Origin of the sequence: Anoxybacillus ayderensis (genome assembly GCF_000833605.1) — a bacterium.
GTDB lineage: Bacteria > Bacillota > Bacilli > Bacillales > Anoxybacillaceae > Anoxybacillus > Anoxybacillus ayderensis.
The window spans coordinates 171424-227960 of record NZ_JXTG01000003.1; the positions used below are offsets into that span (position 1 = coordinate 171424).

General features: G+C 41.0%; 70 protein-coding genes, 1 tRNA gene and 1 riboswitch (2 of these 72 only partly in view). Of the genes, 20 read left to right on the forward strand and 51 right to left on the reverse strand.

The annotated features are described in order from the left end of the window. Positions 1–56, reverse strand: the 5' end (the start) of a protein-coding gene (locus JV16_RS05140; protein WP_021095520.1) for a peptidylprolyl isomerase. Its footprint begins 778 nt before the window's first position; the window shows 56 of its 834 coding nt (coding positions 1–56); it begins with the start codon at positions 54–56; its stop codon lies off the left edge, out of view. Between the two features lie 165 nt (positions 57–221). Here JV16_RS05140 and JV16_RS05145 point away from each other — a divergent pair, with 165 nt between their 5' ends. Then, positions 222–314 carry a YjcZ family sporulation protein gene (locus tag JV16_RS05145; protein ID WP_009362001.1) on the forward strand — a complete coding sequence of 31 codons (93 nt, stop codon included), beginning with the start codon at positions 222–224 and terminating at the stop codon, positions 312–314. A 35-nt stretch (positions 315–349) separates the two neighbouring features. On the opposite strand, the gene JV16_RS05150 is transcribed toward JV16_RS05145, so the two are convergent. Then, positions 350–529, reverse strand: a complete 180-nt coding sequence (locus JV16_RS05150) for a hypothetical protein (protein ID WP_021095519.1) — start codon at positions 527–529, stop codon at positions 350–352. A gap of 137 nt (positions 530–666) precedes the next feature. On the opposite strand from JV16_RS05150, the gene JV16_RS05155 reads away from it, so the two are divergent. Next, positions 667–1008 carry a YhaI family protein gene (locus tag JV16_RS05155; RefSeq protein WP_021095518.1) on the forward strand — a complete coding sequence of 114 codons (342 nt, stop codon included), beginning with the start codon at positions 667–669 and terminating at the stop codon, positions 1006–1008. On the opposite strand, the gene JV16_RS05160 is transcribed toward JV16_RS05155, so the two are convergent. Continuing rightward, positions 988–1584: an HTH-type transcriptional regulator Hpr gene (locus tag JV16_RS05160; RefSeq protein WP_021095517.1), complete on the reverse strand. Its 597-nt coding sequence runs from the start codon at positions 1582–1584 to the stop codon at positions 988–990. The two genes, JV16_RS05155 and JV16_RS05160, sit on opposite strands and share 21 nt — an antisense overlap. A gap of 134 nt (positions 1585–1718) precedes the next feature. Between JV16_RS05160 and yhzF the strand changes: the two genes are divergently transcribed. Further along, on the forward strand, positions 1719–1901 hold the full coding sequence (yhzF, locus tag JV16_RS05165) for a membrane protein YhzF (protein WP_042534583.1): 183 nt from the start codon (positions 1719–1721) through the stop codon (positions 1899–1901). Between the two features lie 46 nt (positions 1902–1947). Here yhzF and JV16_RS05170 read toward each other — a convergent pair whose 3' ends face one another. The 3 genes from JV16_RS05170 to JV16_RS05180 all read right to left on the reverse strand — a co-directional run bounded on the left by JV16_RS05170 (position 1948) and on the right by JV16_RS05180 (position 3915). Then, the gene (locus JV16_RS05170) at positions 1948–2469 is read right to left on the reverse strand and encodes a tryptophan transporter (protein ID WP_021095515.1); all 522 of its coding nucleotides are present in this window, start codon (positions 2467–2469) and stop codon (positions 1948–1950) included. 98 nt (positions 2470–2567) lie between these two features. Further along, positions 2568–3644, reverse strand: coding sequence for a 3-phosphoserine/phosphohydroxythreonine transaminase (gene serC, locus JV16_RS05175; RefSeq protein ID WP_021095514.1), 1077 nt, complete (start codon positions 3642–3644; stop codon positions 2568–2570). A 103-nt stretch (positions 3645–3747) separates the two neighbouring features. Then, positions 3748–3915, reverse strand: coding sequence for a sporulation YhaL family protein (locus JV16_RS05180; RefSeq protein WP_021095513.1), 168 nt, complete (start codon positions 3913–3915; stop codon positions 3748–3750). A 121-nt stretch (positions 3916–4036) separates the two neighbouring features. Between JV16_RS05180 and JV16_RS05185 the strand changes: the two genes are divergently transcribed. Then, complete coding sequence (locus tag JV16_RS05185) at positions 4037–4222, forward strand: YhzD family protein (protein ID WP_026011563.1); 186 nt, start codon at positions 4037–4039, stop codon at positions 4220–4222. Between the two features lie 19 nt (positions 4223–4241). Here the strand turns inward: JV16_RS05185 and JV16_RS05190 are convergent, their stop codons facing one another. From JV16_RS05190 to JV16_RS05210, 5 genes are all read right to left on the reverse strand, one after another. Further along, positions 4242–5741 (reverse strand): coproporphyrinogen III oxidase, encoded by a 1500-nt coding sequence (locus JV16_RS05190; protein WP_084220267.1) that lies wholly within the window; start codon positions 5739–5741, stop codon positions 4242–4244. Positions 5742–5810: 69 nt separating this feature from the next. Continuing rightward, the gene (locus JV16_RS05195) at positions 5811–6671 is read right to left on the reverse strand and encodes a Cof-type HAD-IIB family hydrolase (protein WP_021095510.1); all 861 of its coding nucleotides are present in this window, start codon (positions 6669–6671) and stop codon (positions 5811–5813) included. A 71-nt stretch (positions 6672–6742) separates the two neighbouring features. Continuing rightward, complete coding sequence (locus JV16_RS05200) at positions 6743–7087, reverse strand: YlbF/YmcA family competence regulator (RefSeq protein WP_021095509.1); 345 nt, start codon at positions 7085–7087, stop codon at positions 6743–6745. 63 nt (positions 7088–7150) lie between these two features. Then, a complete protein-coding gene (locus JV16_RS05205; protein ID WP_021095508.1) occupies positions 7151–8260 on the reverse strand; it encodes a DUF445 domain-containing protein in 1110 nt (369 codons plus the stop codon). Positions 8261–8300: 40 nt separating this feature from the next. Further along, the gene (locus tag JV16_RS05210; protein WP_021095507.1) at positions 8301–8594 is read right to left on the reverse strand and encodes a hypothetical protein; all 294 of its coding nucleotides are present in this window, start codon (positions 8592–8594) and stop codon (positions 8301–8303) included. Between the two features lie 97 nt (positions 8595–8691). Between JV16_RS05210 and JV16_RS15760 the strand changes: the two genes are divergently transcribed. The 3 genes from JV16_RS15760 (at position 8692) to JV16_RS05220 (ending at position 11015) form a co-directional block, all read left to right on the forward strand. Further along, positions 8692–8841 (forward strand): hypothetical protein, encoded by a 150-nt coding sequence (locus tag JV16_RS15760; protein WP_009362015.1) that lies wholly within the window; start codon positions 8692–8694, stop codon positions 8839–8841. A 68-nt stretch (positions 8842–8909) separates the two neighbouring features. Then, positions 8910–9791: a PucR family transcriptional regulator gene (locus tag JV16_RS05215; protein WP_021095506.1), complete on the forward strand. Its 882-nt coding sequence runs from the start codon at positions 8910–8912 to the stop codon at positions 9789–9791. A gap of 111 nt (positions 9792–9902) precedes the next feature. Next, positions 9903–11015 (forward strand): ABC transporter ATP-binding protein, encoded by a 1113-nt coding sequence (locus JV16_RS05220; RefSeq protein WP_021095505.1) that lies wholly within the window; start codon positions 9903–9905, stop codon positions 11013–11015. A 29-nt stretch (positions 11016–11044) separates the two neighbouring features. Here the strand turns inward: JV16_RS05220 and JV16_RS05225 are convergent, their stop codons facing one another. Next, on the reverse strand, positions 11045–11287 hold the full coding sequence (locus tag JV16_RS05225) for a hypothetical protein (protein WP_042534585.1): 243 nt from the start codon (positions 11285–11287) through the stop codon (positions 11045–11047). 225 nt (positions 11288–11512) lie between these two features. On the opposite strand from JV16_RS05225, the gene JV16_RS05230 reads away from it, so the two are divergent. Next, positions 11513–11713 carry an alpha/beta-type small acid-soluble spore protein gene (locus JV16_RS05230; protein ID WP_003395655.1) on the forward strand — a complete coding sequence of 67 codons (201 nt, stop codon included), beginning with the start codon at positions 11513–11515 and terminating at the stop codon, positions 11711–11713. Between the two features lie 120 nt (positions 11714–11833). Here the strand turns inward: JV16_RS05230 and JV16_RS05235 are convergent, their stop codons facing one another. From JV16_RS05235 to tenA, 11 genes are all read right to left on the reverse strand, one after another. Beyond that, on the reverse strand, positions 11834–13099 hold the full coding sequence (locus tag JV16_RS05235) for a hemolysin family protein (protein ID WP_042534587.1): 1266 nt from the start codon (positions 13097–13099) through the stop codon (positions 11834–11836). Between the two features lie 277 nt (positions 13100–13376). Continuing rightward, entirely contained in the window at positions 13377–14165 is a 789-nt protein-coding gene (gene thiD, locus JV16_RS05240) for a bifunctional hydroxymethylpyrimidine kinase/phosphomethylpyrimidine kinase (protein WP_042534589.1), read from the reverse strand. A 4-nt stretch (positions 14166–14169) separates the two neighbouring features. After that, positions 14170–15186 carry a MoeB/ThiF family adenylyltransferase gene (locus JV16_RS05245; RefSeq protein ID WP_042534591.1) on the reverse strand — a complete coding sequence of 339 codons (1017 nt, stop codon included), beginning with the start codon at positions 15184–15186 and terminating at the stop codon, positions 14170–14172. Next, positions 15186–15953, reverse strand: a complete 768-nt coding sequence (locus JV16_RS05250; RefSeq protein ID WP_021095500.1) for a thiazole synthase — start codon at positions 15951–15953, stop codon at positions 15186–15188. The genes JV16_RS05245 and JV16_RS05250 overlap by 1 nt, the downstream gene beginning before the upstream one ends. A 1-nt stretch (position 15954) precedes the next feature. Then, positions 15955–16158: a sulfur carrier protein ThiS gene (gene thiS, locus JV16_RS05255; RefSeq protein WP_042534593.1), complete on the reverse strand. Its 204-nt coding sequence runs from the start codon at positions 16156–16158 to the stop codon at positions 15955–15957. Continuing rightward, a complete protein-coding gene (thiO, locus tag JV16_RS05260) occupies positions 16142–17263 on the reverse strand; it encodes a glycine oxidase ThiO (RefSeq protein WP_042534596.1) in 1122 nt (373 codons plus the stop codon). Before thiO ends, thiS begins: the two co-directional genes overlap by 17 nt. Next, positions 17251–17865, reverse strand: coding sequence for a thiazole tautomerase TenI (gene tenI / locus JV16_RS05265; RefSeq protein WP_021095498.1), 615 nt, complete (start codon positions 17863–17865; stop codon positions 17251–17253). The genes thiO and tenI overlap by 13 nt, the downstream gene beginning before the upstream one ends. A gap of 1 nt (position 17866) precedes the next feature. Further along, positions 17867–18661 (reverse strand): energy-coupling factor transporter transmembrane component T family protein, encoded by a 795-nt coding sequence (locus JV16_RS05270; RefSeq protein ID WP_021095497.1) that lies wholly within the window; start codon positions 18659–18661, stop codon positions 17867–17869. After that, the gene (locus JV16_RS05275) at positions 18661–20109 is read right to left on the reverse strand and encodes an ABC transporter ATP-binding protein (RefSeq protein WP_035063401.1); all 1449 of its coding nucleotides are present in this window, start codon (positions 20107–20109) and stop codon (positions 18661–18663) included. The genes JV16_RS05270 and JV16_RS05275 overlap by 1 nt, the downstream gene beginning before the upstream one ends. Positions 20110–20112: 3 nt before the next feature. After that, positions 20113–20703: an ECF transporter S component gene (locus tag JV16_RS05280; RefSeq protein ID WP_042534599.1), complete on the reverse strand. Its 591-nt coding sequence runs from the start codon at positions 20701–20703 to the stop codon at positions 20113–20115. Next, a complete protein-coding gene (gene tenA, locus JV16_RS05285) occupies positions 20678–21373 on the reverse strand; it encodes a thiaminase II (protein ID WP_042534601.1) in 696 nt (231 codons plus the stop codon). Before tenA ends, JV16_RS05280 begins: the two co-directional genes overlap by 26 nt. Positions 21374–21462: 89 nt before the next feature. Further along, a riboswitch (TPP riboswitch) is annotated at positions 21463–21570 on the reverse strand. A gap of 133 nt (positions 21571–21703) precedes the next feature. On the opposite strand from tenA, the gene JV16_RS05290 reads away from it, so the two are divergent. Beyond that, positions 21704–22888 (forward strand): class I SAM-dependent rRNA methyltransferase, encoded by a 1185-nt coding sequence (locus tag JV16_RS05290; protein WP_021095494.1) that lies wholly within the window; start codon positions 21704–21706, stop codon positions 22886–22888. A 290-nt stretch (positions 22889–23178) separates the two neighbouring features. On the opposite strand, the gene JV16_RS05295 is transcribed toward JV16_RS05290, so the two are convergent. The 4 genes from JV16_RS05295 to JV16_RS05310 all read right to left on the reverse strand — a co-directional run bounded on the left by JV16_RS05295 (position 23179) and on the right by JV16_RS05310 (position 27735). Then, on the reverse strand, positions 23179–23691 hold the full coding sequence (locus JV16_RS05295) for a PepSY domain-containing protein (protein WP_021095493.1): 513 nt from the start codon (positions 23689–23691) through the stop codon (positions 23179–23181). 126 nt (positions 23692–23817) lie between these two features. Then, entirely contained in the window at positions 23818–25482 is a 1665-nt protein-coding gene (locus JV16_RS05300; RefSeq protein WP_021095492.1) for a glycoside hydrolase family 13 protein, read from the reverse strand. 196 nt (positions 25483–25678) lie between these two features. Continuing rightward, positions 25679–27286: an MDR family MFS transporter gene (locus tag JV16_RS05305; RefSeq protein WP_042534611.1), complete on the reverse strand. Its 1608-nt coding sequence runs from the start codon at positions 27284–27286 to the stop codon at positions 25679–25681. Between the two features lie 5 nt (positions 27287–27291). After that, positions 27292–27735 carry a MarR family winged helix-turn-helix transcriptional regulator gene (locus tag JV16_RS05310; RefSeq protein WP_021095489.1) on the reverse strand — a complete coding sequence of 148 codons (444 nt, stop codon included), beginning with the start codon at positions 27733–27735 and terminating at the stop codon, positions 27292–27294. A 136-nt stretch (positions 27736–27871) separates the two neighbouring features. Here JV16_RS05310 and JV16_RS05315 point away from each other — a divergent pair, with 136 nt between their 5' ends. Next, positions 27872–29290 carry a SpoVR family protein gene (locus JV16_RS05315; protein WP_042534613.1) on the forward strand — a complete coding sequence of 473 codons (1419 nt, stop codon included), beginning with the start codon at positions 27872–27874 and terminating at the stop codon, positions 29288–29290. A gap of 94 nt (positions 29291–29384) precedes the next feature. Here the strand turns inward: JV16_RS05315 and JV16_RS05320 are convergent, their stop codons facing one another. Continuing rightward, positions 29385–29918, reverse strand: a complete 534-nt coding sequence (locus JV16_RS05320) for a hypothetical protein (protein ID WP_052481216.1) — start codon at positions 29916–29918, stop codon at positions 29385–29387. Between the two features lie 158 nt (positions 29919–30076). Between JV16_RS05320 and JV16_RS05325 the strand changes: the two genes are divergently transcribed. The 3 genes from JV16_RS05325 (at position 30077) to hflC (ending at position 32958) form a co-directional block, all read left to right on the forward strand. Beyond that, a complete protein-coding gene (locus JV16_RS05325; RefSeq protein WP_042534616.1) occupies positions 30077–30763 on the forward strand; it encodes a hypothetical protein in 687 nt (228 codons plus the stop codon). Positions 30764–31063: 300 nt separating this feature from the next. Next, positions 31064–32029, forward strand: coding sequence for an FtsH protease activity modulator HflK (gene hflK, locus JV16_RS05330; RefSeq protein WP_042534621.1), 966 nt, complete (start codon positions 31064–31066; stop codon positions 32027–32029). Further along, entirely contained in the window at positions 32026–32958 is a 933-nt protein-coding gene (hflC, locus tag JV16_RS05335; protein ID WP_042534624.1) for a protease modulator HflC, read from the forward strand. The genes hflK and hflC overlap by 4 nt, the downstream gene beginning before the upstream one ends. 4 nt (positions 32959–32962) lie before the next feature. Here the strand turns inward: hflC and JV16_RS05340 are convergent, their stop codons facing one another. After that, positions 32963–33415 carry a methylated-DNA--[protein]-cysteine S-methyltransferase gene (locus tag JV16_RS05340; RefSeq protein ID WP_042534670.1) on the reverse strand — a complete coding sequence of 151 codons (453 nt, stop codon included), beginning with the start codon at positions 33413–33415 and terminating at the stop codon, positions 32963–32965. Positions 33416–33516: 101 nt separating this feature from the next. On the opposite strand from JV16_RS05340, the gene JV16_RS05345 reads away from it, so the two are divergent. Beyond that, positions 33517–33768 (forward strand): YhdB family protein, encoded by a 252-nt coding sequence (locus JV16_RS05345; protein ID WP_021095484.1) that lies wholly within the window; start codon positions 33517–33519, stop codon positions 33766–33768. A gap of 27 nt (positions 33769–33795) precedes the next feature. Here the strand turns inward: JV16_RS05345 and JV16_RS05350 are convergent, their stop codons facing one another. Both JV16_RS05350 and JV16_RS05355 read right to left on the reverse strand, forming a co-directional pair. Further along, positions 33796–35535 carry a phospho-sugar mutase gene (locus JV16_RS05350; protein WP_021095483.1) on the reverse strand — a complete coding sequence of 580 codons (1740 nt, stop codon included), beginning with the start codon at positions 35533–35535 and terminating at the stop codon, positions 33796–33798. A gap of 259 nt (positions 35536–35794) precedes the next feature. Continuing rightward, positions 35795–36196, reverse strand: a complete 402-nt coding sequence (locus JV16_RS05355; protein WP_084220274.1) for a CBS domain-containing protein — start codon at positions 36194–36196, stop codon at positions 35795–35797. Between the two features lie 157 nt (positions 36197–36353). Between JV16_RS05355 and JV16_RS05360 the strand changes: the two genes are divergently transcribed. Beyond that, positions 36354–36782 carry a disulfide oxidoreductase gene (locus JV16_RS05360; RefSeq protein WP_042534626.1) on the forward strand — a complete coding sequence of 143 codons (429 nt, stop codon included), beginning with the start codon at positions 36354–36356 and terminating at the stop codon, positions 36780–36782. Further along, positions 36779–37243, forward strand: coding sequence for a thioredoxin family protein (locus JV16_RS05365; protein WP_042534628.1), 465 nt, complete (start codon positions 36779–36781; stop codon positions 37241–37243). The genes JV16_RS05360 and JV16_RS05365 overlap by 4 nt, the downstream gene beginning before the upstream one ends. Positions 37244–37266: 23 nt before the next feature. Here the strand turns inward: JV16_RS05365 and JV16_RS05370 are convergent, their stop codons facing one another. Then, a complete protein-coding gene (locus tag JV16_RS05370) occupies positions 37267–37656 on the reverse strand; it encodes a DUF5365 family protein (protein ID WP_042534630.1) in 390 nt (129 codons plus the stop codon). A 105-nt stretch (positions 37657–37761) separates the two neighbouring features. On the opposite strand from JV16_RS05370, the gene JV16_RS05375 reads away from it, so the two are divergent. Further along, positions 37762–38673, forward strand: coding sequence for an RluA family pseudouridine synthase (locus JV16_RS05375; RefSeq protein WP_042534632.1), 912 nt, complete (start codon positions 37762–37764; stop codon positions 38671–38673). On the opposite strand, the gene JV16_RS05380 is transcribed toward JV16_RS05375, so the two are convergent. The 14 genes from JV16_RS05380 to queG all read right to left on the reverse strand — a co-directional run bounded on the left by JV16_RS05380 (position 38668) and on the right by queG (position 50974). After that, positions 38668–40005 (reverse strand): hemolysin family protein, encoded by a 1338-nt coding sequence (locus JV16_RS05380; RefSeq protein WP_042534674.1) that lies wholly within the window; start codon positions 40003–40005, stop codon positions 38668–38670. The two genes, JV16_RS05375 and JV16_RS05380, sit on opposite strands and share 6 nt — an antisense overlap. 46 nt (positions 40006–40051) lie before the next feature. Further along, positions 40052–40738 carry a zinc metallopeptidase gene (locus JV16_RS05385; RefSeq protein ID WP_042534634.1) on the reverse strand — a complete coding sequence of 229 codons (687 nt, stop codon included), beginning with the start codon at positions 40736–40738 and terminating at the stop codon, positions 40052–40054. A 152-nt stretch (positions 40739–40890) separates the two neighbouring features. Continuing rightward, positions 40891–42024: an MBL fold metallo-hydrolase gene (locus JV16_RS05390; protein ID WP_021095476.1), complete on the reverse strand. Its 1134-nt coding sequence runs from the start codon at positions 42022–42024 to the stop codon at positions 40891–40893. Positions 42025–42076: 52 nt separating this feature from the next. Beyond that, positions 42077–42310 (reverse strand): glutaredoxin family protein, encoded by a 234-nt coding sequence (locus tag JV16_RS05395; RefSeq protein WP_021095475.1) that lies wholly within the window; start codon positions 42308–42310, stop codon positions 42077–42079. A gap of 82 nt (positions 42311–42392) precedes the next feature. Next, complete coding sequence (locus JV16_RS05400) at positions 42393–43169, reverse strand: sulfite exporter TauE/SafE family protein (RefSeq protein WP_021095474.1); 777 nt, start codon at positions 43167–43169, stop codon at positions 42393–42395. Between the two features lie 48 nt (positions 43170–43217). Then, the gene (locus JV16_RS05405; RefSeq protein ID WP_009362054.1) at positions 43218–43445 is read right to left on the reverse strand and encodes a sulfurtransferase TusA family protein; all 228 of its coding nucleotides are present in this window, start codon (positions 43443–43445) and stop codon (positions 43218–43220) included. 11 nt (positions 43446–43456) lie between these two features. Beyond that, on the reverse strand, positions 43457–43852 hold the full coding sequence (locus tag JV16_RS05410; protein WP_009362055.1) for a DsrE/DsrF/DrsH-like family protein: 396 nt from the start codon (positions 43850–43852) through the stop codon (positions 43457–43459). Continuing rightward, positions 43849–44424: a sulfurtransferase TusA family protein gene (locus JV16_RS05415; RefSeq protein WP_021095473.1), complete on the reverse strand. Its 576-nt coding sequence runs from the start codon at positions 44422–44424 to the stop codon at positions 43849–43851. The genes JV16_RS05410 and JV16_RS05415 overlap by 4 nt, the downstream gene beginning before the upstream one ends. Before the next feature lie 11 nt (positions 44425–44435). Next, positions 44436–44735, reverse strand: a complete 300-nt coding sequence (locus JV16_RS05420; RefSeq protein ID WP_021095472.1) for a rhodanese-like domain-containing protein — start codon at positions 44733–44735, stop codon at positions 44436–44438. A 144-nt stretch (positions 44736–44879) separates the two neighbouring features. Next, entirely contained in the window at positions 44880–46040 is a 1161-nt protein-coding gene (yhbH, locus tag JV16_RS05425) for a sporulation protein YhbH (RefSeq protein WP_042534636.1), read from the reverse strand. Between the two features lie 220 nt (positions 46041–46260). Further along, a complete protein-coding gene (locus JV16_RS05430; protein WP_042534638.1) occupies positions 46261–48156 on the reverse strand; it encodes a PrkA family serine protein kinase in 1896 nt (631 codons plus the stop codon). 281 nt (positions 48157–48437) lie between these two features. Continuing rightward, positions 48438–48911 carry a tRNA (uridine(34)/cytosine(34)/5-carboxymethylaminomethyluridine(34)-2'-O)-methyltransferase TrmL gene (gene trmL / locus JV16_RS05435; protein ID WP_009373579.1) on the reverse strand — a complete coding sequence of 158 codons (474 nt, stop codon included), beginning with the start codon at positions 48909–48911 and terminating at the stop codon, positions 48438–48440. A gap of 11 nt (positions 48912–48922) precedes the next feature. Further along, a complete protein-coding gene (locus JV16_RS05440; protein WP_042534640.1) occupies positions 48923–49780 on the reverse strand; it encodes an amidase domain-containing protein in 858 nt (285 codons plus the stop codon). 57 nt (positions 49781–49837) lie between these two features. Next, positions 49838–50974, reverse strand: a complete 1137-nt coding sequence (gene queG / locus JV16_RS05445; protein WP_042534642.1) for a tRNA epoxyqueuosine(34) reductase QueG — start codon at positions 50972–50974, stop codon at positions 49838–49840. 60 nt (positions 50975–51034) lie between these two features. Between queG and JV16_RS05450 the strand changes: the two genes are divergently transcribed. Beyond that, positions 51035–51697: a B3/B4 domain-containing protein gene (locus JV16_RS05450; protein ID WP_042534643.1), complete on the forward strand. Its 663-nt coding sequence runs from the start codon at positions 51035–51037 to the stop codon at positions 51695–51697. Between the two features lie 80 nt (positions 51698–51777). Here the strand turns inward: JV16_RS05450 and JV16_RS05455 are convergent. Beyond that, positions 51778–51851 (reverse strand) — tRNA-Gly (locus JV16_RS05455). A 600-nt stretch (positions 51852–52451) separates the two neighbouring features. Here JV16_RS05455 and JV16_RS05460 point away from each other — a divergent pair. Together JV16_RS05460 and JV16_RS05465 are read left to right on the forward strand one after the other, a co-directional pair. Continuing rightward, on the forward strand, positions 52452–52868 hold the full coding sequence (locus JV16_RS05460) for an SRPBCC family protein (RefSeq protein WP_042534645.1): 417 nt from the start codon (positions 52452–52454) through the stop codon (positions 52866–52868). A 3-nt stretch (positions 52869–52871) separates the two neighbouring features. Next, complete coding sequence (locus JV16_RS05465; protein WP_035047942.1) at positions 52872–53192, forward strand: ArsR/SmtB family transcription factor; 321 nt, start codon at positions 52872–52874, stop codon at positions 53190–53192. A gap of 37 nt (positions 53193–53229) precedes the next feature. On the opposite strand, the gene JV16_RS05470 is transcribed toward JV16_RS05465, so the two are convergent. From JV16_RS05470 to JV16_RS05485, 4 genes are all read right to left on the reverse strand, one after another. Further along, the gene (locus tag JV16_RS05470; RefSeq protein ID WP_042534647.1) at positions 53230–54270 is read right to left on the reverse strand and encodes a LacI family DNA-binding transcriptional regulator; all 1041 of its coding nucleotides are present in this window, start codon (positions 54268–54270) and stop codon (positions 53230–53232) included. Positions 54271–54360: 90 nt separating this feature from the next. Then, positions 54361–55194: a carbohydrate ABC transporter permease gene (locus tag JV16_RS05475; RefSeq protein ID WP_042534649.1), complete on the reverse strand. Its 834-nt coding sequence runs from the start codon at positions 55192–55194 to the stop codon at positions 54361–54363. Positions 55195–55214: 20 nt separating this feature from the next. Beyond that, positions 55215–56141 (reverse strand): carbohydrate ABC transporter permease, encoded by a 927-nt coding sequence (locus JV16_RS05480; RefSeq protein WP_042534651.1) that lies wholly within the window; start codon positions 56139–56141, stop codon positions 55215–55217. A gap of 60 nt (positions 56142–56201) precedes the next feature. Continuing rightward, positions 56202–56537 carry the 3' portion of an ABC transporter substrate-binding protein gene (locus JV16_RS05485; RefSeq protein WP_042534652.1) on the reverse strand. 954 nt of this gene lie beyond the right edge of the window, so 336 of the gene's 1290 nt are visible here — the last part of the coding sequence; its start codon lies off the right edge, out of view — the gene reads right to left on this strand; it ends in the stop codon at positions 56202–56204.

Here is a 56537-nt window from a genome sequence, read left to right on the forward strand (position 1 = left end):
CAAGCCGAAAGTGCAAGCATGGCCGCTGCCGACATTGCAACTGTCCATTTTTTCATTTCCTCACAACTCCTATCTATAAATATACACAAAACATACTATACCATATTTTTTCCGAAAGCTAAAATAAAGCACGTATGCGCCCATACCTTTTTGCTTCTTTTGACATACAATACATTGTCAAAGCGTCGCAACGCCTTCATATACGAAAGGAGGTGTCGTCTATGGGTGCAGGAGTAGGATATGCAAACGGATTTGCGTTAATCGTTGTGTTGTTTATTTTATTAATTATCGTTGGTGCAGCTTGGTTATACTAAACGAATGAAAGCTGACAGGGACACTGTCAGCTTTTTTACGCAAATAATACTTCGATGTAGGAAGAAATAAGTAAGATCGTAATAAGGACGTTAATTGTGCGAAACACTTTCGGTTGTTTTTCTTCTGGAATTTCTTTTTGAATACAAAGTGAATTCGTGAGCTGATTAATCATGAAAAGCACAATTGTCGCAAGGGGTATAAAATAAAGCGCCAAAACATTCCCCTCCTAGTTTTATGTATTTACTCCCCTACTTTACAACGATTTTTTCGAGAAATCAATAATGGACATTTCATTTATGCAACAATTCCTGTAAAATAATACACACAAGCACACAAAAGGAGTTTCGAAAGATGAGCATCGAACAACGCATGGAAAAACTCGAATATTATTGTTCGCTCATGTTGGACATGATCGCACCAGAAACGAGGCCGTTTTATGCGCTCGTCATCCGTCATGGCTTAACGAAAGAAGAAGTTGAACATACATTGCGCCTTTGTGAACAATTAAGTGAACAATATAAACAACAAAAAGAGGAAGGATTCGTCATTTTCACCTCGCTTTTTCACGAATTTGCGAGTGCGCTTCATCCGAACCTTCCACTTGCTGAGACGATCGACGCGTTAAAAAAACAACAATTATTCGTTCCGCTTATGACAGAGTTTCAACGTTTATTACATACGCTCAACGAATGAAGCTACTTCTTTTTGCTCATCTTTCTTTTTTAACTTTCCATTTTCTTCAACAAACTCTTGCTCAATGTTTTGAAAGGAACGTTCAAAAATTTCCATAAAATCGTCTCCATACACATTGCGAATCATACACATGATTTCTAACATTTCTGGAAATTTACCGTACAATTCGTACAGCGGCTGAATCCCTTGTAGAACGGACGTCCGTTTCGGATCGTACGATTCCATTAATTTTAATAAAATGTCTTCCCCTTTTTCCGTCAGCTCAATGTACGTATTTCGCTTATCGTCTTCTTTTTTCGAAAACGACAACAACCCGCGCTCCTCTAATTTTTTCGAAAAATTAAATGCCGTCGATACGTGCATCACACCAAACTTTGCGATTTCAGAAATGGATGCCCCTTTTAAATGGTATGCGATCCATAAAATATGATGTTCGTTAATGTTTAAGTCAAATGGTTTAATCCATTGTTGCCAATCTTTTTCGATTGATTTCCACAACGCTTTGCTTAATTGGGCAACCCTTTGACTAAATAACATCGCCTCTTTAACAGAATAATGTCGTTCCGTGCTTTTCATCTCTCCACCCACTTTGTCATATTTCTTTCTTTTTATCTTTTATTATGCCAGTAAAACAATAAATAATAAAGTATTAAATATTAGAATTTTTTAATAAATTAAAATATAGACTTTTCGAACTAGGAGGAACAAACATGGTCATCGCGACGGCGACGCTTGGGTTCATCTTTTTGTATTTGACGATTGCCACATTTTCTATGTTGAATAAAGCGCGCATGTATCCCCCAAAAAAAGTGTTAAAGCAACGCATGAGTGTATTTGGAAGCCTTGCTCTCTTTTTTATTGCTATGACTTTTTTACTTTTGCGCATGCAGTAAGAACGATATAAGGAAAACCCGACCATAAACGATCGGGTTCTTTTTATTATTGTTGCGGAACGGTATATGTTCGTCTCATCAGCGATTGTACGATCGGATAAATGACGACCATCGCAATCGTATTGACAAACGCTGTTGGAATGACGACAGCAACGAACAATCCGCTAAACGTTGCTCCTCCTGGTAAACCGACAACCGCTAAAGCAACGGCCAAAAACGTCGCACCAGAAATAAACGTGCCAATTGCAGTCAGCAATGCCGCTTTCACTGGCGTCACTTTCGTCTTAAACAACATCAACAATCCAAAAAAGAGCGTAGCCGTCACCACTTTGTCAACAACGTTCGGGATAAATCCTCCCGGGAAGCTTGTCGTAATCCCCGAAATGATTCCCGTCGCAATCGCTAATAAACTAACGGCCGTTTTGTTCGGGAAGAGCATAATGCCTAAAAACATCATCGTGAGCATCATATCCGGCTTCATTCCAAAGAAAAACCCCGGAATGACTGCGTGCAACACCGCACCGATCCCAACAAAAAGCGATAATAATACTAACGTTCTCGTATTCATTTCTCATCTCTCCTCATCTCATTCTTTTCTCTTCTCAGCTTGTAAACAAGTTTAACAATATTATAGCACTTTAAAGTGCCGACGTAAAATAAAAATTTTCAAAAAATATTTTTTCGGAACGTGTCCATAAACTGCACTAGCGCTTCGCACGCTTCGATGTCAACCGCATTATAAATCGATGCGCGACATCCGCCGACAGAGCGATGACCTGCTAATCCAATTAACCCTTTTTCTTTCGCTTCGGCTAAAAACTTCTTTGTAAGCTCCTCGTTTGGCAACGTAAACGTTACATTCATATGCGAACGGCTTTCTTTTTTTGCATGCCCTTTGTAAAATCCTTCACTTTCATCAATACAACGATATAATATCGCCGCTTTTTCCGCATTTTTCTTTTCGATCGCTTGCACGCCACCTTGTTCCTCTACCCATTCAAGCACGAGCGATAACATATAAATCGCAAACGTCGGTGGCGTATTATATAACGAACGGCTTTCGCTATACGTTCGATAGTTTAACATCGTCGGCAAACGGTCGTCCCCTTTCGCCAACAAATCTTTCCGAATAATGACGACCGTCACGCCTGAAGGTCCTAAATTTTTTTGCGCTCCTGCATAAATGAGCGCAAAACGGCTCACATCAATATCACGGCTTAAAATATCGCTTGACATATCGGCAATTAAATCAACGGACACGTTCGGAAATTCACGCCATTGCGTTCCTACAATCGTATTGTTTGACGTAATGTGCAAATACGCAGGACGCTCGGACAGCTCGATATTCGTCGGAATGTATGTATATTGTTCCTCCTTCGACGAAGCTGCTACGTGCGTCGCCCCTACTTTTTTTGCCTCTTTCATCGCTTTATCCGACCATGAGTCCGTCAACACATAGTTGCCGACTTCCCCTTCCTTCAACAAATTCATCGGCACCATAGAAAATTGTAAACTTGCTCCCCCTTGTAAAAAAAGCACATCATGCGTATCAGGAATGTTCATCAACTTACGCAACAACATTTCTGCGCGCTCATGCACCGCATCATATTCTTTGCTTCGATGGCTCAGTTCCATGACTGACATGCCTGTTTGTTGAAAGTTGAGCAATTCTTTTTGTGCTCGCTCTAACACGGCTAGCGGCAAAGCAGACGGTCCTGCATTAAAATTGTACGCTCGCTTCACACTTTTCTCCCCCTCATGTCATGTAATAATATATATCCTAACACGAAACGCAAAAAAATGAAGAAAAATTTTTGTGAATTTTTAAAAAAGAAAAAAGACCTTGTTATTCCAAGGCCTTTTGTCGTTGCTGACGCGCTTGACGAATACGCTCCATGTACACTTCTCCTTCTTTCTCTAGCAACTTTTCATCTATTTTTCGCTCTTCTCTCGCCGTGCGAATGGCCATATATCCGCTAATTATAATCCCAGCAAGAAGCAATGTAATAAGCATACATATCCCCCTTTAAGCTTGTCTTACTTTACACATATGCGAACAATCGGAAAAATAGACGTATAAAAGAAGGAAATGATTACGAAGGAGCGAATACATGCAAAGGAAAGGGGTGGAGAAATTGAAAACATATACGTTAACCGTTTTTGAAAAGACAGGAGAAAAACTGCTTGATGAAACATTTACTGCCGCCAACGATGACGAAGCAAAACGAATTGGCGAACAAAAATTAAAAGAAAAACAGTTAGAACATAAAACGCATCGTTGCACAACATCAAGCGGTAAACTTATTTTATTTCATCGATAAAGCCCCGATCATCTCGGGGCTAAAATAATTGTTCCATCATTTTTAATTTTTCGTTCGTGTAATGTTCATAATGTTCGTTATACACTTTCGGTTCTTTCGGATTCGCAAAATGCGTAATCGCTTTTGTTTCTGGGTGCACGAATTTGCTCGATGCCCCACATCCTAATCCGATAATCGACTGTTGTTCTTCCATAATCATAATGTTATAAATACTTTCTTGACCAGGCAAAGCATAACCGACGTTTTCTAAATTGCCGAGAATATTTTTTTGACGATATAGATAATACGGTACATATCCTTTTTCCTTCGTCCATCGTTCCGCGCGCTTCATCATTTCACTAATTTCATCACGATCCGCGACTTTATACTTTTCTTTATTTTTCGTCATTTCCGAAGCGCGCTTAAACGACAGCGTATGCACCGTCAACGATTCCGGCATCAATTTTTCTGTTTGTTCGAGCGTATAATGAAATTGCTCAACACCTTCCCCTGGCAAACCGATAATTAAATCCATATTAATATTGTTCATGCCTGCTTCGCGAGCAAGATGAAACTTCTCAATCGTCTCCTCAACCGTATGATGACGACCGATCGCCCGCAACGTTTCTTGAATGTATGATTGCGGATTAATGCTAATGCGGTCGATGTTCCATTTTTTCAGCACCGCTAGCTTCTCCGATGTAATTGTATCTGGTCTTCCTGCTTCAACTGTAATTTCACGCACGCGCTCGACGTTTGGAAAAACGCGATACATATGCGCATATAGCGCATCCATCTCCTCCGCTGTAATGCTTGTCGGTGTGCCTCCACCGTAATAAATTGTCGTAATTGGAATGTTGCGCTCTTTCAGAAACTGTCCAATTTTCTCCATTTCATAATGCAATCCGAATAAAAACGAATCGACAGACCCTTGTTTTCCTTGAATCGCATAGGCTGGAAACGTACAATACGCACATTTCGTCGGACAAAACGGAATACCGATATAAATGCTCACTTCTTTCGATAAATCGTATAAATCCGGCACAACCGTCAACTGACGATCAACAATGTGTTGCATAAGCTCAATTTTCTCGTCCGTCACTAAATAATCTTCGCGCAATGTGCGATGCGCTTCTTCTTTCGTGAAACCGGAACGTAATTTTTGATGAAGTAACTTTACCGGACGAACTCCTGTTAAAATCCCCCACTGTTGCACAACGCCTGTATATTGCTGTAATAGTGATAAATATATATACGAAACGGCATGTTTTACTTGCTTCATGCGTCCTTTTTCTTCTTCTGTTTTCCAAAACCGTTCGTAATGAGCCGCATACGTGTGACTATGTTCATCTTGCAACGTACCAACAACGACGAGCTGTTCTCCTTGTTGCACATGAATCGTCACACGCACATTCGCTTCTTCTGTTCGTGCGAAAGAGAGCGTTTGCTCTTCAAAAAATAGACCGGTAATAACCTCTAAAGAACGTTGAAAACGATCAACCGGCTCAAGTCCGCAAATGTCAATACGCAATGAAATCACCTTTCGCTTCAAAGTATTAAACTCATTTAAGTGTACAGAAGAAGCGAAAAGCTCGTCAAGAAACGGAAATTATTTTTTCTCTGTCGTGCGAATTTGCCGTAAAAATTGCGGGCGATGTTGCTTTCGAAAATGTTCTTTAATCATATAAGCCACACCTAGTTGCTCGTTTGAGCGCGTCACCCAATCAGCAACCGCTTTTACTTCATTTGGCGCATTCCCCATCGCAACGCCAAGACCAGCCGCTTCAATGGCTGGCATATCATCCATATGATCGCCGATCACAACCATTTCTTTTAACGAAATACCAAGTTCGTTTCCGAGACGAATGAGCCCGTTTAGTTTTGAAACGTTTTTTGGCAACAATTCGATTTTCCCGTCACTAATGGTGAGGGAGATCTCTGGAAACGCGCGTTCCATCGTTTCGACGATGTCATCACATTCGTCTTCGTTTGAATAAAAGACGTCAATTTTCATGACATCAATCGGATCATCGCGCAGCACATCACTTAATGAATCAACAAATTGCGCTGGGTAAAAAAACGGATCCCCTAAAATCGTTTTCGCAATCATATTGTTTTTTACTTTTTTTCGATTCCCGATCGAATACCGTTCATGAAGTAAACGAACGTTGCAGTTAAAATGTTCAAGCACGTGCACAATATCAAACGTTTTTTGCGCCGGAATGACCGACTCATATAACTTTTCTTCTAACGACTTCGCGACGAGCGCGCCTTGAAATGTCACTAAATACGAATCTAATTTCAACGCTTTCGCCACTTTTTTGGCTGACAAAAAGTTTCTTGACGTCAGCAACGTAACATATACGTCTTTTTTCTTCACAAAATCGATCGCTTCTTTCGTTTTTTTCTCTAATTTTCCGTTTGATTTTAATAACGTACCGTCAATGTTGAGCGCAAGCAATTTATACATGATCGTCCCCCCTCGATGTCATGGCTTCATTCATACGTATGACAAGGGTATAAAAAAAAGAACACCCATTTTCATGAGTGTCCGTCATATAGCTGCTCAATTGGTTGAATCATCGCGGCCATCGCTTGAGCAAACAATTCGTTTAAACGTTCCTCTGCCTGAATAAGCCGCGCGATATTTTCGTTCATTTCAATGACGTGCAAATGTTGTTGCAACAATTCGACATCTGCATCGCTGACCGGAAATCCGCTCATTTGTTTTTGTTGAAGCTGTTTTTGCAACGTGCGAAATTTCGCAAATAATTGATGTGCTGTCGGGTCGCGTTGCACTTGCTCATAAGCGCGACGAAGTTCGGCAAACGGTTCACTCATACGAATCGCTGTCGAAAGTTCGTGAATAGTTTGAAAGACGTCCATGCGACACGCTCCTCTCCTTTTTCCCTCTCTTTTTACGATATGAGCGAAGCGGTCGCTGTATGTCTACAATTGAATGAAAAACGTAATGCAACCTTGAATGAGTCCGATGACTCCACCTAACAAAGCCCCTAAATACGTAATCATTTTAAACTCGCGGCGCGAAATCGTTAAAATCATTTCCTCTAGCCGTTCCACAGAAAACGATGCCACTTCTTCTCGAACGATGTCTTGCAAATGAAGTCGCTTCATCCATCGTTCAATGCGTTCAGAAGCGAACTGTAAAAGAAAACGAACGAATGTCGGCAATGAAGCGCGCACATGAGAAGCGACAAGCGGACCGAGCGGCTGCTGAAGCGGCTCTTGCACAACGGCTACTGTCAGTCGCTTGATCCATAACACAATTTTTTCATGGCCGATCATTTGCTCCACGTCTTGCACATGTATCGCTTTCACTTTTTCCCATTCGTTTGTAAATAGTTGCACGAGTAATTGTTTTGCCCCGTCACTTTGTAAAAATTTCACGATTTCCGGGCGAATTTTGTCCGCTAAGCTGACGTTGCCAAGAAACATTTGAATCATATTCCCAAACATGCCGCGGCTTTGTAAAAATTCATTTATCATCTGTTCAATTTGCCGCTCTCCTTGCTCGCTCTCTACATACGTGCGCAAACGAAACAATAAACGATCGGCGATGGAAGGAATGGCATGATCAATTTTTTGTAATAACTCACTTGGAATGATATGATAAAGCGGTTGTTCACTATATTGTGACATCATCGTTTTATATTTTTTTTCAATCCACATTTCAGCGATTTGCTCAGGATGCTTAACACCGAATCGCTCAAGCCAATCGGCAACCGTCCGATCCGATTGTAGCCAGCGTTCGATTTCTTCTTGCACATAGTTTGTCATATCCCGAACAAACGCTTCATCGTTTAGCTTCCGACGCAGTCCGTCCGCTGTTAATAAATGTTCAACGACCATGCGCCCAAGTTGTTCCGCTAATTCTTCTCTCCGCTTCGGAATTAATCCCGGTGTAAATGGGATTCTTCTTCCTGCGATATACATTGGGCGATACGGACGAAACAGCATTTTAATCGCAAGTGAATTCGTCATTCCTCCGATCAATGCGCCAACCGCGATCATAAACAATAAATAAAGAAAAAGCCCCATAATGATCTCCCTTCTGTCCATAAGCTGTTCTAACCATTCATTATAGGGCTTGTCCGTTATGAGTGCAAACGTGTGATAATTGTTTGTGCAACTGTTTCAAACTTTTACATAACAAGATGCGAAACAGTTCCCGTTCTGTCGCATGTTCAGACGAAAGCCACGCTTCTTTATATATATTCATTTTCTCGAACCGCTCGCACCATCCATCTTTTTTTTCTTCCTGTTTTCTCTCCCATTCTTTTCCCATATGCAACACATATAAATAACGAACGAGTGCTTCTTCCTCTTTATCTAAATCGTAATTCGTTAATGCGTGTAAAAACTGAACAATCATCCTTTTCACCTCTCGTCATGAATATATGTGGACAACCAATGAACAATGCATACTTTTGTTTCATTTATACAAAATAACGAATAAGGGGGCATGGATCATGAAAGAACGCGATAATTATGAATGGGATATTGACCGAATGATTAACGAAGGCATGGCAGGAGGATACGTATATTCGTGCTATCAAGCAACAAATATTGAAGAGGCGCGCGATGTCCAAACGGAACAACCGCCACATGAAGTGAAATAAAGCGGCGAGCATTTTCTCGCCGCTTTTTGTATAATGATCGTGATGGGAGACGAAAGGAATGGGCATACATGTTAGAAAAATTACGAGCATATTATCGAGAAGCGCTTATTGAACACGGGCATGTGAGCAAGCAAGAGGAATATGAATGGTTTGCCACAGACCACGGTGAGCTGTTTGGCATAAAAAAAGAAGCGCTTACCGTGAAAGAACGGGAACTTTTAGCAACCCTATTTACATCTCATCAACCTATGCCTGCTTGGATGAGCGAACAACAACGAGCATGGCATCGTTTTTTAATTCAAAACGATAAACAATCATTTGAACAATTACCTTGCTCGGCACATACACGTTTCATTTATTTTTACATACAAAAAGGAACGGTTGATGCACATGATTTTATGGAAGCGATTCAATCGCTCTTCCCTTATGACGTGACGATGATTTCAGAAACAGAACAGCACTTTATCGTCATTGAACAACAAGGAGAGAGCGTCGCTTCTACTTTGCCTGAACTAATTGATACGTTATGTAGTGATTTTTACATTCAATTGCGGGCATATATTGGACAAAAGTGCCCACATGCTGTTGAACTTGTGCACATATTCGCTGCAGAAAAACGGTATTTTCAAATCGGCATAAAGCATAAGCCTGAGCAACGCGTCTACTGCATCGAAGACGTCTTCCCTCTTTTGCTGATCAACAATGAGGACATCACGTATGCGACGACGTTTTTACAAGCGATCAAGCAAGATGATGATATGATGAAAACAATGAAGACGTTTTTTGAATGCAATTTAAACGTCTCTCTTGCGGCAAAAAAGCTTCATATGCACCGCAACAGCTTACAATACCGCATTGATAAACTCATCGAAAAAACAGGCATTGATATAAAGCAGTTTAAAGGGGCACTGACTGTTTATTTAGCGATTTTACTTTATGAACGCCACTAGGCACATTGCCCGAAAACGTTTTCTTTTTTTGTGCACGATGTCCATTTACCGTTCGTTCGTTTTTATATATGCTTAAATCAAATGAAATCGATTACATGAGGAGGCATACACATGGCTGAGCTTCGTTTAGAACACGTGTATAAAATTTATGACAACAACGTAACAGCTGTAAAAGACTTCAACTTACACATTCAAGATAAAGAATTTATCGTTTTCGTCGGCCCATCGGGTTGCGGAAAATCAACAACGCTTCGCATGATCGCAGGTCTTGAAGAAATTTCAAAAGGTGATTTTTACATTGATGGGAAACGAATGAATGATGTTGCGCCAAAAGATCGTGATATCGCGATGGTATTCCAAAACTATGCCCTTTATCCACATATGAGCGTATATGATAACATGGCATTCGGATTGAAATTGCGTAAGTTTCCAAAAGAGGAAATCGACCGTCGCGTTCGGGAAGCTGCGCGCATTCTCGGTCTTGAGCAATATTTAGATCGCAAACCGAAAGCATTATCAGGCGGTCAGCGTCAGCGCGTAGCGTTAGGACGTGCAATCGTGCGCGATGCGAAAGTGTTTTTAATGGACGAGCCGCTTTCAAACTTAGATGCTAAATTGCGTGTACAAATGCGTGCTGAAATCGCAAAACTTCATCAACGTTTAGGAACAACGACCATTTACGTCACGCACGACCAAACGGAAGCAATGACGATGGCCACGCGCCTTGTCGTTATGAAAGATGGCGTCATCCAACAAGTTGGTACACCGAAAGAAGTATATGAAAAACCGGAAAATATTTTCGTCGGCGGATTTATCGGCTCACCAGCGATGAACTTCTTCCGTGGTGTGCTTCAAGACGGTGTATTTGTCATCGGCGATGTCAAAATCGCGGTGCCAGAAGGAAAAATGAAAGTGCTTCGTGACCAAGGTTACGTCGGTAAAGAAGTCATCTTAGGTATTCGTCCAGAAGACTTCCATGACGAGCCAGTATTTCTTGAAGCATCACAAAACACAAAAGTGCGCGCGCATGTCGAAGTGGCAGAATTGCTCGGCGCAGAAATTATGGTATATTCTCAAATTAACGGCCAAGAATTTGTTGCACGTGTCGATGCACGCACAGACGTCAAAGCAGGTCAAACGATCGATCTTGCGTTAGATATGAATAAAGCACATTTCTTCGACGTCAACACAGAATTACGTATTCGTTCAAATAGTGAGAAATAATAACAGAGCCCGTTCGTTTGAGCGGGCTTTTACTCTTGAATAAAACGAACAACATCGTCATCGCAATTATTACAATGAAACAAATGAACGCAGACGTGTTGTTTTCTTGTATGTGCATAGCCATCAACCATTTTCATCATATCTGCATCCATATACGGACTATAATCATCAAAATAATCCGTTAATTTTCCTTCGTCTTTTAACTTTTCTCCACATTGATCACAATAAAAAACGATTGTTCGCAAACCGTTGCATAACGGACAAATGTGCATATTCATCCCTCGCTTCGTAATTTTCCATTATCTTTCCCACTACACAAAAAATTACCACACAAAAAAAAGAATAATAAAATGTTTTTTCCCCAAAATAGTAGTACAAACAAGCAAACAACATTCGATGGGTTAAGCCAAGCTTGGCAGCGTGAAAATCATCACGCGTTGCTGGTGCAAATCCAGCTAACCCAACCATAAAAACTTGTAACGAGGAGATGATTGAACATGGCAAACACAAATCAATTATTAGTATACGGTGCACAACAAGCTATCGACCAAATGAAATATGAAATCGCTCAAGAATTTGGTGTAAACCTTGGACCAGATGCAACTTCACGCGCAAACGGTTCAGTTGGTGGCGAAATTACAAAACGTCTTGTTGCAATGGCGCAACAACAATTAGGCGGATCTTACACAACTAAATAACATGGCTGAAAACCCCCAAGCAAACGCTTGGGGGTTTTGCGTTCGTTCATGTGTTGGATTTGTAAAAATTTTCTCCGGATGACCATTCCTTCATCAAAAAAGGAGCGAATCGCTCCCTTTTTACACATTTTCCATAATTGGTTCACGAATGCGAACGAGCACTTTGCGAATACGACGGTTTTCCACTTGGCGAACGGTGACGGTTAATGATTCGTATTCAAACGATTCTCCAACGGTGGGGATGCGTTCAAACATTTCAAACACCCACCCTCCGAGCGTATGAGAAGAACTTTCTAATTCATCAATTCCTAAAATGTCACAAAACTCATCAAGCGGTAATTCGGCATTAAATTCATATTCGTAATCGTTAATTTTCTGGAACGTTTTCACCGCTTCGTCATGTTCATCCCATATTTCGCCGACAATTTGTTCTAAAATATCTTCTAACGTAATCAATCCCGATGTGCCGCCAAACTCATCGATGACAATCGCCATATGTACTTTGCTTTTTTGCAATTCAGGCAACAATGTGGAGATGCGCATCGATTCAACAACAAATAGTGGCGTACGCAACAATGCGCGAACGTTGACCTCTTTCCCTTGTACGAGTTGACTAAAAAAGTCGCTTTCCGATAAAATGCCGATGACGTTATCAATATCTCCTTCATATACCGGCACGCGTGAATATCGTTCATGCAAAAAAATATCGCGAATTTCTTCAACTGGTTGGTTCACTTCCACTGCGACCATATCGATACGTGGTGTAAAAATTTCACCAACTAAAATATCGTTAAAATCGAGCGAACGATGGACGAGTTCTTTCTCTTTATTATCAATTACCCCTTCTTCCTCACTTAAATTGACCATGACTTTAATTTCTTCTTCTGTGACAGAAGGAGTATCTGGTTGATGGCCAACGAATTTCGATACAAGTTTTTTCAACATGACAAGCAATGCTGTAACGGGAGTAAATAGTTGAATAAGCATATATAGCACATCGGAAATAAGAAGTGAAAACGACTCCGCATGTTCTTTCGCCAATGACTTCGGCAATACTTCGCCAAAAATTAAAATTAAAATTGTCATACCGACCGTGCTAATAACAAGACCTGTGTTGCCGCCAAACAAATCTGTCGCCACTTTGGCGGAGATGGACGCTGCGGCAATGTTCACGATATTATTCCCGACTAAGATGGTAGAGAGGGCTTTGTCGAAGTTTTCTGCAATATATAGTGCTTTTTTACTGCCACGTCGCTTTTCGTCCACATAGTTTTTCAAGCGAATTTTATTGACGCTCGAAAACGCTGTTTCTGAAGCTGAAAAAAAGGCGGATAATAAAATTAAAGCAATGAGTAAAAAAATTAAACTCAGAGGCAAATCTCCCAATGAATATTCACACTCCTAATAAAAAGTATTGGTTATCATAAATATATACGTTAATGATACCAAATTTAACTGAAAAAGAAAACGACTGTACATATGCACAGCCGTTCTTATGACTCGATTAGCGTTGTACCGATAAAAAACGTTAAAAGCAACACGTACGTAATATTGAGCGTAATTGAAAGTTCTTCCACTCGTTCGTCCCCTCCATCAATATATTCCCCATTTTCATTTTAACAATGGTGAGAACGAATGTGTTTGTCAATGATGTGAACATTTTTTATTCATGAAATGCCCAATGGTTTGTCGGTCCATGCCCACCGCCAATTTGTAGCGTTTGTTCAATCGCCGCTTGAATAAATCGTTTCGCCACATCTACTGCTTCATATATCGTTTTTCCTTTTGCAAGTTGTGCTGTAATGGCGGCAGCAAACGTACATCCTGTCCCGTGCGTATGTTTCGTATGAACGCGTTTGCTTTTCCATTCGTAAAATTGTTCCCCATCGTATAAAAGATCGACAAGTTCATTTCCTTCCCCGTGTCCACCTTTCATGACGACATATCGCACACCCATGTCATGAAGTTTTTTCGCTGCTTCTTTTCGATGTTCCAATGTGTCAATTTGCATATTTGTTAACACTTCCGCTTCTGGAATGTTCGGTGTTAACACATAAGCAAGCGGCAACATATGCCGTTGCAACGCTTCGACCGCCTCTTGTTTCAATAGCGGCGAGCCACCTTTCGCGATCATCACCGGATCGACGACTACTCGCGTCCACCGATGTTGCTTCATTTTATAAGCAACACATTCGATGATTTCTTCGCTAAATAACATTCCCGTTTTTATAGCATCTGGCGGCAAATCGGTAGCAATCGAATCAATTTGCTTTTCAACCGCTTCAACAGGAAGCGGGTATACCCCTTGTACACCGAGCGTGTTTTGCGCAGTAACTGCAGTAATTGCTGACATGCCAAACACATGTAATTGATGAAACGTTTTTACATCCGCTTGAATACCCGCTCCCCCGCCACTATCTGAACCAGCAATCGTCAACGCTTTATATACCATGCTTTCACCCCAAATATTGATAATATAGCCGCTTTGCTTCTTGAACATCATTTGTGCCATGAATCAATACACGCCCATCGGAAAAAACAACAAAGCGATGCGAATCGACCGTAAACGAAAGTAAATAGTCGTTTTGTTCCACTTGAATTCCACGTTTTGTTAAAAATGAAAGAAGCGTTGTCCACTCTCGCTCTCCTCGATGGGCAGGACGAATTTGTACGGTTTCACGCCCACACAACACCGCAAATTTCGTTTCATTTTCGTATTGAAGGGCTGGATACGTTCGTCTTTCACTACACGACGGACAATCGTCTTTTTTTAACTTATGCACATCGATCATGCGATATTGTCCGTGCCATATATCAAATGAAACGAGTTTTCGATTCACTTGAGCGTGCACGCATATTTTTAACGCTTCAGCCGTTTGATGCGCAACGACCATATGGACGACCGGACTAATGATCCCAACGGTATCGCACGTCGCGTTGCCAAGCGGAACTTCTTCAAGTAAACAACGCAAACATGGCGTTTCATTCGGAACGATGACATAACTTAAACCGTAACTTCCTACGCACGCCCCATAAATCCACGGCACATCATACTTTTGCGACACATCGTTGATGATCATACGCACGTCGAAATTATCCGTACTATCAATAATGACGTGCGGACGCTCACGTGCAACAACTTGTTCAAGCAAGCAAGCGTCCGCATCAGCTACAATCGGTTCAACGACCACATCGCCATTTATGGCTCGCAAACGCATAGCAGCAGCAATGGCTTTCGGCAATCGGTTTGTTGCATCTTCTTCCGTATATAGCTGTTGGCGTTGTAAATTGCTCCATTCGACATAATCGCGATCAATGATCGTTATTTTCCCAATCCCTGCCCGTACAAGCGTTTCTGCATTTGCCGCTCCAAGCGCTCCTGCACCAATAACGAGCACATGTTTTTCACGAATATGTTGTTGTCCTCTTTCTCCAATTGGCGCAAACAATTGTTGGCGTGAATAGCGATCCATTAGACGATGCTCATCCCTTCACTTGGGCTACTCGCTGTTGCATATTTCTTTTTCGGGATGCGTCCCGCTTCATATCCAAGTCTTCCTGCCTCAATCGCAAGCTTCATCGCTTTTGCCATTTTTACGGGATCTTTCGCTGAAGCAACCGCTGTATTTAACAATACGCCATCCGCACCTAATTCCATCGCCAATGCTGCATCAGCTGGACCGCCAATGCCTGCATCGATAATGACAGGAACAGTTGCTTGTTCAATAATGAATTGAATGTTTAACGGATTCATAATTCCTTGCCCTGAGCCGATCGGTGAGGCGCCGGGCATAATCGCATGGCAACCGAGCTGTTGTAGTCGTTTCGCTAGCACGACGTCATCAGACGTGTACGGCAAAACGATAAATCCTTCTTCTAATAACATTTCTGTTGCTTTCAACGTCTCGATCGGATCAGGTAATAACGTTTGATCGCACCCGATCACTTCCACTTTCACCATATCACAAAGTCCAGAAGCTTTCGCTAAACGGGCGATGCGCACCGCTTCTTCCGCCGTTTTTGCCCCAGCTGTATTCGGTAACAACTTATATTTCGTTATATCTATTTTTTCTAAAAAATTCGGTTGATCGGGTGCAAAAATGTTCATTCGTCGCACCGCAAACGTTAAAATTTCTGCCCCTGACGCTTCAACCGCTTCTTTTTGAATATCGATGTTCGGAAATTTCCCTGTCCCAAGCAGTAAACGAGATTGAAATGTATACGGACCGATTTGTAACATATTATCCTCCCCCTACAAAATGAACGATTTCAATACGATCACCGTCCGCAATGGCTGTATGCTCATATGTTTCTTTCATAATAATGTTCGCATTGATTTCAACGATCGCGATCTTTTCATGAATGCGAAAATGTTGTAACAGTTGAGCGACAGTACGAATGTGAGCTGGCAAGTCAATCATCTCACCGTTAATGATGCAACGCATGCCCCTCCCCCTTTCTCGTTAGCGAAAACGGCATCATATGAAATGGCACGTCTTTTTCTTCAAGCATATCGCTTACAACTCTTCCTGTGATGGCGCTTAGCAAAATGCCGTTTCGATAATGCCCTGTCACAACGAATACGTTTTCATATTGTGGATGCGCTCCGATATAAGGCATGCCATCTTTTGTTTGTGGGCGAATGCCTGCCCACGCTTTTTCAAATGTGGAATGAGCGATAGCCGGAACGATTTGCATCGCACGCGCTAGCAAATGATGCACGCTACTTGCTTGCACCGTTTTGGCAAACGAATGCGCGATGGCGCTAGCGCCGATGACAAGGCGATTGTTCGCTTTCGGCACAATATAACAGCCGTTTTTCGCAAATACAGTTGTTTGTAAAAGCGGTGTCTCTGTCGTCACCGAAACACACTCTCCTTTGACCGGATACATATGTAGCGATAACCGCAACTTTTCTGCGAGCATCGGCGTCCATGCACCGCACGCGATGACGATACGTTCCGCATATAACGTTCCGCTCGTCGTTTTCACTCCTACAACACGTTCACCATCGAAAATAAAATCGTACGCTTCGGTATATGGTAAAAAACGCGCCCCTTTCGCCATCGCTCCATGAGCAAAAGCGAGCGAGAGCTGTTTCGCGTCCACTTGTTGATCGATCGTGTACATCGCACCATATTCATTCCGAACGTTTCGTTCAATATCTACCACTTCTTCAGGAGTTAACCAGCGAACGTGCTGCGGTTGTATACGCCTCCAAAATTCATAATGTTCCGTTAATTCTCCGTACTCTTCTGCTGTTGTCGCGAGCTTTAACATTCCCGCTTCATTCCATCCGACTTCAATATTTGTTAACTCTCGCAGTTCGGCAATAACGGCTGGAAATGCCGCTTGGCTCGCCAAAGCAAGCGGAATGAGCGGATGGTCTGCCGAAAACTCGGAGTGTGCACCGAGCATCCCGGCTGCTGCCGACGATGCTTCTTGCGCTAACTCTCCCCGTTCAATGACGACGACTGATGCTCCCCTTTTCGCTAACTCAAAAGCGATGCTACTACCGATAATGCCTCCCCCAACAATTAAAACGTCCATGTATTCGCCCCCATTTGTTTCCGATATCGTTGAACCATATATAGCGGATCATCCGCCTCAAACACCGTCGACATGACGGCAATTCCTTTTGCCCCCGTCATGAACACATCACGAACATGGAAAGGTTTAATGCCTCCAATAGCAACGACAGGAATGCGTACGTGGCTTGTCAACTGACGCAACGATGAAAGCCCACGTGGCTTTCGTCCTTCTTTACAATTCGTTTCGTATATATGTCCGAAAATGACGTAGTCCGCTCCTTCTTTTTCCGCCCGCTTCGCTTCTTCAAACGTATGCACGGAGCAACCGACGCGCAAAAAAGGAAACTTTTCTTTTATTCGTTTGGGAGATAGGCTATGATGGGCGAGCTGAACGCCGCCAACGCCATAAACGACGGCGACGTCCACCCGATCGTTGACGATTATTTTTTGTGGTGGAACACTTACTTCAAGCAAATTTTCCACAATCATCCCTATCTCTTTTGCCGAACGATGTTTTTCACGAATATGAATAAAGTGGGCATATGAATGTACGAGCGATGAAATATGAACAAACGTTTCAATTGACTGTTTTCCTGTTGAGATGAGATGGAGCTCTTTCATCTTAACGCACATCCTTTATTGGAACATACGGAAACGCATCGGCAACGTAATACCCCATCGCAACAATCATGCATATGACAACAAATAAATACACGTCATATTTTCCGAGCGTCAGTTCATAATAAAACGTTCTCGCTCGTTCATTTGTAAATCCTTTCGCTTCCATCGCCACCGCAATGCGCTGGGCGCGGCGAATGCTTTGTGATAAAAGCGGAATCGCGTATCGTTTGATGAGTTCAAGCTTCCCGCGAAAGCCTTTCGCTTTAGCCGCTCGGCGCACCTTTAACGCTTGATGCACCGTTTGAAATTCTTCCAGCATGATCGGCAGCAAACGAATGGCTGCTAAAAAACTATACGCATATTTCGGTTTCAATTTTGCTTGTTGCATAAGTGAATAAAACAAAAACACCGGCTTTGTCGTAAGCGCAAACATTAATCCAAAAATGGCAAACAAAAGCGTACGGAATCCGAGATGAACGCCGCGATAAAAACTTTCTTCCGTCACATGAATGAGCCCGAAGCGAAACCACGTCGTCTCTCCCTTGCCAAACAAAATCATGGACAACGACGTAGAAATGAAAATAAAGAAAAACGGCACGAAAAACAAAAGCATATGCTTCATTCGATAACCGCTAAACGACATAAATAATGCGGTAAAGCCGATCGTCCAGTTGATGAGCACGTTTGGGTTATGGACAAAAACAATAACGATAAACATCGGCAAAAATAACAATAATTTTACGGTTGGGTTCGTTTCATGCAACCACGTCTCTTTATGTTCGATGCTCCATCTCATCATATCCCACCTCGCACAAGCGTCCGTGGCACGATCGTTTCATCGGCGACAAGCTTTCCGTTTTCAATGATCCATCGTCTCGTCGCAAATTGAGAAACAATGCGCTCATCGTGCGTCACCATGACAATCGCCTTTCCTTGTTGTCGATACGCTTCAAGCCATTCGAGCAACGCAAACGTATTTTTTGCATCTTGCCCGAACGTCGGCTCGTCAAGAAGCAATATGCGATGACGCTCCGTTACTGAAGCGGCAACACTTAATCGCCGCTTTTGTCCCATCGACAATTGGTACGGATGCAAATGCCGTTGGGCGCTTAAATGAAACCGCCTAAGCAACCTCTCTACTTCCTCTTCTATTTCATATTCCGAGCGTTTTTCAAGACGTAAACAATAAGCTAGCTCATCATCTACACGATTTGTAACAAATTGAAACTCTGGATTTTGAAATACAAAAGCGATGTTGTCGTATAATACCCCATCATTTTTTACTAGCTCTCCTCGCCAATACATATCGCCTTCTGTTCGAATTAACTTCATGAAGCTTTGCAGCAACGTGCTTTTTCCTGCCCCATTTTCTCCTGTGACCGCAATCCATTCACCTGCACGAATGACGACATCATCGACTGTGATTTTTTCTTCTTTTTGTCGAAAACCGCGGAGCGACTGCACATGTAAAAGCACGTCTGACGGATGATACGGCTGCTGCGCTGTTTTTGGCTTTTCGTACATCTCCCACACTTCTGGATACCAAATGCCTTGTTCGGCAATAAACGAACGATACGTCGAAAATATATGATCCGTTGGGCCATCGGCAATCATTTCACCACATTCGTTAAACAAAATGATGCGCTCAACAAAATCGAGAATATGATCAATTTTATGCTCAACGATAACAACTGTTCGGTCGTCCGCTACTTCTTTTAACGTTTCCCATACTGCTTTTGTTCCTTCTTCATCGAGAAGCGCTGTCGGTTCATCTAAAAATAACACATCCGGGTCAAGCGCCAAGACAGAGGCAATCGCTAACCGCTGTTTCATTCCTCCCGATAACGTTTGAATCGGCACATGAACGTGCGGAAGACGAAGGCGCACGCGTTGAAGAACGCGCTCGATTTTTTCTTTCATCTCCGCACGTGGCACACCGAGATTTTCAAGGACAAACGCAATTTCTTCATCGACGTACGGCATGCAAAACTGCGCATCCGGATCTTGAAACACATAGCCGACTTGCTTTGGAATATGAAGCGCTTTTGCTTTCATCGGCACATCGATCGAGCGTGGAATAATGCCCGCCATCACTTGTAATAACGTCGATTTTCCACACCCTGATGGACCTAAAAGCAACACTTTTTCTCCTTTTTTGATCGAAAGCGATACATCGGTAAATAACCGTTTTTCCGCCCCCGGAAACTTTAACCGCAATTGTTCAATGTGTATCAACGATGTCACCTTCTATTTATCAAGCGAGTCGTAATCTTCTTTTGTCGTCGGGCGCAACAGTTGCGTCACACCTGTCGCTTCGAGCGCTTTGACAAGCGAATAAGCAAATACCCCCGCAATGATGATCGCTCCAACGAAACGCGCACCGATAAATAACGTTAAATTCCACCACGCTAATTGATCGATATATCCTTTGTAAAAATCAACTACTAACGAAGCGATGGTTGAACCGACGGCAGCAAGCGACACAACCGCCACGTCGAAACGTTTATAACGGAAAGCGGCGAAAACAAGCTCAGCGAGCAATCCTTGCACAAAACCGTAAAATAACACTTCTAGTCCCCACTCAGATCCAGCTAAAAACTCCCCTGAGGCGGCAGCGACTTCCGCAAGCAACGCCACTCCTGGCTTACGAATCAACAAATATGCCACTGTCGCAGCAATAAACCACATGCCATAAATAAGCTGATCGAGATGAAGCCCAAGCGGTTTCACCGCATAGTAAAGCGGTCCCCACACTTTATACACAATCCCAAACACAATCGCTACAACAACGGTCGTTAATACGTCTGTTAATTTAAGCCCTTTCGTTTGCATAAACATCCTCCTCTTCCATTGGCCAACGTTCTAATTTGTACGCCATGTCCCAAAATAAATATTCATACTGACTGCTGGTCCAAAAATGTTGCTTCATTCGCTCCAACTCTTTTTCACTTACTGTTTTCGCTATGTCGTTTAAGCGCGCAATTTGTTGTTCGACAAGCTGTCTAAACCAATCGGAGCCGTACGCTTCGATCCATTTCGCATAAATTGGATGATTCGGCTTACAATGCTTCAACCTCTCGCCAATTTCGTAATATAACCAATAGCACGGTAAAATGGCCGCTAACACATCACCAAAGTGCCCCGCAAACGCTGCCCGATACATATGTGACGTGTATGCATACGCGGTTGGGGCGGGAACAAATGACGCCTTTTCTTCTTCTGTAATGCCGAGCTCTTTCATAAACGTTTCATGTAAATGAAGCTCAGCTTCATACGTATTTTGCGCATGATTCGCCATGCTTGCGGTCGTTTGTAAATCGTCAGCCATCGCCCCGCCAAGCGCTTGCACTTTCGCAAAGTGTGTCAAATAATATGAATCTTGTAATACATAATACCGAAAACAACGTAAATCTAGCGTTCCTTCTCCTAGCTCTGTCACAAACGGATGTTGAAAACTCGCTTCCCAAATCGGATCGACAGCTTTGCGCAACTGTTCTGAAAACAACATTTCCTCTCCCCCTCATGAAAAATAAAAAACCACTTTCTTTGCGCAAAGAAAGTGGTTTGTAAACGATGGAAATTGGCATATAGACACACTTCGCACCGTCTCCACTTCCCTACGCTGGTATGATCCAGATCAGGTTCTAAGGGTCTCAAAGGCACACTTTGATCTCAGCCTATCTAAAGGCCCCCCTAGTGGAATGCATTTGCGTTATTCACTTTGTCACTAATATTAGCATATTTCATTGTTTTGTCAAATATTTTTCTCCATTATTTGCGCACATCGTGTTCTTCCTGTATGCTAAAGTAGCGAATATATAGTTCAGGAGTGGAATGTATGGCGAATGTATTTTTAAAACGAAAAAGAAAAAAGCGGCTCGAGCTTGGACATCCGTGGGTGTTTCAAAGCGAAGTTGACTATATTGAGGGGGACGTTGAACCAGGTGATTTCGTCAACGTATATAACCATCAACGTCATTTTTTAGCGAAAGGGTACATTAACCCGAAATCACAAATGATCGTGCGCGTGTTAACGCAAAATCCAAATGATGAATTAAATGCGCAATTTTTTATGAATCGCATTCGGCAAGCGTGGGCGTATCGCGAGCGCATGATTCCGGGCGTTCGTTCATGTCGCGCCATTTATGGAGAAGCGGATTTTTTACCTGGGCTCATCGTCGATAAATACGAAGATGTGCTCGTTGTCCAAATTTTATCGCTCGGCATGGAAAAAAGAAAAGAATGGATTTTACAAGCGCTTCTTGACGTCTTTCAGCCGAAAGCCATTTATTTGCGCAACGACGTCCACGTGCGTGAATTAGAGGGGCTGAAACAAGAAAAAGGATTTTGGTACGGCACGTGCGATACGAACGTACAAATTGAAGAAAATGGCGTGAAATATATTGTCGACATTGAAAACGGGCAAAAAACAGGGTTTTTCTTCGATCAGCGCCAAAATCGTGCCGCGATCAAGCCGCTCATTACAAGCGAATCGACTGTGCTCGATTGTTTTACGCATACCGGCTCATTTATGTTAAACGCCTGCTTATACGGGGCAAAACATGTGACCGCTGTCGACATTTCTGAACATGCGATTGAAACGGCAAAAAGAAACGCTGAGCTAAACGGATTTACAAACGTCGATTTCGTCGTGGCGAATGCGTTTGATTATTTAAGAGAGTGTGTACAAAAGGGGAAAAAATGGGATGTAGTCATTATTGATCCTCCAGCGTTTGCTAAGTCCGCTCATGCGGTACCAAAAGCGCTTGCCGGCTATAAAGATATTAATTTAAACGGCTTAAAGCTCGTCAAAGACGGCGGCTTTTTCGTAACAGCCAGTTGCTCGTATCATGTGCATCCCGATATGTTCCAAGCGATGGTCGCAGAAGCAGCGTTTGATGCAAAGAAAATTTTACGTCAAATTCATTGGAGCGGCGCAGGATATGACCATCCGAAACTGCTTGCCGCAGACGAAGGGGACTATTTGAAGTTTGCAATTTACGAAGTACATTCACGCAAATAAAACAGGTTGGCGTCCGCCAACCTGTTTGAAAATGGACAAAATTGTTGCTCACACACGACAACAAGATGGTGTATACTATAATTGAAAACGCTTACTTTTGTGTAGGTGATCGATATGTCATTAAAAACGATTTGTCCCAAGTGCTTCGGGAAAAAGAAAATAAAAATTTGTTTGTCGCTGTATAAAACATGCTCGTTTTGCAACGGAACAGGGAAAATTCAACAAACACCAACGAAACGAATTAGTTAAAAAGCACTTCACACCAACCATGGATGCGAAGTGCTTTTCGTTTATGCCACGGATTTTCGCTGTTTCGCTTTTGCCTGCGCTCGCAAAATTTTCACAGATAAATAAATCCCTGTTCCCGTTAAAATGATTATCGCAATCGCAGCCGCATCGATGATGAGACGATTCCAAATCCCAAGTTTCCCAACATGAATTGCACGGACAAACGAGGCGAATTTGTTCACTTCTTTTTTCACAACTGTGCCGTCTGGCGCAATCGTTACTAGCGTCCCATCTTTATCGTTTAACCGTACCATATACATACCGTGATTCATCACGACACCAACTTCGTCCATTGAAAATGCACCAGACTCACTCGCTTTTCTCACCGCATCAATCATATTTAACTTCCCATGTCCATGTCCATCCCCGTGCGCATGTTCATGGCTGCCGTGAGAATGACCACCCATTCCCATTAACCATCGCTCTGTTAACAATAAGCCTGTGACCGCTTCCAAAAGCAAAAATACAGAACAAATAAGTCCGATCCATAAATGCAAATTGCGCGTTTTTTTCACAAAAACCCCTCCATTTAAAAAGATGTGCTTGTCATGAATGTACAAAAAAGAGATGTGAAAAGTATGAAATGATTGCAAAAAAAATGTGAAATCCCCTCTTCCATATCGGAAAAGGGGATTTCATCATCATTTCATCAAATATACGCGCGCTTCGTATGGACGCAATGTAAAACGTGTCGCATGTTTATGTTGTTTGACATCGTAGTTTGTTAACACAAGTTGCTCGCTATTTAATTTTAACGAGTCGTAGCGATACATCGTTTTTCGGTCTGTTAAGTTCACGATGACGACCGCTTTTTCATCGCCTAACGTGCGCGTATACGCATAAATTGCTTTATGGTTTTCTAATATTAAATCATATGTTCCGTAAACGAATACGTCATGTTGTTTACGAAGTTGAATCATGCGCTTGTAAAAGTTTAAAACAGAGTTCGGGTCGTTTAGCTGCTTTTGAACGTTAATTTGTTTATAGTTTTCATTCACCCCAATCCAAGGCGTCCCTGTCGTAAAGCCGGCATTTTTTTCGTCGGACCATTGCATCGGTGTGCGCGAATTGTCGCGGCCATTTTTCCAAATCCAACGCATCACTTCTTCATGAGAACGACCTTTGGCGCGTTCAATGCGATAGTAATTTTTAATAGCGACATCGTCATATTCATCAATCGTTTCGAACTGTACGTTCGTCATGCCAATTTCTTGCCCTTGATAAATAAACGGTGTCCCTTGCATAAGAAAATATAATGCGCCTAACGCTTTTGCGCTTTCGGCAAGATATTGCTCATCATTTCCCCACGTTGACACCGAACGCGGTTGGTCGTGGTTTTCAAGAAATAGCGCATTCCATCCAACGCCTTCTAACCCTTTTTGCCATTTCGTTAATACGCGTTTTAATTTCCGAACATCGACACCGCCGTCTGTTCCTTTTTGCCAAAGTCCAAGATGCTCAAACTGAAAAATCATATTAAAAATGCCGTTTTCTTCACCGACCCAATCTTCCGCTTCCTCTACAGTGACTCCGTTTGCTTCTCCAACCGTCATAATGTCATAACGCGCAAACGTTTGCGCTTTAAGTTCACGAAGATACTCCATAATTCCTTCTTGATTCATATGGCCATCAAACGAAGGAACGTAATCAAGACCTTTTGGATTCGGTAAATCAGGGAGACCTTCTTTTTTCTTAATGTGTGAAATCGCATCAACACGGAAGCCATCAATTCCTTTGTCAAGCCACCAGTTGATCATATCGTATAACGCGCGACGAACATCTTCATTTTCCCAGTTCAAATCGGGCTGCTTCGTCGCAAAAACGTGCAAATAATATTGATCCGTCGTCTCGTCATATTCCCAAGCAGAACCGCCAAAAATACTTTCCCAGTTGTTTGGCTCTTTTCCATTTTTTCCATCGCGCCAAATGTACCAATCGCGTTTTGGATTATCTCGTGATGAGCGCGATTCAATAAACCACGGATGCTCATCGCTCGTATGGTTAATGACGAGATCTAAAATGACTTTCATATCGCGCTTATGAATTTCTTCAAGCAACTGATCGAAATCTTTCATCGTGCCAAACTGCTCCATAATGTCTTGATAGTCGCTAATGTCATAGCCGTTGTCAGCGTTTGGCGATTTATAAATTGGACAAATCCATATGACATCGATTCCAAGGTCTTTTAAATAATCAAGCTTTTGAATAATCCCTTGTAAATCACCAATCCCGTCTCCGTTTGAATCCATAAAGCTTCTCGGATATATTTGATATGCAACCGCTTCTTTCCACCAAGCTTTTTTCACGTAAAATCCTCCTCAATCCAATCAAAATAAATCGCTTTCAATGATCTTCACTCTTTCATGTTAATATACAAACGGCTTCGTTTAAAGAGGAAGTTGCACTTTTTCATAAAAAATTTCGTTTTTGTTGTGCAAACGGTTTAAATACGAACAAAAATAGACAACGATGCATCATCGTTGCCTACTATATACTTATAATTTATTCCATTTCATTCATTTTATTCGTTCGATTTGAAATGGTAATGCGACCGATAAACATCGCAAAAATAAAGCCAATGCCAACAAAAATCAATCCGTACAAAAACACATCGCTTAACGCATCCACAAGCGTTTGTTTTAATACAGGCACAAACATTTGTTGCATTTGTTCAGGAATTTTTTTCAACGTCTCTGGATTTAAAATGACCGAATATACGCTTTGCGGATTCGATTCAACGAGTTGTTTAAATGAATCCATCATCGCATGCGCTTGTTCCGGCAATTGTTGTAATAACGGAAGAAACTTCGCTTCCAATAAATCTTTCGAACGATGGTTCATAATTGCCCCTAACAATGTTGCCCCAAACGTCCCACCGATTTGACGGAAAAACTGGCTCGATGATGTCACGATGCCAAGCTGCGATTTTGGAAACACTTCTTGCAACGCAAGCGTAATGACTGGATTGACGAATCCTAGCCCAAAACCGAGCGTCGCCATAAATGACATCGCTGTCCATTTATTTGTATGGACATCCATCGTTGACAATAAGAAAAAGCCAAGCGCTACGAGCACCATTCCAACAATGACTTGCGGACGGACGCCAATTTTTTGCACAAGCCGTCCACCAATCATGCTTGCGATAATAAGGGCAAACATCATCGGAAACATCATCGTTCCCGATTCTGACGGACTCATCCCGATAATGCCTTGCATAAAGAGCGGCACGAACATAATCGCTCCAAACATGCCAACAGACATAAAAAAACCGACACTATTGAGCACAACAAACGTCTTATTTTTTAATAAATGAATCGGCATAATTGGCTCCTCAGCTTTACGCTCAACAAACACAAATAAGCTGAAGAAAACGACCGAGCTAGCTAGTAAAGAAATGATTTGCCATGATAGCCAATCGTATTTGTCGCCGCCGAACGTTAACGCTAACAACAACGAAACAACGGCCACAACCATTGTAAACATGCCGGCCAAATCAAGTTTTACGCGCTCAGCCATACGATGATTATGCAAACCAAGAGAAATGAGAACAATGGCTAATATGCCGACGGGAAGGTTAATATAAAACACCCAACGCCAATTTAACGAATCAACAATCCATCCCCCAACTTGTGGACCAAGAATAGACGCTAATCCGAATACGCCGCCAAACACACCTTGCCATTTTGCACGCTCTGCCCCCGTAAATAAATCACCAATGACAATCATCGCCATCGGCATCATAATGCCACCGCCAATTCCTTGAATGGCGCGGAAAATAATAAGCTGCGTCATCGTATCTGCCATGCCACATAGCGCTGAACCAATAATAAAAATCGCTAATCCTGTCACATAAATCGACTTTCTTCCAAACAAATCAGCAAGCTTACCGGCAATTGGAACAATCGTTGTTGATGTGAGCATGTACGCTGTTGTTAACCATGCCATCATACTTAGTCCACCAAGTTCCCCAACGATGCGCGGCAACGCTGTGCCAACAATCGTTCCATCGAGCGCCCCGAACAACATCGCAACAAGTAGTCCTGTAATTAAAATGCCTCGCTTTTGTTGTATATCGGCCATGCTCGCTTGTATCGCGGCCTGTTCTTTCATGTGTATCACTTCTCCTCTTTTTCATTTGTCGCAACAATTTTTTCGATCGTACAGACAAATTGTTCAAGCTCATCGGGTTGCAATTGTTTTAAATAACGTTCAATAATTTTTCTTCGCTCCGCACGCGCATGTTCAAGCATTTCTCTCCCCTTTTTAGACAACTGTACATACACAACGCGACGATCTTCCTCATCCCGTTCGCGCAAGACAAACCCGCTTTTATATAAGCGATCGATCATCGTTGTAATCGCGCTCGGTTTGACAAACATTTCATCCGCCAATTCGCTCACTGTGCATTTTTCACGCTTTGACAGCAAATTTAAAATAAAAAACTGCGGTTTCGTTAAACCAATTTCTTCTTTCGCTAAATCGGCTGCCAGTTTGCGAACGGCTAACGAAAACGCATGCTCTAATCGCTCAACAAGCGTAGGAAACGGCGTTTGCTCCATACCCACCCCACCTTTTTTAACTATATAAATATTTAACATAGTTAAATATATACGAAAGAAAATATAAAGTCAATGAATCATTCCTGACGTATCAAATGACGCGCTCGTTCATACATTGTCATAAGGAGGGAGCGCGATGAAACGAGATGAACAAAAAGCATTAGAAAAAGCGATTGCGGAAATTACGGAAATTGCTGAAGGGTTTGGACTCGACTTTTATGAAATGCGTTATGAAATTTGTCCAGCTGATATTATTTACACATTTGGAGCATACGGTATGCCGACACGGTTTTCCCATTGGAGCTTCGGCAAACAATTTCATAAAATGAAGCTCCATTACGATCTCGGATTAAGTAAAATTTACGAACTTGTCATTAACTCCGATCCGTGCTACGCATTTTTATTAAATACAAATACGCTTATTCAAAATAAATTAATTGTCGCACACGTACTTGCCCATAGCGACTTTTTTAAAAATAACGTTCGCTTTAGCAACACAAAACGAGATATGGTCGAAAGCATGGCAGCAACAGCTGAACGAATTAAACATTACGAGCACGAATACGGGAAACAAGAAGTCGAAAAGTTTTTAGACGCTGTATTAGCCATTCAAGAACATATTGATCCTTCCCTTCTGCGTCCAAAACTTTCATGGACGATCGCTGATACGGAAGTATACGAAGACGATCATGAAACGCCAAAACCTTCTCCGTATGACGACTTATGGTCTCTTGGTGAAAAGAAAAAAACAACGCCCGCTCGAAAAAAGAGAAGAAAGTTTCCTCCCCATCCTGAGAAAGATTTATTGCTGTTTATCGAAGAATATAGTCGTGAACTCGACGAGTGGCAGCGCGACATTTTAACGATGATGCGAGAAGAAATGCTTTATTTTTGGCCACAGCTCGAAACGAAAATTATGAACGAAGGATGGGCGACGTACTGGCATCAACGTATTTTACGCGAAATGGATTTAACGAGCGATGAAGCGATTGAATTTGCGAAATTAAATGCAGGTGTTGTGCAACCTTCACGTACAGGCATTAATCCGTACTATTTAGGACTGAAAATTTTTGAAGATATCGAAAAACGATGGGACAATCCGACGGAAGAAATGAAAAAACTTGGCGTCAAACCGGGTTCGGGACGCGCAAAAATATTTGAAGTACGCGAATTAGAATCCGACATTTCTTTTTTGCGCAACTATTTAACGAAAGAACTCGTCATGCGCGAAGATATGTATTTATTCCAAAAACAAGGAAAAGACTACAAAATTGTTGATAAACATTGGGAACATATACGCGATCAACTTGTGAACATGCGCGTAAACGGCGGCTTCCCATACATTACAGTGAACGATGGCGACTATATGCGCAATGGGGAACTATATTTAAAACATTGGTACGAAGGTATTGAACTAGACGTAAAATATTTAGAAAAAGTGCTTCCTTACATTTATCAACTTTGGGGCCGTGCGGTTCATATCGAAACAGTGATCGAAAACAAACCGACGCTATTCACATACGACGGGCGAAACGTACAACGAAAATATATATGAGCTACTGAGTGCGCAACTAACAAAAAGTTTACATTTTATGTAAACTTTTTGTTTTTCTCTGCTCAGTAATTACATAAAACTTGTGTCACATCACTTATTTAATTAAAATTTTACCTGTGTTCTTAAAACGTTCTATAATAACAAATAGTCGAGAATAGCAGTCTTGGATAGTTTTCTCATTCCTAATATTATTGTAAAGTCCTATACCAAAGTACGTATCTTTATAAAATCCTACTACATAGTCTCCTGATTTTATGATGTGAGCGTCTTCATAACTTAATTGATCATCAAGAAACGCCAAATAGACCTTTTCAGAATCAATAAAAACAAACGGAATAGGGGATTCCCAATAAATTTTAGCATACTGTGGCTCAGCTGCCTCTTTTAAGTGCTTTTTAGTAATAAATACACTATCCACGTTTGCGAATTTTTTTTGCAAAACGTCTTCCATCGACATTTGAATGAAAGAAACGTTTTTTTCCCTAATCTTAGGAATATCCCCAACAATTCCGATTTTTAGTTCATTTCCTGAATAAACTGGAGAATGAAAATTTGCTCCCTCATTTGTTTTGTGGGTCAAGTACGCAATGAAGAATACTAATATCAGCATTATGAATAGTTTTCTCATAATTTCCTCCTAATGAATGATAATTAAAACAACTACATTATACCAAAACCATAATTATAAAAAATAGTTTTTTTTTGGATTTTGTTTGTTAGTATTATATTAGTTGCTATCCAAACGATAGCGTAAGAAGTCAATTTTCTATTATATGGAGGTACATAATGAAAAAGATTTTATTATCACTTTTTTTATTATTCACTTTATCAAGTCTAGCTCCAATCAACAGCCAAGTTTATGCAGAAGAAAATAGTGATGTTAGAAAATTTGTTGAATTAAAGGATAGTGATGTATTCACTTCTATGACTGATGAAGAATTAGATAAGATTAGGAATTCTAATGAAGACTATCATGTCGAGTTAACATATGAACAAGCTGTTGAGAGAACAGCCGAAATAACTGGAAAATCAGTCGAACAGGTTATGAAAGAAAATCCAAATGTTGAAACCGAATTTATCGATAAAAAGCATGTAATGAAAATCGCTAGTTCAACATGTACTTGGCATGAAACTTCAACTACCCACAAAGTTTACAGCTATAATGCCAAATTAATTGTTATAGTAAAAGCGTGCAGGAATGGCTCTTTTGGGTGGGTAGATGTTAATACTAAACCGATGTTACAGGAATTTCAAGCAGGAAGCAAGTATTTCCAAGGAACAATACAGGTCGATTTAGAGCCAACTGGTTATTATTACGTTGTAAATGGAAGTTTTTACAATAATACTACCGTAACCCATACTGGAACAACGGGTGCTAACACAATCTGGACAGCTACATACACTGTAAGCACAACATCTAATTACTACGGTTCATTATATACAGGTGTTCAGTGGAAAGCTGTCATCTATTAAATACAATGCAACTTGTGGTTTTGTTTTAGATGGCATTATTTTCTCTGCTTATCAGCGTGCTAGTTTGTCTGGTGATAAGAACGAGGCATAGATCTCAGAAATCTTTATATTACAACCTATATAAGGCTAACCTAAATTTTTAGGTTGGCCTTATTTTAATGGCAATTATCAAATCAAAGTATCTGTCTCAAATATTTTTTTAACTGTCTGAATTCAATGAACACATCAGTAGCTTTTTTGTTGAAACTTTTTTCTGTTTTTTCCGTACATACATATAAATAACAAGAAAGGTGGGTTTATATGAAAAATCGTTCCTTTACCGGTATCATCATCGGTACCATTTTGGGCATTTTTCTTCTCGTCATTGCCTTAACGTCATGGTACACCGTTGATGAGTCGGAACAAGCCATTATTTTAACATTTGGGAAAATTGATGAGGAAGTGACAACACCAGGACTACATTTTAAACTCCCTTGGCCGATTCAAACGGTCGAAACGTTATCGCGAGAAACGTTTAGTTTACAATTCGGGTACAAAGAAGAAAACGGAAAAGTCGTCGCCTCAAATCAAGGGGATACAAAAATGATTACAGGCGATGAAAATATTGTGCTCGCCGATATGGTCGTCCAATGGAAAATTACCGATCCTGCGAAATTTCTTTATCGTTCATACGAGCCGGAACAAATTTTATACAATGCGACATCTGCCTCCTTGCGCAGCGTCATCGGTAGTTCGAAAATCGACGATGCCTTAACGTCAGGAAAGGCAAAAATCGAAGCGGATGTGCGCGAATCGCTCACCGCATTAATGAAAAAATACGATATCGGCATTTCTATTTTAGCTGTGAAGTTACAAGATGTTGATTTGCCAAATGATGAAGTGCGCAAAGCATTTACAAACGTCACAGATGCACGCGAAACGATGAACACGAAAATTAACGAAGCGAACAAATACCGAAATAAACGAACGAAAGAAGCCGAAGGGGAAAAAGACGCATTAATTTCCCAAGCGGAAGCTGATAAAGTGGCACGTATTGAAAAAGCATATGGAGATGTCGCAAAATTTAACGCCTTATATGAAGAATACAAAAATGCAAAAGATATTACAAAACAACGGCTAATGATCGAAACGCTCGAACAAGTGTTGCCATACACGCGCATTTACATTATGAATGACGATGGGAATACGCTAAAATATTTGCCAATTCAACCGATCGAAAAACAAACGACAGAGAAAAAGACAGAGAAAGGAAGTGGTAACGAATGACAAACTTCCAAGACGATCAAAACATCATTCACTTTAAAGATAAACTTCCAACGAAATGGTTTCGTTTTATCATCGGTGGCGTCATTGGACTTGTTTTACTTGTTATCGCCTTAACAAACGTATATATCGTTCATGAAAACGAGTATAAAGTTGTCCGCCAATTTGGTGAAATTGTTCGCATCGATCAAACGCCGGGATTACGTTTTAAAATTCCGTTTATTCAAACCGTCACAACACTGCCGAAAGCACAAATTTTTTACGACGTAGCCGAAGCAGAAATTAATACAAAAGATAAAAAGCGAATTCTCGTCAACCATTACGCCATTTGGGAAATTACAAATCCGAAAGAAATGATTCAAAATGCTCGCACATTAGAAAATGCAGAATCAAAAATGGATGAATTTATTTTCTCCATTGTCCGCACCGAGCTTGGACGATTAAATTACGATGAAATTATTAACGATGAAAAGTCATCGCGCGGCAGTTTAAACGATGAAGTAACAGCGAAAGTAAACGAGCTGTTACAACAAGACCGTTACGGCATTCGCGTCGTTGATGTGCGCATGAAGCGCATTGACTTACCGGAAGAAAACGAACAGTCTGTTTATAAACGAATGATTTCCGAACGCGAATCAAAAGCGCAAGAATATTTGTCGATGGGAGATGCCCAAAAGCAACGCATTATCGCACAAACAGACCGCGAAGTGAAAGAAATGCTCGCCAAAGCGCAAGCGGATGCGGAACGCATTCGTGCCGCAGGTGAACAAGAAGCAGCGCGCATTTATAACGAAACATTCGCAAAAGATCCTGAATTTTATTCGTTTTACCGTACGCTCGAGTCATATAAAACGACCATCGGCGAAGATACGGTCGTCATTTTACCAGCCAATTCACCGTACGCCAAATGGCTGCTCGGTCAAACGCGCTGATCATTCAGCGCGTTTCATGCTCAAGCAACCATTTTTTTCTTTCTATCCCCCACGCATACCCGCCAATTCCACCGTCTGTACGTACGACGCGATGACAAGGGATAACGATCGTGAATGGGTTGCTGCCGACAGCATTTCCAACTGCTCGCACTGCCTTCGGACGTCCAATTTGTTTTGCAATGTGAGCATACGAAACAGTTTGTCCGTAAGGAATCGTTTGCAACGCTTCCCATACGCGAACTTGAAACGGTGTACCCATGAGCTTTAGTGGAATCGAAAACGATGTCCGTTTCTTTTGAAAGTATTGTTCAATCTCCTCTATCCATGGCATAAAGCTAGTTGGAATATTTCGCCCTCCACATTGTTCCACAACATCTATGCGCTCTATGCTTTCATCTGTTCCAATGATTTGTAACCAACCAATTGGCGATTCATAATATGCGATGTGCTTCTCCATGACCAACTCTCCTCTGCCAAATCGCACAACATTTACAGCGAAAAAAAACGGCCATTTTTTCATAAACTACATATAGCTCCTCACGATAAGGAGGGTTTGCGTTGCATACAGCTGATTACGATAAAGCGCTTTATTATACGTACCGATCGGAATGGGATCATTTACTCATTCTTATGGTGCGCACAAAAGACGATTTACTTTCAAAAAAAATTGAACAGTTTCTTCATGCATATAATTTCGAAAAAGATTACACTGTCGTTCAAAAGCGGCTAAATGCATTGTTACGTTACATCGATCATGCGTTAGATGTGTATGAACAAGAGCCAACAATGACAATGCAATATGATTATTAAAGTCCTTCAAAAACAACTGATAAGGCATTACGCCTTATCAGTTGTTAACATATATACCCGCTCCATGACGGCTGTTTCTAATTGCTCTAGTTGTTGTTTTGCTTCCGTCAACGTTCGTCCTTTCACTCCAAAATAAAATTTCATTTTCGGCTCTGTGCCAGATGGGCGTGCACAAAACCAAGATCCATCTTCAAGTACATATTTTAATACGTTCGACTTCGGCAAATGAATCGTTTCTTTTTTTCCTGTATCCACATACACTCGTTCGCTCGCTTTATAGTCTTCGCGAATAACAACACGTTGCTTTCCGACAACTGTTGGCGGCTCATGACGGAACGTCGCTAATAACGCCTCAATTCGCTCCGCTCCTTCTTTTCCTTTGAGCGTAAGTGAACGCAATCCTTCTTGATAATATCCGTATTGCTCAAATAGTTGCATAAGCGCTTCGTATAAAGATAATCCTCGTTTTTTATAAAACGCGCACACTTCAACAGCTAAAACGGCGGCTTGAATCGCATCTTTATCACGCGCAAAATCACCGATTAAATAGCCGTAACTTTCTTCGTAGCCGAACTGGAATACGTACTCCCCTGTTTGTTCATATTGTTTAATTTTTTCACCGATAAACTTAAATCCTGTTAACGTATCCATCGTTTTTATATCGAACGACTCGGCAATGGCGCGACCAAATTCAGACGTCACGATCGTTTTAAATACAATTCCGTTTGGCGGCAATATCCCTTTTTCTTTCTTTTGTGAAAGAATGTAATGAAGTAATAATCCACCTGTTTGATTGCCCGTTAAAACGACGTATTCCCCTTGTTCATTTTTTACCGCAATCCCTAAACGGTCGGCATCAGGATCTGTGGCAATTAACACGTCCGCATCCACTTGTTTTCCGAGCTGAATCGCTAATTCAAACGCGGCATGTTCTTCTGGGTTCGGCGATTTGACCGTTGAAAAGTTCGGGTCAGGCTGCTCTTGTTCTTTTACTACAAACACGTTTTTATAACCAAATTCCTTCAATCCGCGTTGAACGAGCTTATTTGCTGTGCCATGAAGCGGTGTAAAAACAACGTTTACATCAACTTCATGAGCAAGTTGCGGGGAAAGAGAAATCGTCTTTAATTTTTGTATGTATGCCTCATCAATTTCCGCTCCGATGATTTGAATGAGCCCTTTTTCTTTTAATACGTCTTCTTGCTCAATCTCAAGCTCCCATTCATTTTCAATCGCATTGACGTGCCCAATGACGACATCGGCGATATGTGGCGGCAACTGTGCCCCATCTTCCCCATATACTTTATACCCGTTATACTCCGGTGGATTGTGGCTTGCGGTAATGACAATACCCGAAAAGGCACGTAAATGACGTACGGCAAATGAAAGTTCTGGCGTCGGGCGAAGCTCATCAAACACGTACGTTTGAATCCCATAGGTCGCAAGCGTCTTGGCGGCTTCCATCGCAAACTGTTGCGATTTATGGCGCGAGTCGTATGCGATGACCACCCCTCGTTTTTTTGCTTCCTCACCGAACGACGCAATGTATCGAGCGAGTCCTGCCGATGCTTTTCGCACCGTATATATGTTCATTCGATTCGTCCCTGGTCCAATTTCCCCGCGCATGCCCCCTGTGCCGAACTCTAACGTCTTATAAAAGCAGTCTTCTAACAGTTTTTCATCTTGCTCTAGTTGTTGCAAATGAGCACGTAGCTCTTCATCTAACTGCGCTTCTTTCCAACGTTCATATATTATTTTCCAAGTCACGTTTATCCCTCCATATCGTTGCTCATTGTAACTTATTCTCGCTTTTTTATGCAAATTCCTTTTTTAATACGAAAAGCGCAAAGCGCCCGCCTATCGGCGAAGAGCGCACAAGCCCCACCGAGGAGGCTGTCGCCGCCGCAGTGTGGGGCGGAGCGACTCGAGCCGATGGCGCTTGGAGCTAGACAGCTCCCTAAATCCGAAATTTTATACTTTAATTAATTATAAAAAGGAGCTCCTCATAAAGAAGCCCCTTTCTTGTTTAATGATATGAAGGTTCGGAAATCTCGGATAACGCTTGTTCTGCCGCTTCATCGTATGCTTGGTTTGTGGCGATATCACCTAAAGCAACAATGCCACAAAGCGCATTATTTTGTACGATTGGCAAGCGGCGAATTTGGTTTTTGGCCATTACTTTCGCTGCTTCATCAACGCTCATGTTTGGCGCACCTGTGACGACATCACTTGTCATCACTTGTGAAACAGGTGTCGAAGGGGTTAATCCTTGCGCCGTCGTACGAAGGGTAATGTCACGGTCAGTAATGATCCCTTTTACTTTTCCATTTTCAACAACAGGAATAGCGCCAACATTATGTTCATTCATTAATTGTGCTGCCTCTTGAACAGATTGATCTGGTGTGACCGTTGCTACTTGGCGCGTCATGATCGATTCAACTGTATGATTCAATATGATCCTCCCCTTTCGCTTTTTATTGTGCACGTTCGCTTGTTCATTATGTAAGTAAAATATCGTCGCAATTTACATCATTTCTTTTCGTGTACTATAATGAACAAAGAGTAAAAAATAAGAAGGTGGAATTATGGCGCAGAGAGAAAATCATTTGTTAGCCGCTTGGATCGTTGCATTCATCGCTACGCTTGGCAGCCTTTATTTTTCTGAGGTATTGAAGTTTATCCCATGTGAACTTTGTTGGTATCAGCGCATTTTTATGTATCCGCAAGTATTTTTGCTTGGCATGGCTTTTGTGCGCAAAGAGTTTGCGATCGCTCGTTATACGCTTATGCTATCTGTTATCGGTGGCACGATTTCTTCTTATCATTATCTCATTCAAAAAGTGACATTTTTCCGAAATACTGCTCCATCATGCGGTATTGTACCGTGTACAGGCGATTATTTAAACTGGCTCGGGTTTATTACGATTCCCTTTTTAGCACTTATTGCTTTTATTTTCATTAGCATCATCAGCTATCGTCTTATAAAAATGGAGAAAGAAGGGAATATTCGATGAAAAAATTACTTATTTTCGGCGCTATCATTATCGTTTTATTTGGCGCACTCGCTTGGATTACATCATATACGCAAAAACAAAAAGCGGAAGGAAATCCGTTCGGGAAAGAAGAACTACACCCAGCTACGATCGACCTTCTTGACGATCCGAATTATCAAAACATTATTTTACCTGACGAATTAAGAGAAGCATTAAACAATAAAGAAACGATGACCGTTTACTTTTACAGCTCAACGTGTGAATTTTGTAAAAAAACAACGCCAATCGTTGTGCCGTTAGCGAAAGAAATGGGCATCGACTTAAAGCAATTTAACCTCCTTGAATTTGAAGAAGGATGGGATGAATATCACATTGAAGCGACACCAACAATTGTCCGCTTTAAAAATGGAAAAGAAGTCGCACGTATTGAAGGATATTATGAAGAAGACGTATTTCGAAAATGGTTTGAACAAACAAAATAAAAGCCTTCGTTGTGAAGGCTTTTTTACATCACCCAAGAATGAGCAGGTTTCATATATATGCTCACGTAATGATCTTTTTCATGTGAAAAATGTTCAGGTGTAAGCGGGAAGCTTATTCCGTGTCGCACTAATTGTTCCACATTGCGTTGGAACAATTGATTGTAGTAAGAAACGCCATGGAGCGAAGCAAATTCGATAATCGCTTGCAACGATTGTAATGCAGAAATAATCTCAAACGCCTCTTTTAACGTTCCATCATATGTGGAAGATTGAAACTGTAATATGCCAAGCGATTGAAATGTTTCAATTTCATGATCTGTGAAATATTTTGGAAAAATACATGTATAAAATTGCTCAATGAGCGATTGAATATATTGCTTTTGCTCTTCCGTAGCAACATAGACGGTTTTCAATTGACCTCACCTTTTTCCATTTCATTTCCTAATCTATAACGAAATTGTAACATATCAACGCACTTTATGGTGTTGGTAATTTATTGTATAGAAAGAGTGAGACGAATGAATGTACAAAAAAAAGGAAATTGGCTGATGTTTGAAGCGCCATCATCATGGATTGGCCTATCGCTTGAACAAGCATTTCAAACAAAATGGTTCGTTCCTAAAAAAATGTTGCATGAATGGCGAATGACAAAAGGAGTGACAGTAAATAAGAAGATCGTCCCTTTACATACAATCATTTCACCAAATGATCATATTGGGATACATATAAAAGACGAAACGATTGAACCGATTCCAACATACTTCCCGCTTCATATTGTATTTGAAGACGATCATGTGCTTGTCGTTAACAAACCCGCACATATGGACGTCCATCCGACGCAGCCAAACCAAACAAATACGTTAGCAAATGCAGTCGCCTTTCACTTTCAATGTGAAGGAATTTATAGCAAAGTTCGGCATATTCATCGCCTTGATCGCGATACGAGCGGCGTCATTTTATTTGCTAAACATGCGCTTGCTGGCGCTGTACTCGATAAATATTTAGCGGAACGAACAATTCATCGCACATACGTTGCGCTTGTTCATGGATATGTGAAACAAAAAAAAGGGACGATTGACGCTCCAATCGGTCGCGATCGTCATCATCCAACGAGACGTCGCGTATCGAAAACAGGAGATACGGCGATCACGCACTATGAACGTCTCCAATATGACAAACAAAAAAATGTGTCGCTCGTTCGCTTGACGCTTGATACAGGAAAAACGCATCAAATTCGCGTCCATATGAGCTATATCGGACATCCATTAGTTGGGGATACGTTATATGGGGGAAAACCGTGGATCGATCGACAAGCGTTACACGCAATCTCACTTTCTTTTCCACATCCGTTTACAAACGAGCCGATCACCTGTTCTTCCCTACCTGATGAAACGATTTTCGGCAATATAAAAAGAGGCGCGTTCCTATAACGCAGCCTCTTCGTTCATGTCCGTCACTACATCTACTGCTTTAGGGCGACGTGTCACTTCAATTTTTTTTACATGATGACCGTCTAATTGAATGACTGTAAACGTATAATCACCACAATCAATTTGCTCTCCTGGGCGAATGTTGTAACGTTCTGTTAACATCCATCCCCCGATTGTATCAACGTCTGTATCATCGATTTCTAAGCCGAATAAATCATTAATTTCACTAATAAGCACTTTTCCATCCACAATTGTTCGATTTTCATCAATCGTTTGAACAAGCGGAGTTTCATCTGTATCAAACTCATCCCGAATTTCCCCGACAATTTCTTCTAAAATATCTTCAACCGTTACTAAACCGGATGTCCCGCCGTACTCATCAACTAAAATTGCCATATGAATGCGCTCTTTTTGCATTTTCACAAGTAAATCTTGAATAGGAATCGTTTCAATAACTTGAATAATCGGGCGTATATATTCACGAAGTTCCCTTCGCTCTTGACAGTTTACAACAAGATCCGTAAACAACTCTTTGACATTTATTAATCCGAGAATATGATCTTTATCGCCATCAATAACAGGGTAACGTGTATATTTTTCTTCACGGATTGTTTGCAATACATGTTCCATCGAATCATTGACATCTAACGCAACAATTTCTTTGCGCGGAACCATAATTTCTTTTGCGACACGATCGTCAAAACGGAAAATGTTATTCACATACTTATATTCCGTATGATTAATTTCTCCGTTTTTATAACTGGCCGACAGCAGAAGACGCAACTCTTCCTCAGAATGGGCCAATTCTTGTTCATTAGATAGCTGAAAACCAAATAAACGAACGACGAAACGCGCAGACCCATTTAACAACCAAATAAACGGATACATGACGCGATAAAATAACATAAGTGGGCGCGCTGCCCATAACGTAATCGTTTCGGCCTTTTGAATCGCAATCGTCTTCGGTGCTAATTCACCAACAACGACATGAATAAACGTAATCGCCGCAAATGCGACAAGAAAAGAAGCGCCGTGGGCAAATGATGGCGGGACATGAAATTCGTCAAAAAGCGGACGAAGCGCTCGTTCTACCGTCGGTTCTCCGAGCCAACCAAGACCGAGCGAAGTCATGGTGATCCCAAGTTGATTTGCAGATAAATACTCATCTAAATGAGTGATGACATGCTTTGCTGCCACCGCTTTTTTGTTACCTTCTTCAATCAGTTGATCAATGCGCGATGGGCGCACTTTTACAATGGCAAATTCCGAAGCGACAAAAAAACCGGTAAGCGCAATAAGAAAAACGATCATCCATAAACTAAATATGTCCAACGAACGTCCGCACGCATACATGCGTGCGGATGCCACCTCCTATTTATTAATCTTCATTACTTCCTTGCACAAAAATAAGTATATACTTGATTAATTCTAACACCGAAATAAGCGCTGCAGCAACATACGTTAATGCCGCGGCATTTAATACTTTATTTACCCCACGTTCTTCTTCATTGCGAATAATGCCTTCTGCGATCATAAAATCTTTTGCACGTGAACTTGCGTTAAACTCAACCGGCAATGTAATGACTTGAAACGCTACAGCAAACGAGAACAAAATAATCCCTAAACCAATTAACGAAAACTGTTGCAATAAAAACCCGCCAAGAAGAAGGAATGGAGCCATTCCAGATGTCAAATTCACAATTGGGAACATACGATGGCGCAAAACGAGCGCACCATATGCTTGTTGATGTTGCACCGCATGACCCACTTCATGGGCAGCTACCGACACCGCTGCAATCGAGCGGCCATAGTAAACCGGCTCTGATAAACGAACGGCCCGAGCAATTGGATCGTAATGGTCTGTCAACGTACCTGGGACAAGCTCTACTGGCACATCGTATAGTCCGTTGCGATCTAAGATGAGACGCGCCACTTCTGCTCCCGTTAAACCAGAGGAAGCAGGTACATCTGACCACTTGCTAAAGTTTCCTCTCACTTTAAATTGCGCCCAAATTGATACCCCGAAGGCGATTAAAATGAGAAAATCCATTGGGTGAAAAAACATAATATCATCCCTCCGTTATTTTATATTTTAATGGAAAATAGCCGAAAATGAAAGAGAATACCTCTACATACGTTATATACGACTATTGTGTCCAAAAAGTTTCACAAAATCGAAAAAAACCTCGCAAATCGCGAGGCTAAATAAAATTGTTTTTAGTGTGTATGATGAACAGCGCAACGGTTCGGACCGATTTCAAGTTCTTGTTGCTGCTCTGGCGTTGCATCTTTCACACCACGATTGATGGCAATAATGTCTTCAAAGTTCGGTGGTGTTTCTGAAGAAGCGGATTGCGCCACATGTTCAACGAACTCCTCTTCCGTTTTCCCTTGCATGATTTCGTTCATTTGGCGAATGTTTCCTAACGTATTTCCGATATATCCTTGTTCATTCACTTCTTGATCAAAGTTTGCATAGTGAGCAGGAAGGACGATAACATCATCAGCAATTTGTGCTACTTTGTTATACACTGTGTCGTATAAATCTTTTGCCCACTCGCGCGCTTTTCCGCCAAGATCTGGTCGACCAAGACCGCTTACGAAAATCGTATCGCCAGAGAACAACAATTTATTGTTTACGAAAAATGATACACTACCTGGGGTATGACCTGGCGTTTTAATTGCTAATACTTCTAAGCTTACTTTTTCAAATTCGATGCGATCATGATTTTCTAACGGCTCAAATTCAAAGACCGCACCTTCACTCTTCATTAAATAATATTTTGCTCCTGTTTGTTTTGCTAATTCATATCCGCCAGAAATGTGATCGGCATGTAAATGAGAGTCAACGATATGTGTAATCGTTACGTTTTCTTTTTGCGCCACTTCTTTATATACATCAATAAATCGAGATGGATCAACGATAAGCGCCTCTTTGCCTGATACGACCATGTAAGAAAGGCACCCTTTACCGACACGAATAAATTGATATACTTTCATATTTTCATCTTCGTACACAACAACTGGATATAAATATTCACTCCATGCTTTCATGCCGCCTTTTAAATAAAATACTTCTAAACCTTTTTCAGCAAGCATGTCAGCGACCATCATGGAAGATCCTTCTTTTGCGCAAACGACGACAATTTTTTTATCTTTCGGTAAGCGTTCTAACACAGGCTCAACGCCATCAATTAATTCAAAATAAGGAACGTTTAAATATTCAATGTGCTCCCCTTCAATTTTCCAATCTGCAAAATCTGATTCATTGCGAACATCGAATAAGAAAAACGGTTCTTTATGAACAATCATCTCATTGATTTGTTGTGCTGTTAACGCATGTACTGTCATTTCATATCCACCTCTCCTTATACCTTATAGGGTATTTATATAGGTAAAAAAATTATTGTTGTAACAATTGCATAATTCGTTGTGGATCAAATCCAACGACCCAACGTCCATTAATTTCTGTTTGTGGCACGCCCATTTGTCCAGTCGAGCGAACAACGTAATTAACAGCTTCAGGGTGATGATGTAAGTTTACTTCTTTAAACGGAATACCTCGTTCAGCTAAAAAGTTTTTTAGCAATGTACAATACGGACATGTCGTTGTTGTATATACTGTTACTTGTTTCATATTACCATTCCTCCTTTATGTTCCGATATTTTATATACCCCTATGAGTATTATAACATAAAGGATGAATTTTTCAACATCTTTTACAAAATGTCCACCCAAATTTTAATAGCTGTTGCCACGATAAGTGCAGCTAAAATAAACTGCAATAGTTTTGTATTGACCTTTTTACCAACGTTTGCTCCGATCGGAGAAGCAATTAAACTTGCAACAACCATAATAAACGCAGTCCAAAAATCAAATTGACCAGTCGTCAGTTTTCCTACGGTTGCCCCAATTGATGAAATAAACGTAATAGCTAATGATGTAGCAATCGTCATACGCGTTGGAATTTTTAGTACGACGAGCATAATTGGTACAAGAATAAATGCACCAGCGGCTCCAACAATTCCAGCGCTCACTCCGACAATAAATGCTAATGCAGCAGCGAGCCACTTATTAAATGTCACTTGATCGAGTGGAATGTTATCAATTTCTTTTTTCGGAACGAACATCAAAATGGCCGCAATTGTTGCCAACACTGCATAAACGATATTAATGCCGCCTTCACTCATTAATTTTGAACCATAACCACCAATGAAACTACCGAGTAAAATGCTCGTTCCCATGTAAATAATTAACGTTTTGTTTAAATATCCACCTTTCCGGTACGCCCAAACGCCCCCAATAGTAGCAAACAATACTTGAATGGCGCTAATTCCGGATACTTCATGGGCGCTAAATGCAGCGTAGCCAAGCAACGGTGGAATGTAGAGCAACATCGGATACTTAATGATCGATCCGCCAATTCCAACCATTCCTGAAATAAACGAACCGATAAATCCAATGAGAAAAATCGTCACAATAAAGCCGATGTCCATGCTAGTTCACTCCTTGTATGAAGCATCGGGACATACGCCCGATGCTTCTCACGCTTTACGAATCCAAAATTTTAATACGTCGCCTTCTTCGGCCATGTCAATCATTTCATGACCCGCTGATTTTGCCCATGCGGACAAATCGTTTTTAGCTCCTTTATCCGTCACATGAATTTCTAATACTTGACCTGATTGTAATGTATCCATTCCTTTTTTTGTACGAACGATTGGCATTGGACACGCCAACCCTTTTGCATCAACGACAAGATCTGCTTTCATGCTTTTCCTCCTTAGAACGTTAACGTAATGTCAGCATCTTTCGCAAAATCGAGGAATGTGACAGCTCCACCAACATCGATGCCATCTACAAAATGTTCTTTTGTTAATCCCATGACATCCATTGTCATTTGACAAGCGATAAATTTCACACCCATTTCTTGAGCCATGCTTACAAGCTCAGGGATCGATGGAACGTTCGCTTGAGCAAATCCTTGTTGAATTTGTTCTTTTCCTTCTGGAAGTGGCAATTGCTTATACGCTTCTTTATGAATTAAATTTAATCCTTCGAATGTAAAGAAAATCGCTACTTCTGCTTCTGTTGCTGCCGCTGCTGTCGCAATGTTAAATACTTTGTATGCATCGAATAATCCACCATTTGCTGCAATAATTGCTACACGTTTGTTCATTGTTCATTTCCTCCTTTAATCATTGTTCCTTTCCATTCTGTCATACCCGGAATGACGTTAAATACATGTGTGAATCCTTTTTCGGCTAATTGTTGCGCAGCGAGATCGCTACGATTGCCTGTTCGACAAATGACGTAAATCGTCTCATCTTTATTTAATTCATTCATTCGTTCGGACAGCTGTCCGAGCGGAATATGATACGCTCCTGGAATATGTCCAAACACATATTCCGCTTCTTCGCGTACGTCTAAAATAAATACTTGTTCATTGTTTTCTACTTTCTTTTGCAATTCGTCTAACGCGACAACGTGAGGATATTTCGTTTCCTCTTTGCTTTCTGTCGGATTCGCTTTACGAAGATAATGTTTGAGTACATCCCCTTCTTCAATCGTGCCGATATATTGATGCCCTGTGTTTTTTGCCCAGCCTTGAATATCGGCAAGCGATCCTTTGTCCGTTGCTTGCACTTCCAGCACTTGGCCAGGTTGTAGCTGTTCCATTGCCTTTTTCGTGCGAACGATCGGCATTGGACAAGATAGCCCACGCGCATCAACGACAAGATCTACATTCATTCGATTCCCTCCTATCGTTCGATCTCACCTGTCCACTCAAGCATACCACCCGTCATATTCACGACTTGGTATCCGTAGCTTTCTAACAACTGACAAGCCATACCACTTCGATTTCCTGAGCGACAAACGAGAATATGCTCCTCATTTTTATCAAATTCATTCATTCGCTCAAGCAATTGACCGAGCGGAATGTGGCGTGCGCCTGGAATTTTCCCATGCGCCACTTCTTCATATTCGCGCACGTCAATAATGCTAAGTGCACGCCCCTCTTTTAATTGTTGCTCTAGTTCTTGTGGGGAGATATGTTTCATTTTCCTCACCTCTCTATACTCATAAGGGTATATTTCGTCGTAAAAAAATAAGTTATTACCATTACCTCTATGAGTATATTACAAAACCCCCACCCGTTTGTCAACTGTTTTTTCGCAAAAAAAAACCTTGTATCACACAAGGGTTTAAACAAGCGTTTTCTGTTCTTCTTTTCGGAAAAAGTTTCTCATCGCCTGCAACACATCCGATTTTTGTTTTAAAATGTAATAGCGAAATTTTTCATCTTTAATATGTTTGTACGCTGACATGAGCGTAGAATGACGATTGTACTGATTCACTTCCCCGTATCCAAACATATTCGATACTTTCATTAACTCTTGCACAAGTTTGACACAGCGAGCGTTATCAGACGTTAAATTATCGCCATCGGAAAAATGGAACGGATAAATATTATATTTTGTCGGGGAGTATTTTGTTTCAATCACTTCTAGCGCTTTGCGATACGCTGATGAACAAATGGTTCCACCGCTTTCTCCTTTTGTGAAAAATTCTTCTTCTGTTACGATTTTTGCTTCGGTATGATGAGCGATAAAAACAATATCGACTGTTTCATATTTCGTGCGCAAAAATCTTGTCATCCAAAAGAAGAAACTTCTAGCCATATACTTTTCCCATACGCCCATCGATCCGCTCGTATCCATCATCGCAATGACAACTGCTTTTGAATCTGGCTTGATGACTTCATTCCACGTTTTAAATTTTAAATCTTCTGGATAAATTGGATAAAAGCTTGGATTACCGCTTAATGCATTTCGTTTAAACGCAGCCATCATCGTTTTTTTCTTATCAATATTTCCCATTAATCCTGTTCGACGAATATCATTAAATTCGATATGTTGAACAACGTGATCTGCGTGTTGCTTTTTCTTTAAATCTGGAAGTTCCAATTGACTAAACAAAGCTTCTTCTAATTCCATTAAAGACACTTCTGCTTCATAATAGTCTTGCCCTGCTATATCACCTGCTCCTTGACCTTTTCCTGGTCCTTTTTGACCGTCGCCAGAACCGTCGCGCGCAATCACATCGCCAACTTGACTGTCCCCATCGCCTTGGCCGACATGTTTATTTTTGTCATAGTTATAACGAATTTTATATTCATCTAACGAACGAATCGGTATTTTTATGACATCGCGACCATTTGACATAATAATGCTTTCTTCTGTAATTAAGTCGCCAAGATTATTTTTAATCGCTTCTTTCACCTTTTCTTCGTGCCGTTTTTGATCATCGTGGCCTTTTCGATGGAGGGACCAATCTTCTTTTGACACAACGAAGTTTCTACTCATTTTTTTCCCCTCCTACATGTAAAATAATGATGCACACTTTCCCTTTTCCTCGCATACAATATGTTGGCTTTGAAAAATAATGAATGAATGGTTGGTTACTTTATCCTATGCAGCGAACGAAAAAAATTGACAAATGATTTCGAAAATTGCTCTAATCCTTTTTCATTGGACAAGCCTGTTTTCTAAGATGATAAAACAAAGCATGCCAAGTGCGGCATGCTTATCTGTTTAATAAACTTCCGACATAACGAAGCAACTCATTTGCCGAAGTGGAATTGTAACCGTACTCGTCAATTAAACGAGCGACAACTTCATTAATTTTCTTTAGTTGTTGTTCATCCGGTGTTTTCGTTGATGTCGTAATTTTGACGATGTCTTTTAAATCGGCAAATAGCTTTTTCTGAATCGCTTCGCGTAACCGTTCATGTGAATTATAATCAAAGCGCTGACCTTTGCGCGCATATGCCGAAATGCGAATTAAAATTTCTTCACGGAACGCCTTTTTCGCATTTTCTGAAATGCCGATTTGTTCTTCAATCGATCGCATTAACTTTTCATCTGGATTCATTTCTTCTCCCGTTAACGGATCGCGAATTTTCGCTTTGTTGCAGTATGCTTCCACATTATCTAAATAATTGTCCATCAACGTTTTCGCCGATTCTTCATACGAATAAACAAACGCTTTTTGCACTTCACGCTTTGCAATTTCGTCGTATTCTTTTCGCGCAATCGAAATGAAGTTTAAATAACGTTCCCGATCTTCTTTTGAAATAGACGGGTGATGCTCTAATCCTTCCTTCAATGCCCGTAATACATCTAGCGCATTAATGGACGGCACTTCTTTCCGAATAATACAAGACGAAATGCGATTAATGACATAGCGTGGATCAATGCCGCTCATTCCTTCATCCGGATATTCTTTTTTCAATTCCTCTACATCGACTTCATTAAATCCTTCGACAAGCTCACCGTCATACAAGCGCATTTTTTTCACAAGGTCAATATCGCCACGTTTCGGCTCTTTCAAACGCGTTAAAATCGTAAACATCGCGGCTACCCGAAGCGTATGCGGTGCAATATGCACGTCCGCCACATCGCTTTCACGAATCATTTTTTCATAAATGCGTTCTTCTTCTGACACTTTTAAGTTATATGGAATTGGCATAACGATAATGCGCGAATGAAGCGCCTCGTTCTTTTTATTCGCAATAAATGAACGATACTCTGTTTCGTTCGTGTGAGCAACAATCAATTCATCGGCACTAATAAGCGCAAAACGTCCTGCTTTAAAGTTTCCTTCTTGCGTTAAAGAAAGCAAATGCCATAAAAACTTTTCATCGCACTTTAACATTTCTTGAAATTCCATAATGCCGCGATTTGCTTTGTTTAACTCCCCATCAAAGCGATATGCGCGCGGATCCGATTCTGACCCATATTGAGCAATCGTAGAAAAATCAATGCTTCCGGTTAAATCAGCAATGTCTTGCGACTTCGGATCGGATGGGCTAAACGTCCCAATTCCAACGCGCTTATCTTCTGAGAAAAAGATGCGTTCGACCATCACATCTTCAATGCGCCCACCATATTCTTTTTCAAGCCGCATCATATTTAATGGCGACAAATTTCCTTCGATACGAATGCCATACTCTTTATAAAACTCATCGCGCAAGTTGTGCGGAATTAAATGAAGCGGATCTTCATGCATCGGACATCCTTTAATGGCATATACGGCGCCACGATCCGTATATGAATACGCCTCAAGCCCTCGCTTTAACATCGTCACAAGCGTTGATTTTCCGCCGCTTACCGGTCCCATTAACAACAAAATGCGCTTTCGAACATCTAAACGTTTAGCAGCTGGATGAAAATATTCTTCCACAAGCCGCTCTAACGCTTCCTCAAGTCCAAACAATTGCCCGCTAAAAAAGTTGTATTTTTTCTTTCCGTCTATTTCTTCTACCCCGGCATCTTTAATCATATTGTAAACGCGAGAATGAGCAGACTGAGCTACCCACGGCTTTTCTTTTACGATTTCCAAGTACTCCGCAAATGTCCCTTCCCACTTTAATTTTTGTTCTTCTTCTCTATATTTTTGTATTTTTTTTAAAATGTCCATACACGGACCTCCTCCACCTTTGATGTCTAGCGTCATGATTAATACCATATGTATGCAAGGATGTCCGTAATCATTCGTGAAAGTATGACTTTCATCCCTCTATACAATTAAGCTATAATGAAAGCGTGGACATTTTATTGTCACTTCATAAGGGAGGAGATTTCATATGAAAACACTTCTTGTTCTTGGCGTCATTTTCGCCTTCTTGGCTGCGATCTTCACAGCAGGATATAACGATAAGCCGGAAGTAAAAAATTAAGCGACTTTCATTCGAAAGTCGCTTAAAATACATTTGGAAAGTTTTGTTGTCTTAACGCCTCATATACAAGAATGGCTGCTGTGTTCGATAAATTGAGTGAGCGAACGTATTCGTTCATTGGAATGCGTAAACAACGTTCCATATTGTTTTCGATTAAGTCTTTTGGCAAACCGCTCGTCTCTCGACCGAAAACGAAAAAGTAATCTTTCGTTTGATCACTATAGTCAAACGATGTGTAATATGTTTGACCAAACTTTGTAATAAAGAAAAATTCGCCTTCTTTATATTTATCAAAAAGCTCTTGTAATGAATCGTAATAGTGAATATCTACATATTCCCAATAATCTAATCCGGCACGCTTCAACATTTTGTCATCCGTTGAAAATCCGAGTGGACGAATTAAATGTAAAGACGTTCCTGTTGCTGCACATGTACGTGCAATATTGCCCGTATTCGCTGGAATTTCTGGTTGATATAAAACGACATGTAAAGCCACGTTCTTCACCCCTATGCATGATCAATAATATGAAAAAATTTATATTGAATATTTGGCGTATAAGCCGTGGAATCTTCATACGACCAATAACGCATGCGACTATTGGACGTATGGGCATTTACAAGCGGCATCCCTTGTTTATCTTTGGCGACGACGATCGTCGTATGATCAAATCGACCGTCCCCTTGAAAATCATAACAAATGACATCACCGAGAGACAACTGTTCTGGTGATTTTTTTTCAATAGCTTGAATGCCCGTTTTCGATCCGCTTAAATACCAACGAAACGCATGTGCGACCGTCCACGTATAGCTCCAATCGTTTTTGCGCATCCACCATCCTTTTGTTTTATTTGGATAGCCCATCATCGGAATGCCGCCTGCATGCAAACATTGTGAAACAAAATTTGTACAATCCACGGGAAATGTATGAAACGCGGGGTTATGATCGTTCCACCATATTTCAGCATACCGAACGGCTGCTAGTCGATCATACGTATAACGGATGCGTTCATCATCATCACGTTCTTCTTTCTTTTCGATTTGTTCTGTTTCAATCATTGGTAAAACAAGGCGATGGCTAACAAGTTCCCGCCCCTCGAATACAGCTTCGCGTACCTCTTGTTGTTCTTCAACATACATCCATCCGCTTTGCCAAATGAAAAAACGAAAATGAACAACATAGCGAACGAACGTATGCGGAGCAATGTACTTTTTTTCGATAATTGTACCTTTTCCTTCACATTTCACAAGCTTTGCATTCCGCTTAGCCAGCAGCTTTCTTTTTCGTTCCATTTCTTCATCTGCCACGTCGCTGACAAAAAAATGACGAATGCGTTCATGAAGAAGATCGTGCAGTTGTTTTCTCATTCCGTTCCCCACTTTTTCGTTTTTTATTACGTTATGTCATAAACGGACGAAAAACGACTACACGTTTTCAAACATCGCTAATGCTTTTTCGATTTCACGAATGACGTCTTCATCTTGTTCCCTTTGTTTCGCTTGTTGTAGCATCGGCACAACTTTACGATTCCCGATTTTCCCAAGCGCCCACGCGGCCGTTCCGCGAATGACTGGACGTGAATCTTCGCGAAGCAACGTGAATAAATCATCAATTGCGCTTTCATCTTTATAGTGGGCTAATGCAATGATCGCATTCCGTTGAATCGGTTTTTTCCCGCGCCATGCGCCAGATATATGTCCAAATGTTTCTTTAAACTGACGATTTGTCATACGAAGAAGCGGTTTTAATAAAGGCTTCACAATCTCTGGATCTGGCTCCATCTCTGGATGGAAGTGAAAGTCTTTTCCCTTATTTTTCGGACAAACGAGTTGACACGTATCACACCCATACAATCGGTTTCCGATTTTATCGCGAAATTCATCAGGGATAAACGTTTTCGTTTGCGTTAAAAAGGCAATGCACCGCTGTGCATTCAACTGTCCGCCTTGTACAAGCGCTCCTGTCGGACAAGCATCAATGCAGCGCGTGCACGTCCCACATTCGTCTTCAATTGGCGTATCTGGAGGAAATGGGATATTCGTAATCATTTCACCTAAATAAACGTATGAACCAAATTCATGTGTAATAATCGAGCAATTTTTTCCACTCCATCCGATCCCTGCCCGTTCCGCGACCGCACGATCTGCCAATTCTCCTGTATCAACCATTGATTTCACTTTTGCATCTGGCACGCGTTCTAAAATAAATTGTTCTAATTTTTGCAGCCGCTCGCGCAAAATGACGTGGTAATCTCGCCCCCAAGATGCTCGACAAAAAATTCCGCGACGCTCTTTTTTTGTACTTCGTGGAGCATTTTTTAATTTTGACGGATATGCAAGGGCGATAGCGATAATAGAACGTGCTTCTGGAAGCAATAAAGATGGGGTTGTCCGCTTTTCAATGTCAGGCTCTTCAAATCCTGATTGATAACCAAGTTGTTGCTGCTGACGCAACCTTTCTTTTAATTCAAAAAACGGATCAGCACTTGCAAAACCGATTTTATCAATGCCGATCGTTCGGCTATATTGAATGATTTCTTCCTTTAGTGCTTCAACGTCCATCTCCCATCCCTCCTTCCCACTTTGTTTATGTTACAATGTAAAGAAAAAGGAGTGAACGATATGTTAACCATTTGTGACAGCATTAAACAACATATTCCTCATTTTAAAATCGGAGTGCTTACATATGAACACATCGTCGCCGGGCCATCTCCTAGCATGTTAAAGGGGAAACTTCGTCAATTTCAAGAGCTGTTATATTTTGATATGGAACAAACTCCGTTAGCTGAATGGCCAGAAGTGAAAGAATGGCGGTCTGTATTTAAACAAATTGGCACAGATGCAAGCCGATACCGTCCGTCATCGGAAAGTTTGCTTCGGCGCGTACAAAAGCAAACTTTTATTCCATCCATTCATTCAGCTGCTGATGTCAATAACTTTTTTTCCTTATATTATAAACTACCGATCGGCATTTATGACCGAGATCATCTCATAGGAGATATCGTGATCACGATCGGTACACAAGCAGATGAATATATCGGCATCAATGATCGCACGACAAATTTTGAACGAAAACTTGTCTCAAAAGACGCTAAAGGGGCATTCGGCAGTCCAATCGTCGACTCAAAGCGAACGATGGTTACGGAACAAACAACACATGCGATTCAAATCGTGTACTTTCTCCCATCATTTACAGAAACACAATGCGAACAAATGCTACAAGCGATGAAAGAGATGTTTATCCAAATTCACGGCGGTACAGCACATACACAACTCGTTAAATAATGCATGCGGGGCAAGCGAAATAAAAAAACGCAATGCCCCGTTCATCTTCGAAACGAAACACTGCGTTGTCCCCGTATGTATGGAGCGGGTGATGGGAATCGAACCCACGACATCAGCTTGGAAGGCTGAGGTTTTACCACTAAACTACACCCGCATAGCAACTTGCTTTTTCTCTATGACTTTTCCCACGCTCAACTATGCCTCTTCCTCTACTCGCTTATTCAATGATGATGGATGCGTCGAGGCAACTCGCCGATTACTCGACGATGTGTCGCTCGTGGCTGAGGTTTTACCACTAAACTACACCCGCACGATAAATCACTCACATAACCATCTTTTACTTCTACGCTTTGTCACGCCTCTTCCTCTACTCGCTTATTCGATGATGATGGATGCGTCGAGGCAACTCGCCGATTACTCGACGATGCGTTGCTCGTGGCTGAGGTTTTACCACTAAACTACACCCGCACATGCAGAAAAAGTAGAAATTTGTCGAATAAGATGCAAAAATAAAAAACAGGAATCCCTGTTTTTTAATTACGTTTTACATTATATCGACTCCCCTGTGACAAGTCAATACTCTGTTCAAAACTTTTTCAAAAACATCATCTATTTTCCCGATAAAATTTATACATATCGAGACAATAATAAACATGGTGCATGTGACGAATGAAGAAGAAATTTGACATAACACCTAAAGGTTTCATATAATCTAAATGAAACCAAAAGGTTATATATCTGAGGAGGATCATTGATGAGCCAAAAAGTGCAAGATATCCAACAAACGATGATCATCGAAGCGCCAATTCAAAAAGTATGGGACATTGTTTCTACATCCGAAGGAATTGCCTCATGGTTTATGCCAAATGATTTTCAGGCGATTGAAGGACATGAGTTTCACTTACAAACCCCTTTTGGACTTTCTCCATGTAAAGTGTTAAAAGTGGAGAAGCCTCATCTTCTTTCTTTTTCATGGGATAAAGACGGATGGATCGTTTCCTTCATGTTGAAAGACTTAGGCGACAAAACAGAATTTACTCTTGTTCATGGAGGATGGGGAAGCGCAGACGATATCCTTCCGAAAGCAAATGAAAAACAATCTATTGTTCGTGATCGTATGGCAAACGGATGGACAGGAATTTTAGAAAAGCTTCGAAAGGTTGTGGCATAATACGTGGAGCCAACAAAAAAGCATGATGTTTTTCAAGCAATTGCAGACAAAACAAGAAGAGATGTCTTACGTTTGTTGGCAGAAAAAAAAGAATTACCGATCTCTGCGATTGCAGCGCATTTTCCAATTAGCCGTACGGCTATTACTAAACATTTAAACATTCTCGCCGAAGCAAATTTAGTCCAAAGTCGAAAATCAGGACGAGAAAAAATTTATCATCTCCATCCTGAACCGTTAACAGAATTAAAGCAATGGCTGTCATTTTATGAACGTTTTTGGGAAAATAAACTATCTATTTTAAAACATGTTGTTGAAAATGAGTAACCCCCTATGTTTGTAACGATAGGGGGCTTTTCCTTGCTTACATCTTCCCAGACATTAATCCGTACAATCGATTGCTCCCACAAGATTCACGAATAATCAATTCCGGTTCAACCATAACCGCTTTCGGCTGAAATTGGCGGTGTATAATATCCCTTAACATATATGCAGCAAGCCGTCCGATTTTCTCTTTATCTTGACGAACGGAAGTTAAAGGGGGATCGGTATAATTGCATGCATCAATATCATCGCACCCAACGATCGCAATATCTTCAGGTATTTTTAACCCGTGTTCCTTCACCGCTTTCATTGCACCAAATGCCATTAAATCCGATGCTGCAAATACCGCTTCAGGATGATGTGACGAGCGCAATATTTTTTTCATCGCCTCATAGCCACTTTCCATAAAGAAATCCCCTTCGGCAAACCACTCTTCATGAATCGTTAACCCAAATTCCTTCATTGTATTACGAAATCCTTGTTCGCGAATTTTTGTCACTTGCGCGCCCGGCAAACCACCAATGTAGCCGATATTCCGATAGCCACATAAGTAAAAATGCTCTACTACTTTCGCAGAAATTTTATAGTTATCTGTCATAATGTACGCAGAACGATTCCCTTCAAGCGGAATATCTATCCCGATACATGGGATGTCGCTCATGTCTAAACGATAAATAGATGGCTGCACTTTTTCACCACTAATAATGATTACTCCATCTACTTTATAGCGCATCGAACGCTCATAATAATCTTCCTCCCCTTCTTCAAATTGTTCGTTTGAAAAGAAGAGGAGGTCATAACCGAACATTCCCATTGTTTTCTTGAAAGAGTTCATCACTTCAATAAAGAATGGATGGTTAAAATCGGCATTGATCTCCCCGGCGTAAATAACACCAACTACTCTCGACTTATGAGCGGTATCTTTTTGAATGCGAGCAGCCACATACCCGGTCTGCTCCATAATTTCCAACACTCTTTTTTTTGTTTCTTCACCGACATCATGATAGTTATTTAATACTTTTGATACCGTACCTGGTGACACACCCGCTAATTTTGCAATTTCTTTAATGGTAATTTTCATACGATCCCTTCTTACCTTCATTAATCTTGCCCTTATTATAACATAAATTTTCTGTTAAAAATGAATGCGCTTTAGTTAGCGGCTATGTCACTATTGTTTGACCGATCCTTGCGTCAAGCTTGAAATGAACAACTTATTAAACATTAAAAATACGACGACTAAAGGCAATGTTGCCCAAAATGTTCCCGATAAAATCATGCCATAGTCTTTCACGTATGCGTCTTGAAGAGCACGAATAGCAATTTGAATCGTGTAGCTTGACTCGTCTCTTAACACAGTTAACGGCCATAAGAAATCGTTCCATACGAACATAAATGTTAAAATACCAAGCGTCGCAAAAGCTGGTAAAATCGAAGGAACAACGATATTCCAATATACACGGAATATACTGCATCCATCAATTTTTGCTGCTTCAATCAATTCATCAGGAATCGCATCTTTAATATATTGACGCATCCAGAAAATACCGAACGCATTCACTAAACCTGGAATGATAATTGCTTTTAAATCGTTTAACCAACCTAACTTTGTAATAATGAAATATTGCGGGATTAATCCTAATTGTGGCGGAATCATCATCGTAATTAAAATGACAGCAAACAGCTTTTCTCGCCCTTTAAACTGCAACTTAGCAAATGCAAAGCCTGCTAAAGAACTAAAGAATAACACCCCCAGCGTCGTTAAGCTAGCAACAACAAAAGAGTTCCACATCGCCCCGAAAAAGTCGACGTTTTCTAATACGTTTCGAAAGTTTTCTACTAGCTTATCTCCCGGCACAACAGCTGGTGGTAATTTGTTAATGACATGGTTCGGCTGCGTTGCCATGACAAACATCCAGTACAACGGAAAAACAGATAGTAACGCACCGATAATTAACAACACATGGATTGTTACTTTATTCACAAATCCTTTTTTACGTAACATCTTTATTCACCTCCATGTTTTTACTTGCCCGATTTATCTAAACGATTGGACGCGAAAAAGTTAATTGTCGTAAATACAATGATGAGTAAAAATAGCGAGACGGCTGTCGCAGATGCTGTTCCGAACGCGTTATTCGAGAACGCTTCTCTCCATAAGTACAACACGATCGTCATGCTTTCTTCTCTAAATCCACTGCCGAAAATAAGCGGTTCCGCAAAAATTTGTAGCGACCCGATCGTTGCTGTAAATACGACGAATACGATAATTGGCTTTAACATCGGCACAGTGATGAAAAGAAACTGCTGCCATTTTTTCGCTCCGTCAATTTCGGCTGCTTCATAAAGATCTTTCGGAATACTTTGCAATCCTGCTAAGAAAATAATCGAGTTATATCCAACCCATCTCCAAAAAATCATCGTCGCAATCGCAATTTTCGCTCCCCATTCAGACGTTTGCCAGCTTACTGGCGAAATTCCAAACAAGCTAAGTGTGGCGTTTACTAACCCTGCTTCTTGTTCGCTAAATAAAACGGTAAAAACAATCGCCACCGCAACAATCGACGTTACGTTTGGTACAAAATAAGCGACACGAAATACACTTTTAAACTTGACCATCGCTGAATTTAAAGCAACGGCTAAAATTAAAGCGGCGATTAACTGTGGACCTGTTCCTAATAAACCGATTACAATCGTGTTATAAATCGATTTCCAAAATAGTGGATCAGTAAAAATGAGCGAAAAGTTTTTCACTCCGACAAATGTCATTTCACCGAACCCATTCCATTTTTGAAACGCTAAATAAAAGCTAAACAGCATTGGAAAAGCGCCGAAGATCGCAAATAAAAGAAAGAAAGGAGAAATAAATAAGTAGCCAGCTAATGCTGTTTTTTTCTTATCACTCAATCCTTTTGGACGGACAGTTGCGTTTGTATGATTATGGGATACCATTTATATTTCCCTCCAAAAATCATAGTAGGGGGAAGGGAATAAATCCCTCCCTCACGTGTTTTATTGACGTTCAAGTTGACGTTTAATACGTTTAATTGCTTCTTCCCATTCTTTTTCTGGGTCAGCTTTTTTCTTCTGTACGTTTGTCAACGCCTTAATGATTTCGCCTTGAACGAGTCCGTAGTTTTTACCCATATACACTGTTTTTACTTTTTGTGCTGCTTCTGCAAATACTTGAGCTGTATTTACTCCACCAAAGTACTCGTCTTTGTAATCTTTAAACTCAGGTGCATCATATACAGAAGGAGCAGATGGGAATAAGCCCATATCTTTAAACGATTTCAATTGTTGTTCTGGCGCTACGAGCCATTGAATGAAGTCATATGCTTCTTGCGG

Coding starts and splice junctions, on each gene's coding strand:
- JV16_RS05290 (WP_021095494.1), top strand. CDS start 21,704: ATGGCGAATGTATTTTTAAAACGAAAAAGAAAAAAGCGGCTCGAGCTT.
- JV16_RS05390 (WP_021095476.1), bottom strand. CDS start 42,024: ATGACAGTACATGCGTTAACAGCACAACAAATCAATGAGATGATTGTT.
- hflK (WP_042534621.1), top strand. CDS start 31,064: ATGAAAAATCGTTCCTTTACCGGTATCATCATCGGTACCATTTTGGGC.
- JV16_RS05195 (WP_021095510.1), bottom strand. CDS start 6,671: ATGTATAAATTGCTTGCGCTCAACATTGACGGTACGTTATTAAAATCA.
- JV16_RS05215 (WP_021095506.1), top strand. CDS start 8,910: ATGTTAGAAAAATTACGAGCATATTATCGAGAAGCGCTTATTGAACAC.
- JV16_RS05385 (WP_042534634.1), bottom strand. CDS start 40,738: ATGTTTTTTCACCCAATGGATTTTCTCATTTTAATCGCCTTCGGGGTA.
- JV16_RS05375 (WP_042534632.1), top strand. CDS start 37,762: ATGAATGTACAAAAAAAAGGAAATTGGCTGATGTTTGAAGCGCCATCA.
- JV16_RS05365 (WP_042534628.1), top strand. CDS start 36,779: ATGAAAAAATTACTTATTTTCGGCGCTATCATTATCGTTTTATTTGGC.
- JV16_RS05205 (WP_021095508.1), bottom strand. CDS start 8,260: ATGGGGCTTTTTCTTTATTTATTGTTTATGATCGCGGTTGGCGCATTG.
- hflC (WP_042534624.1), top strand. CDS start 32,026: ATGACAAACTTCCAAGACGATCAAAACATCATTCACTTTAAAGATAAA.
- queG (WP_042534642.1), bottom strand. CDS start 50,974: ATGGACGTTGAAGCACTAAAGGAAGAAATCATTCAATATAGCCGAACG.
- JV16_RS05450 (WP_042534643.1), top strand. CDS start 51,035: ATGTTAACCATTTGTGACAGCATTAAACAACATATTCCTCATTTTAAA.
- JV16_RS05430 (WP_042534638.1), bottom strand. CDS start 48,156: ATGGACATTTTAAAAAAAATACAAAAATATAGAGAAGAAGAACAAAAA.
- JV16_RS05225 (WP_042534585.1), bottom strand. CDS start 11,287: ATGCACATTTGTCCGTTATGCAACGGTTTGCGAACAATCGTTTTTTAT.
- JV16_RS05320 (WP_052481216.1), bottom strand. CDS start 29,918: ATGAGAAAACTATTCATAATGCTGATATTAGTATTCTTCATTGCGTAC.
- JV16_RS05170 (WP_021095515.1), bottom strand. CDS start 2,469: ATGAATACGAGAACGTTAGTATTATTATCGCTTTTTGTTGGGATCGGT.
- JV16_RS05355 (WP_084220274.1), bottom strand. CDS start 36,196: ATGACGCGCCAAGTAGCAACGGTCACACCAGATCAATCTGTTCAAGAG.
- JV16_RS05325 (WP_042534616.1), top strand. CDS start 30,077: ATGAAAAAGATTTTATTATCACTTTTTTTATTATTCACTTTATCAAGT.
- JV16_RS05410 (WP_009362055.1), bottom strand. CDS start 43,852: ATGAACAAACGTGTAGCAATTATTGCAGCAAATGGTGGATTATTCGAT.
- JV16_RS05460 (WP_042534645.1), top strand. CDS start 52,452: ATGAGCCAAAAAGTGCAAGATATCCAACAAACGATGATCATCGAAGCG.
- JV16_RS05160 (WP_021095517.1), bottom strand. CDS start 1,584: ATGAAAAGCACGGAACGACATTATTCTGTTAAAGAGGCGATGTTATTT.
- tenI (WP_021095498.1), bottom strand. CDS start 17,865: ATGAAAGAGCTCCATCTCATCTCAACAGGAAAACAGTCAATTGAAACG.
- JV16_RS05180 (WP_021095513.1), bottom strand. CDS start 3,915: ATGCTTATTACATTGCTTCTTGCTGGGATTATAATTAGCGGATATATG.
- yhzF (WP_042534583.1), top strand. CDS start 1,719: ATGGTCATCGCGACGGCGACGCTTGGGTTCATCTTTTTGTATTTGACG.
- JV16_RS05245 (WP_042534591.1), bottom strand. CDS start 15,186: ATGGATCGCTATTCACGCCAACAATTGTTTGCGCCAATTGGAGAAAGA.
- JV16_RS05440 (WP_042534640.1), bottom strand. CDS start 49,780: ATGAGAAAACAACTGCACGATCTTCTTCATGAACGCATTCGTCATTTT.
- JV16_RS05310 (WP_021095489.1), bottom strand. CDS start 27,735: ATGGAGCAAACGCCGTTTCCTACGCTTGTTGAGCGATTAGAGCATGCG.
- thiD (WP_042534589.1), bottom strand. CDS start 14,165: ATGGTATATAAAGCGTTGACGATTGCTGGTTCAGATAGTGGCGGGGGA.
- JV16_RS05480 (WP_042534651.1), bottom strand. CDS start 56,141: ATGGTATCCCATAATCATACAAACGCAACTGTCCGTCCAAAAGGATTG.
- yhbH (WP_042534636.1), bottom strand. CDS start 46,040: ATGAGTAGAAACTTCGTTGTGTCAAAAGAAGATTGGTCCCTCCATCGA.
- JV16_RS05400 (WP_021095474.1), bottom strand. CDS start 43,169: ATGGACATCGGCTTTATTGTGACGATTTTTCTCATTGGATTTATCGGT.
- JV16_RS05145 (WP_009362001.1), top strand. CDS start 222: ATGGGTGCAGGAGTAGGATATGCAAACGGATTTGCGTTAATCGTTGTG.
- JV16_RS05220 (WP_021095505.1), top strand. CDS start 9,903: ATGGCTGAGCTTCGTTTAGAACACGTGTATAAAATTTATGACAACAAC.
- JV16_RS05200 (WP_021095509.1), bottom strand. CDS start 7,087: ATGGACGTCTTTCAAACTATTCACGAACTTTCGACAGCGATTCGTATG.
- JV16_RS05270 (WP_021095497.1), bottom strand. CDS start 18,661: ATGAGATGGAGCATCGAACATAAAGAGACGTGGTTGCATGAAACGAAC.
- JV16_RS05250 (WP_021095500.1), bottom strand. CDS start 15,953: ATGTTACAAATCGGTCCGTATACATTTCAATCTCGTTTACTGCTTGGG.
- JV16_RS05475 (WP_042534649.1), bottom strand. CDS start 55,194: ATGTTACGTAAAAAAGGATTTGTGAATAAAGTAACAATCCATGTGTTG.
- tenA (WP_042534601.1), bottom strand. CDS start 21,373: ATGTTGTTTTCAGAACAGTTGCGCAAAGCTGTCGATCCGATTTGGGAA.
- JV16_RS05315 (WP_042534613.1), top strand. CDS start 27,872: ATGAAACGAGATGAACAAAAAGCATTAGAAAAAGCGATTGCGGAAATT.
- JV16_RS05360 (WP_042534626.1), top strand. CDS start 36,354: ATGGCGCAGAGAGAAAATCATTTGTTAGCCGCTTGGATCGTTGCATTC.
- JV16_RS05420 (WP_021095472.1), bottom strand. CDS start 44,735: ATGAAACATATCTCCCCACAAGAACTAGAGCAACAATTAAAAGAGGGG.
- JV16_RS05340 (WP_042534670.1), bottom strand. CDS start 33,415: ATGGAGAAGCACATCGCATATTATGAATCGCCAATTGGTTGGTTACAA.
- JV16_RS05280 (WP_042534599.1), bottom strand. CDS start 20,703: ATGTTTATGCAAACGAAAGGGCTTAAATTAACAGACGTATTAACGACC.
- JV16_RS05155 (WP_021095518.1), top strand. CDS start 667: ATGAGCATCGAACAACGCATGGAAAAACTCGAATATTATTGTTCGCTC.
- thiO (WP_042534596.1), bottom strand. CDS start 17,263: ATGGACGTTTTAATTGTTGGGGGAGGCATTATCGGTAGTAGCATCGCT.
- JV16_RS15760 (WP_009362015.1), top strand. CDS start 8,692: ATGAAAGAACGCGATAATTATGAATGGGATATTGACCGAATGATTAAC.
- JV16_RS05230 (WP_003395655.1), top strand. CDS start 11,513: ATGGCAAACACAAATCAATTATTAGTATACGGTGCACAACAAGCTATC.
- JV16_RS05470 (WP_042534647.1), bottom strand. CDS start 54,270: ATGAAAATTACCATTAAAGAAATTGCAAAATTAGCGGGTGTGTCACCA.
- JV16_RS05395 (WP_021095475.1), bottom strand. CDS start 42,310: ATGAAACAAGTAACAGTATATACAACAACGACATGTCCGTATTGTACA.
- JV16_RS05210 (WP_021095507.1), bottom strand. CDS start 8,594: ATGATTGTTCAGTTTTTACACGCATTAACGAATTACGATTTAGATAAA.
- JV16_RS05415 (WP_021095473.1), bottom strand. CDS start 44,424: ATGAATGTAGATCTTGTCGTTGATGCGCGTGGGCTATCTTGTCCAATG.
- JV16_RS05405 (WP_009362054.1), bottom strand. CDS start 43,445: ATGAAAGCAGATCTTGTCGTTGATGCAAAAGGGTTGGCGTGTCCAATG.
- JV16_RS05305 (WP_042534611.1), bottom strand. CDS start 27,286: ATGAAAGAACAGGCCGCGATACAAGCGAGCATGGCCGATATACAACAA.
- thiS (WP_042534593.1), bottom strand. CDS start 16,158: ATGCGTTGCATCATTAACGGTGAGATGATTGACTTGCCAGCTCACATT.